The 57,528-nt window shown below is 54.6% G+C and carries 50 protein-coding genes and 1 pseudogene; 24 read left to right on the top strand and 27 right to left on the bottom strand.

Annotated features, from left to right (window positions below; genetic code table 11):
• The first annotated feature begins 342 nt into the window (after positions 1–342).
• From JUK32_RS24700 to kaiC, 3 genes are all read left to right on the top strand, one after another.
• Positions 343–1,068 (top strand): lysozyme, encoded by a 726-nt coding sequence (locus JUK32_RS24700; protein WP_204141532.1) that lies wholly within the window; start codon positions 343–345, stop codon positions 1,066–1,068.
• A gap of 755 nt (positions 1,069–1,823) precedes the next feature.
• Positions 1,824–2,138 carry a circadian clock protein KaiB gene (gene kaiB / locus JUK32_RS24695; protein WP_204141531.1) on the top strand — a complete coding sequence of 105 codons (315 nt, stop codon included), beginning with the start codon at positions 1,824–1,826 and terminating at the stop codon, positions 2,136–2,138.
• 175 nt (positions 2,139–2,313) lie between these two features.
• Positions 2,314–3,867, top strand: a complete 1,554-nt coding sequence (gene kaiC, locus JUK32_RS24690; RefSeq protein WP_204141530.1) for a circadian clock protein KaiC — start codon at positions 2,314–2,316, stop codon at positions 3,865–3,867.
• Between the two features lie 267 nt (positions 3,868–4,134).
• Here kaiC and JUK32_RS24685 read toward each other — a convergent pair whose 3' ends face one another.
• On the bottom strand, positions 4,135–4,728 hold the full coding sequence (locus JUK32_RS24685; protein ID WP_204141529.1) for a 5-formyltetrahydrofolate cyclo-ligase: 594 nt from the start codon (positions 4,726–4,728) through the stop codon (positions 4,135–4,137).
• A 610-nt stretch (positions 4,729–5,338) separates the two neighbouring features.
• On the opposite strand from JUK32_RS24685, the gene JUK32_RS24680 reads away from it, so the two are divergent.
• Entirely contained in the window at positions 5,339–6,091 is a 753-nt protein-coding gene (locus JUK32_RS24680) for a GntR family transcriptional regulator (protein WP_239113044.1), read from the top strand.
• 134 nt (positions 6,092–6,225) lie between these two features.
• Here the strand turns inward: JUK32_RS24680 and JUK32_RS24675 are convergent, their stop codons facing one another.
• The 9 genes from JUK32_RS24675 to JUK32_RS24635 all read right to left on the bottom strand — a co-directional run bounded on the left by JUK32_RS24675 (position 6,226) and on the right by JUK32_RS24635 (position 12,547).
• Entirely contained in the window at positions 6,226–6,435 is a 210-nt protein-coding gene (locus JUK32_RS24675; RefSeq protein ID WP_204141528.1) for a hypothetical protein, read from the bottom strand.
• Positions 6,436–6,527: 92 nt separating this feature from the next.
• Positions 6,528–7,010 carry a DUF2752 domain-containing protein gene (locus JUK32_RS24670; RefSeq protein ID WP_204141527.1) on the bottom strand — a complete coding sequence of 161 codons (483 nt, stop codon included), beginning with the start codon at positions 7,008–7,010 and terminating at the stop codon, positions 6,528–6,530.
• A 258-nt stretch (positions 7,011–7,268) separates the two neighbouring features.
• Positions 7,269–7,532: a TM2 domain-containing protein gene (locus tag JUK32_RS24665; protein ID WP_204141542.1), complete on the bottom strand. Its 264-nt coding sequence runs from the start codon at positions 7,530–7,532 to the stop codon at positions 7,269–7,271.
• Positions 7,533–7,667: 135 nt separating this feature from the next.
• A complete protein-coding gene (trpD, locus tag JUK32_RS24660; RefSeq protein WP_375541607.1) occupies positions 7,668–8,750 on the bottom strand; it encodes an anthranilate phosphoribosyltransferase in 1,083 nt (360 codons plus the stop codon).
• Between the two features lie 106 nt (positions 8,751–8,856).
• Complete coding sequence (locus JUK32_RS24655) at positions 8,857–9,150, bottom strand: YggT family protein (protein WP_375541605.1); 294 nt, start codon at positions 9,148–9,150, stop codon at positions 8,857–8,859.
• A gap of 326 nt (positions 9,151–9,476) precedes the next feature.
• Complete coding sequence (locus JUK32_RS24650) at positions 9,477–9,863, bottom strand: helix-turn-helix domain-containing protein (protein ID WP_204141526.1); 387 nt, start codon at positions 9,861–9,863, stop codon at positions 9,477–9,479.
• Between the two features lie 238 nt (positions 9,864–10,101).
• Positions 10,102–10,542 carry a hypothetical protein gene (locus tag JUK32_RS24645; RefSeq protein ID WP_204141525.1) on the bottom strand — a complete coding sequence of 147 codons (441 nt, stop codon included), beginning with the start codon at positions 10,540–10,542 and terminating at the stop codon, positions 10,102–10,104.
• A complete protein-coding gene (locus JUK32_RS24640; RefSeq protein ID WP_204141524.1) occupies positions 10,535–11,680 on the bottom strand; it encodes an ABC transporter permease in 1,146 nt (381 codons plus the stop codon). The genes JUK32_RS24645 and JUK32_RS24640 overlap by 8 nt, the downstream gene beginning before the upstream one ends.
• Positions 11,681–11,698: 18 nt before the next feature.
• The gene (locus JUK32_RS24635; protein WP_204141523.1) at positions 11,699–12,547 is read right to left on the bottom strand and encodes an Npun_R2479 family HD domain-containing metalloprotein; all 849 of its coding nucleotides are present in this window, start codon (positions 12,545–12,547) and stop codon (positions 11,699–11,701) included.
• A 485-nt stretch (positions 12,548–13,032) separates the two neighbouring features.
• Between JUK32_RS24635 and nadA the strand changes: the two genes are divergently transcribed.
• Entirely contained in the window at positions 13,033–13,998 is a 966-nt protein-coding gene (gene nadA, locus JUK32_RS24630) for a quinolinate synthase NadA (protein WP_204141522.1), read from the top strand.
• 347 nt (positions 13,999–14,345) lie between these two features.
• Here the strand turns inward: nadA and JUK32_RS24625 are convergent, their stop codons facing one another.
• The gene (locus JUK32_RS24625) at positions 14,346–14,546 is read right to left on the bottom strand and encodes a hypothetical protein (protein ID WP_239113050.1); all 201 of its coding nucleotides are present in this window, start codon (positions 14,544–14,546) and stop codon (positions 14,346–14,348) included.
• Between the two features lie 276 nt (positions 14,547–14,822).
• On the opposite strand from JUK32_RS24625, the gene JUK32_RS24620 reads away from it, so the two are divergent.
• On the top strand, positions 14,823–16,268 hold the full coding sequence (locus JUK32_RS24620; protein ID WP_375541606.1) for a RecQ family ATP-dependent DNA helicase: 1,446 nt from the start codon (positions 14,823–14,825) through the stop codon (positions 16,266–16,268).
• 81 nt (positions 16,269–16,349) lie between these two features.
• Positions 16,350–17,120 (top strand): 1-(5-phosphoribosyl)-5-[(5-phosphoribosylamino)methylideneamino]imidazole-4-carboxamide isomerase, encoded by a 771-nt coding sequence (gene hisA, locus JUK32_RS24615; RefSeq protein ID WP_204141521.1) that lies wholly within the window; start codon positions 16,350–16,352, stop codon positions 17,118–17,120.
• A gap of 440 nt (positions 17,121–17,560) precedes the next feature.
• Here the strand turns inward: hisA and JUK32_RS24610 are convergent, their stop codons facing one another.
• Positions 17,561–17,953 carry a hypothetical protein gene (locus tag JUK32_RS24610; protein WP_204141520.1) on the bottom strand — a complete coding sequence of 131 codons (393 nt, stop codon included), beginning with the start codon at positions 17,951–17,953 and terminating at the stop codon, positions 17,561–17,563.
• Positions 17,954–18,618: 665 nt separating this feature from the next.
• Between JUK32_RS24610 and rpoD the strand changes: the two are divergent.
• From rpoD to JUK32_RS24590, 4 genes and pseudogenes are all read left to right on the top strand, one after another.
• Positions 18,619–19,746, top strand: a pseudogene (gene rpoD / locus JUK32_RS24605) (RNA polymerase sigma factor RpoD); the annotation flags it as partial.
• A gap of 230 nt (positions 19,747–19,976) precedes the next feature.
• Positions 19,977–21,275 (top strand): flippase, encoded by a 1,299-nt coding sequence (locus tag JUK32_RS24600; RefSeq protein WP_309224628.1) that lies wholly within the window; start codon positions 19,977–19,979, stop codon positions 21,273–21,275.
• Between the two features lie 146 nt (positions 21,276–21,421).
• On the top strand, positions 21,422–22,252 hold the full coding sequence (locus JUK32_RS24595; protein ID WP_204141518.1) for a Cof-type HAD-IIB family hydrolase: 831 nt from the start codon (positions 21,422–21,424) through the stop codon (positions 22,250–22,252).
• Positions 22,253–22,774: 522 nt separating this feature from the next.
• Positions 22,775–22,936: a hypothetical protein gene (locus JUK32_RS24590; protein ID WP_204141517.1), complete on the top strand. Its 162-nt coding sequence runs from the start codon at positions 22,775–22,777 to the stop codon at positions 22,934–22,936.
• A gap of 130 nt (positions 22,937–23,066) precedes the next feature.
• On the opposite strand, the gene JUK32_RS24585 is transcribed toward JUK32_RS24590, so the two are convergent.
• On the bottom strand, positions 23,067–24,263 hold the full coding sequence (locus JUK32_RS24585; protein WP_204141516.1) for a Coenzyme F420 hydrogenase/dehydrogenase, beta subunit C-terminal domain: 1,197 nt from the start codon (positions 24,261–24,263) through the stop codon (positions 23,067–23,069).
• Positions 24,264–24,760: 497 nt separating this feature from the next.
• Here JUK32_RS24585 and JUK32_RS24580 point away from each other — a divergent pair, with 497 nt between their 5' ends.
• The 3 genes from JUK32_RS24580 to JUK32_RS24570 all read left to right on the top strand — a co-directional run bounded on the left by JUK32_RS24580 (position 24,761) and on the right by JUK32_RS24570 (position 28,826).
• Entirely contained in the window at positions 24,761–26,803 is a 2,043-nt protein-coding gene (locus tag JUK32_RS24580) for a serine/threonine-protein kinase (RefSeq protein ID WP_239113039.1), read from the top strand.
• A gap of 188 nt (positions 26,804–26,991) precedes the next feature.
• Positions 26,992–27,909 carry an FTR1 family protein gene (locus JUK32_RS24575; protein WP_204141515.1) on the top strand — a complete coding sequence of 306 codons (918 nt, stop codon included), beginning with the start codon at positions 26,992–26,994 and terminating at the stop codon, positions 27,907–27,909.
• A 20-nt stretch (positions 27,910–27,929) separates the two neighbouring features.
• The gene (locus JUK32_RS24570; RefSeq protein WP_204141514.1) at positions 27,930–28,826 is read left to right on the top strand and encodes an AEC family transporter; all 897 of its coding nucleotides are present in this window, start codon (positions 27,930–27,932) and stop codon (positions 28,824–28,826) included.
• A gap of 25 nt (positions 28,827–28,851) precedes the next feature.
• On the opposite strand, the gene JUK32_RS24565 is transcribed toward JUK32_RS24570, so the two are convergent.
• From JUK32_RS24565 to JUK32_RS24555, 3 genes are all read right to left on the bottom strand, one after another.
• On the bottom strand, positions 28,852–29,784 hold the full coding sequence (locus JUK32_RS24565) for a glyoxylate/hydroxypyruvate reductase A (RefSeq protein WP_204141513.1): 933 nt from the start codon (positions 29,782–29,784) through the stop codon (positions 28,852–28,854).
• Positions 29,785–29,798: 14 nt separating this feature from the next.
• Positions 29,799–30,728 (bottom strand): TIGR01777 family oxidoreductase, encoded by a 930-nt coding sequence (locus JUK32_RS24560; protein WP_204141512.1) that lies wholly within the window; start codon positions 30,726–30,728, stop codon positions 29,799–29,801.
• 177 nt (positions 30,729–30,905) lie between these two features.
• Entirely contained in the window at positions 30,906–31,748 is an 843-nt protein-coding gene (locus JUK32_RS24555; RefSeq protein WP_204141511.1) for a basic amino acid ABC transporter substrate-binding protein, read from the bottom strand.
• A gap of 120 nt (positions 31,749–31,868) precedes the next feature.
• Here JUK32_RS24555 and JUK32_RS24550 point away from each other — a divergent pair, with 120 nt between their 5' ends.
• Positions 31,869–32,633 (top strand): amino acid ABC transporter ATP-binding protein, encoded by a 765-nt coding sequence (locus tag JUK32_RS24550; protein WP_204141510.1) that lies wholly within the window; start codon positions 31,869–31,871, stop codon positions 32,631–32,633.
• A gap of 133 nt (positions 32,634–32,766) precedes the next feature.
• Here JUK32_RS24550 and JUK32_RS24545 read toward each other — a convergent pair whose 3' ends face one another.
• Together JUK32_RS24545 and psbX are read right to left on the bottom strand one after the other, a co-directional pair.
• Positions 32,767–33,723, bottom strand: coding sequence for a Ycf66 family protein (locus tag JUK32_RS24545; RefSeq protein WP_204141509.1), 957 nt, complete (start codon positions 33,721–33,723; stop codon positions 32,767–32,769).
• A 457-nt stretch (positions 33,724–34,180) separates the two neighbouring features.
• Positions 34,181–34,300 (bottom strand): photosystem II reaction center X protein, encoded by a 120-nt coding sequence (gene psbX / locus JUK32_RS24540; protein WP_204141508.1) that lies wholly within the window; start codon positions 34,298–34,300, stop codon positions 34,181–34,183.
• 451 nt (positions 34,301–34,751) lie between these two features.
• Between psbX and JUK32_RS24535 the strand changes: the two genes are divergently transcribed.
• The 4 genes from JUK32_RS24535 (at position 34,752) to JUK32_RS24520 (ending at position 38,649) form a co-directional block, all read left to right on the top strand.
• A complete protein-coding gene (locus JUK32_RS24535; RefSeq protein ID WP_239113038.1) occupies positions 34,752–36,278 on the top strand; it encodes an adenylate/guanylate cyclase domain-containing protein in 1,527 nt (508 codons plus the stop codon).
• 47 nt (positions 36,279–36,325) lie between these two features.
• The gene (gene dusB / locus JUK32_RS24530; RefSeq protein ID WP_204141507.1) at positions 36,326–37,420 is read left to right on the top strand and encodes a tRNA dihydrouridine synthase DusB; all 1,095 of its coding nucleotides are present in this window, start codon (positions 36,326–36,328) and stop codon (positions 37,418–37,420) included.
• Positions 37,421–37,541: 121 nt separating this feature from the next.
• The gene (locus JUK32_RS24525; protein WP_204141506.1) at positions 37,542–38,198 is read left to right on the top strand and encodes a DUF3318 domain-containing protein; all 657 of its coding nucleotides are present in this window, start codon (positions 37,542–37,544) and stop codon (positions 38,196–38,198) included.
• Between the two features lie 262 nt (positions 38,199–38,460).
• Complete coding sequence (locus JUK32_RS24520) at positions 38,461–38,649, top strand: hypothetical protein (protein ID WP_204141505.1); 189 nt, start codon at positions 38,461–38,463, stop codon at positions 38,647–38,649.
• A gap of 204 nt (positions 38,650–38,853) precedes the next feature.
• On the opposite strand, the gene JUK32_RS24515 is transcribed toward JUK32_RS24520, so the two are convergent.
• Positions 38,854–39,669, bottom strand: a complete 816-nt coding sequence (locus JUK32_RS24515) for a peptidoglycan recognition family protein (protein ID WP_239113036.1) — start codon at positions 39,667–39,669, stop codon at positions 38,854–38,856.
• 122 nt (positions 39,670–39,791) lie between these two features.
• Positions 39,792–40,241 carry a YbjN domain-containing protein gene (locus tag JUK32_RS24510; protein WP_204141504.1) on the bottom strand — a complete coding sequence of 150 codons (450 nt, stop codon included), beginning with the start codon at positions 40,239–40,241 and terminating at the stop codon, positions 39,792–39,794.
• 136 nt (positions 40,242–40,377) lie between these two features.
• Here JUK32_RS24510 and JUK32_RS24505 point away from each other — a divergent pair, with 136 nt between their 5' ends.
• Positions 40,378–41,820 carry a GTP-binding protein gene (locus JUK32_RS24505; RefSeq protein WP_204141503.1) on the top strand — a complete coding sequence of 481 codons (1,443 nt, stop codon included), beginning with the start codon at positions 40,378–40,380 and terminating at the stop codon, positions 41,818–41,820.
• A gap of 77 nt (positions 41,821–41,897) precedes the next feature.
• Here the strand turns inward: JUK32_RS24505 and JUK32_RS24500 are convergent, their stop codons facing one another.
• From JUK32_RS24500 to JUK32_RS24475, 6 genes are all read right to left on the bottom strand, one after another.
• On the bottom strand, positions 41,898–42,851 hold the full coding sequence (locus JUK32_RS24500; protein ID WP_204141502.1) for an RNA polymerase sigma factor, RpoD/SigA family: 954 nt from the start codon (positions 42,849–42,851) through the stop codon (positions 41,898–41,900).
• A gap of 422 nt (positions 42,852–43,273) precedes the next feature.
• Positions 43,274–43,822: a plasmid pRiA4b ORF-3 family protein gene (locus tag JUK32_RS24495; RefSeq protein WP_204141501.1), complete on the bottom strand. Its 549-nt coding sequence runs from the start codon at positions 43,820–43,822 to the stop codon at positions 43,274–43,276.
• Positions 43,823–43,830: 8 nt separating this feature from the next.
• On the bottom strand, positions 43,831–45,234 hold the full coding sequence (locus JUK32_RS24490; RefSeq protein ID WP_309224627.1) for an LCP family protein: 1,404 nt from the start codon (positions 45,232–45,234) through the stop codon (positions 43,831–43,833).
• Positions 45,235–45,696: 462 nt separating this feature from the next.
• A complete protein-coding gene (locus JUK32_RS24485) occupies positions 45,697–46,056 on the bottom strand; it encodes a hypothetical protein (protein WP_204141500.1) in 360 nt (119 codons plus the stop codon).
• Positions 46,057–46,168: 112 nt separating this feature from the next.
• Positions 46,169–47,527, bottom strand: coding sequence for a M17 family metallopeptidase (locus JUK32_RS24480; RefSeq protein WP_204141499.1), 1,359 nt, complete (start codon positions 47,525–47,527; stop codon positions 46,169–46,171).
• Positions 47,528–47,916: 389 nt separating this feature from the next.
• The gene (locus JUK32_RS24475) at positions 47,917–48,696 is read right to left on the bottom strand and encodes a hypothetical protein (protein ID WP_204141498.1); all 780 of its coding nucleotides are present in this window, start codon (positions 48,694–48,696) and stop codon (positions 47,917–47,919) included.
• A gap of 267 nt (positions 48,697–48,963) precedes the next feature.
• On the opposite strand from JUK32_RS24475, the gene JUK32_RS24470 reads away from it, so the two are divergent.
• A complete protein-coding gene (locus tag JUK32_RS24470) occupies positions 48,964–49,263 on the top strand; it encodes a hypothetical protein (RefSeq protein WP_204141497.1) in 300 nt (99 codons plus the stop codon).
• A 158-nt stretch (positions 49,264–49,421) separates the two neighbouring features.
• Positions 49,422–51,725, top strand: a complete 2,304-nt coding sequence (gene glgB, locus JUK32_RS24465) for a 1,4-alpha-glucan branching enzyme (RefSeq protein WP_204141496.1) — start codon at positions 49,422–49,424, stop codon at positions 51,723–51,725.
• A 101-nt stretch (positions 51,726–51,826) separates the two neighbouring features.
• Here glgB and pheT read toward each other — a convergent pair whose 3' ends face one another.
• Positions 51,827–54,268, bottom strand: a complete 2,442-nt coding sequence (gene pheT / locus JUK32_RS24460; RefSeq protein WP_204141495.1) for a phenylalanine--tRNA ligase subunit beta — start codon at positions 54,266–54,268, stop codon at positions 51,827–51,829.
• 700 nt (positions 54,269–54,968) lie between these two features.
• Here pheT and JUK32_RS24455 point away from each other — a divergent pair.
• Together JUK32_RS24455 and JUK32_RS24450 are read left to right on the top strand one after the other, a co-directional pair.
• The gene (locus tag JUK32_RS24455) at positions 54,969–56,573 is read left to right on the top strand and encodes a serine/threonine-protein kinase (RefSeq protein ID WP_204141494.1); all 1,605 of its coding nucleotides are present in this window, start codon (positions 54,969–54,971) and stop codon (positions 56,571–56,573) included.
• Between the two features lie 281 nt (positions 56,574–56,854).
• Entirely contained in the window at positions 56,855–57,481 is a 627-nt protein-coding gene (locus JUK32_RS24450) for a pentapeptide repeat-containing protein (protein ID WP_204141493.1), read from the top strand.
• Positions 57,482–57,528: the final 47 nt, after the last annotated feature.

The following is a 57,528-nucleotide window of genomic DNA, read 5'->3' as shown; positions in this document are numbered from 1 at the left end:
GCTTCGTCTTGTTCAGCAATCCGTTGCCAGAGTTCCCACAGCGCCTCTGGAGCTAGTCCCAGCATTCGCTTGCCCTGAAGAGGGCGGGTTTGCATCAGGTATAGAAGCTGGTTGAAGAAGCTCTGTTTCATCGTAATAACGGTTAATCCGGCTTAGCTCATTCTCTCTCGATTGTTATTTCTGAAGATGTCTAAAGAGTGGGCCATGGGTGGGTGAATTTACGCTGAGCTGTACTAGACTGAGGCAGCGACAACATGAGGCCAAATTATTAGCAATATTTGCTTTTAGTTGGGGTCTCGATTCCGACTAGATTTTTGGCTGTGCATTTCAGGAAACATCCCCATGGGCACCTGGATTAAAGAAACAAATCAAGCGATCTACTTAATGGAGGGCGGGTATTGGGTTTCCCGATTAACGAAGCATCCCTCAAAGTCGAATCCTGATGAGCAAGTCCTGAACATCCAGGCAGTGCGCTCCTGGTTTATGCGAGAAGATTATCCTCGAGCGATGACAGTCGCCCTCGAATCGACAGAGGAACCGCAGCCAACACCAACCCCGCCACCGTCGACCGCAGCTTCGGAAACTGACCAGATCTCGGGAACTGACCAGATCAATGACGCCGGGCTGGAAATCATCAAGCATTTTGAAGGCCGGAGGCTGCAAGCCTATCAGGATTCTGTCGGCATCTGGACGATTGGGTACGGCCATACTTCGGCGGCAGGAGATCCACAGGTGCGGGCCGGTATGGTCATCTCTGAACAAGAGGCGGAAGACATTCTCAAACAGGATTTGGAACTGTTTGAAGCGGGGGTGCGCGATCGCGTGAACGTTGCCCTCAATAGCGATCAATTTTCGGCGCTGGTGTCCTTTAGCTTCAACGTTGGTCTGGGGGCTTTTGGCAATTCGACATTACTGCGTAAACTCAATGCTGGCGATTACCCAGGGGCGGCTAATGAGTTTACACGCTGGGTAAAAGCCGGTGGGACCACGTTGCCTGGCTTAGTGCGCCGTCGCGATGCCGAGAAAGCATTATTTTTGAGCCAAAACTATAAACAGTTCATTCACTAGGGCGCGTCATCAATTACTTTCAGAGGTCTGGTGGGATCATCATGACCGCGCCCGCACTCCTGAAATAAACTAGGGTCTGCCATCATTTAGTTATCAAATCCCGGCCGCAAGAGAACACTGCCCTGAGCCCATGACATGCGTACGGGCTCGATCATGCTGGCCTCCAGAGTTTTTTTGCACTGACTTGTAACGCCCCCTTGAGGCATGATTGTCTAAAATATTCGGAGTGAGTTGGGCGTTCACCCAGGGGTGCCGATGCCCTGCTGCCGGTGGCGATCGCACCCAGACATCGTCGATCACGCGGCCCATGCTCCTGGTTACCTGATGCCAGGGCGAATGGGCGCTATGTCCCGCTGAGAATTACGGCTGCCATACCGTGTCTGACTCGCCGCAAGCTACACAGTCGCCATCGGTCACACTCCCCAGCAGGCATCTTTCATCAGCGCCACTGGCGATCGCCTTGGGCCATCCATATTGCCCAACAATTCTAAAAAAAGTAGCCCAGATCAGTTACCTTTTAAGGTGCCTTGATAGTTTGGGGAAAATCGATAAACGTTTGATCAGCCCCACAATTAAGGCGTTTGATCTAGAGTTCGCAAGGTGACTGCGGTGGATTTCATGAGAGACTGCCCCGCTCTCCTCAGCAGTCTATAACCAATCCCCATGGGCAGCCCCCTGAGCGACTGAGGCTGGTCATCTGGCATATTTTGCCGTCAGTGCTTAAACCTGTTCCCTTAACTTTGGTTAATAAATCAATGCCTTCCGCCAAGAAAACCTACGTCCTCAAGTTGTATGTTGCCGGCAACACGCCGAACTCAGTACGAGCACTGAAGACACTCAATCAAATTTTGGAACAAGAATTCCAAGGCGTTTATGCCCTCAAAGTGATTGATGTGCTGAAAAATCCGCAGCTCGCCGAAGAAGACAAGATTCTCGCGACGCCCACCTTGGCCAAGATTCTGCCCCCGCCAGTCCGTAAGATCATTGGCGACTTGTCCGATCGCGAGCGGGTGTTGATTGGGCTCGATCTACTGTACGAAGAACTCCGCGAGGATGATCTCTACAACTAGGGAGATAACGGCTCTGTCCCCTCCCTTTTTACCCCTGTCCAGGCCATCCAAACCACAGCCTAGCGACTGATCCATGGCGGTTTTCAATATCCCGCGATCGCGATAGGCTTATGGCTTGAGTGTGACTTTCAATAACTCTTTGCCAGTTAATAATTAAGGCTGTTTTATAAACTCCATGAGTCAACCTCCCGACATTGATATCTACTCAATTACGCGCTCTAACAGTATTGCTAAAATTCGCACCCTAATTGAAGGGTTTGACGATATTAGTCACGGCGGTTTGCCTGTAGGCCGGACTACCTTGGTCAGCGGCACCTCAGGGACGGGGAAGACCCTGATGGCCGTTCAGTTTTTATATTTGGGCATCGTACATTTTGACGAGCCTGGAGTATTTGTCACCTTTGAAGAATCGCCCGCCGATATTGTCAAGAACGCCCTGAGCTTTGGCTGGGACCTGCAAAAGCTGATCGACGATGGCAAGCTCTTCATCCTCGATGCGTCTCCTGACCCTGAAGGCCAAGACGTAGTCGGCAACTTTGACTTGTCAGCCCTGATTGAGCGCATCCAATACGCCATTCGCAAATATAAGGCGCAGCGAGTATCCATTGACTCAGTCACAGCGATCTTTCAGCAGTACGATGCGGCCTCAGTCGTACGGCGAGAAATCTTTCGACTATCGGCGCGTCTTAAGTCAATGGGCGTCACGAGCGTGATGACGACAGAGCGGATCGATGAATATGGCCCAGTCGCCCGTTATGGGGTAGAAGAATTTGTATCGGATAACGTGATCATTTTCCGCAACGTCCTGGAAGGCGAGCGGCGGCGACGCACCCTGGAGATTTTGAAGCTGCGGGGCACCACCCACATGAAGGGAGAATATCCCTTCACGATTATCGATAACGGGATCAATATCTTTCCGCTGGGGGCGATGCGCCTCACCCAGAAATCGTCCAATGTGCGGGTATCGTCGGGCGTCAAGATCTTGGACGAAATGTGTGGCGGCGGCTTTTTCCGCGATTCCATCATTTTGGCGACGGGAGCCACCGGCACGGGCAAGACGCTCTTGGTCAGCAAGTTTTTAGAAAACGGCTGTGCCAATGGCGAAAAAGTTATTCTGTTTGCCTATGAAGAGTCTCGCGCTCAGTTGCTGCGCAACGCTACATCTTGGGGCATCGATTTTGAAGACCTGGAGCAGCAGGGACTACTGAAAATTCTCTGCGCCTACCCCGAATCGGCAGGTCTGGAAGATCACCTGCAAATTATCAAAGCGCAAATTTCCCAATTTAAGCCGTCACGGATTGCGATCGATTCCCTCTCCGCATTGGATCGGGGTGTCAGCAACAGCTCTTTCCGGCAGTTTGTGATTGGGGTAACGGGTTACGCTAAGCAAGAAGAAATTACCGGCTTTTTTACCAACACCACCGAGCAGTTCATGGGGCTGCACTCCATTACGGAGTCCCACATTTCCACCATTACCGACACCATTTTGATGTTGCAGTATGTGGAAGTTCGCGGGGAGATGTCGCGAGCCCTCAACGTCTTCAAAATGCGGGGTTCTTGGCACGATAAGGGCATTCGCGAGTATCAGATTACGGATAGTGGCCCTGACATCAAAGATTCCTTCCGCAACCTAGAGCGCGTTATCAGCGGTTCGCCAACGCGCATTACGGTAGATGAGAAAAGCGAACTCTCACGCATTGTGCAGGGTGTGCAAGACGACGAAATTTAGTCTGTCTGTTTCATCCCTCGCCCTCAATGCTTCGCCGATTAGGCGGCTGTCACGGCTTGGCAGTATCGCATCGACATGACGGGAGAAATTAGTTTGCTACGACTGACTGAATGACAAAGTGCCACATTCAAACGCAAAACCATTGTGATACAGGGCTCAGGCGGTGCATGAGCAACGAACCTAACGACGGCTTGCTCTTGGGTGCAGCCATCACCGTCAACGAGTCGAAGCATTAGGAGGCGATCGCTCGACTCCACGCCGCTTGGGTCAATCCCTCAAAAAGAGGCCCGACTCGGTGCAAATGCCTTGCATAGGGCGATCCCAGACATCACGGGGAAGCTTGGGCAGCCGAGCGTATTCAAAGACAATGCCCACCGTTGGTTTCCGTCGCCATTGGGGTTTGGTCAACAGGCGATCGTAATAGCCGCCGCCGTAGCCCAGACGATAGCCTGTGACATCGCAAGCCACCGCTGGCACCAAAATCAAATCCACCATATCGGGGTGAATTTCGGGGGCCATCCCAACGGGTTCGGTAATGCCGTATTTGCCAGTCTGCAAGGATTGCGGCCCAAGCCACTGGTGCCACACCATTTGTTTGCCCACGCAGCGGGGTAATCCCCAATAACGCCGATGGTCCATCAGCGGGCTGAGATCGGGCTCATTGCGAAAGCTGCAATAGGCGAGAATGCAGCGAGCCGTTTGAAAGGTGGGCCAGGTTTGCAGATGGGCGCAGAGGCGATCGCTCTTTTGTCGCCATTGTTGGGGAGGAATGGCCTGTCGAGCTTTGAGCAATCGACGGCGCAGATCAGCTTTTTCAGTGGCGCGATCGCTGGGCAAGGATGACTGAGCAGGTAAGGACATCAGAGACTCGGTGAGTAGACCTTCGCTTGAGCAAAAGAGTTGCTAGAAAGTCTAAACGGGAATGGGCGCAACAGCACGACAAATTTGGGTGAATCGTCCCGGCCAGGGCCACACCCTGGCGGCTGGCTGGGCCTCCTGATTTGGGACGGCGGCTGGCGATTGGGGGCCAGTGGTCTGAGGGCATCCCGATTGCGCAATTGCCGGTTGTCGCCCTCATCTCCTACGTTGTTCGCTCCCAACTACACCCAGTTCTGCCAACCTCAAACTGCCATATTGCCCCCTGTGTTGCCTCATTCTAGAGACATGCCGAAGTGCCAAGGTTCCCCGGATGAGGACATTTCGGGGGCGATCGGGCCGTCAATGACTGCTCATGCTACTGGGCTGTTCTTGATCGCCACTGAGAGAGCGGTGGGAGAGAGGGTACAATCGAGCGGTCGAACTTAAGTGACAGGGTGGGCGGGAATTGTCCGGCCTACACGATCTGGACGTGAAGGCAGAAATCTGCTCTGTCCAGCGGAGCTTCAGCAGCCCCAGCCATTCCCCCCCGACCGACCCATCACTCACTTAGTCCCTATTTTTCCGATAAGATGCCAGCAGAGGTCAACAGGTGATGACAAGTTCCATGGTGCCGAGTCGGCTAGAAGCGGATAACCAACCTTTGCATGTGGCAATTTCTGAGCAACTCAAAGCAAAGATTGAGGCAGGCAAATATGAACCGGGTGAACGCTTACCTAGCGAATTTGATTTAGGGGAAGCGTTTGGGGTAAGTCGGACGACGGTGCGAAGAGCGATCGCCAACCTCATCCAACAAGGGCTCGTGACGACTCAGCAAGGGAAGGGCATTTTTGTCACTGAGCGGCACAAAATCACGTTCTCCATGTCCAATCCACTGATGTCGTTTGATGCCGCGCTGAAGCAGCAAGGCTATCAAGGACGGGTGCATTCACTCCGGTTTCAGCGCATCAAAGCCAGTCCAGAAATCAGTCATCGTTTACAGCTTTCCACCCGTAGCGCCGAGGTGTACTGGCAAGAAAAGATCATCTACGCAGATGAGTCACCCATTGCGTTAGACATTGCCTACTATCCAGAAGCCATTGGCAAAACCCTGTCAGCGCAGCTACAGACAGGATTTACCTACAGCACGCTGCTAGCCAATGGCATCGACCTCAATGCGGCCAAGGTCACCTTAGAGAGCATTCCGGCCACCTACGAACTGAGCGAACATTTGACAGTGCCCTTGGGAATGCCGCTACTGGTCTTTAACTACGTGGCCTATCAAGGTAATCATCAACCGACGGTTTGTGGCAAAACCTTGACCCGCTCTGACTGGACTTGCTACACCGCCGAAATCAACACTGACTAAAGGCAAGCAGGACTGTCACATCGCCAAGGGCAGTGACAGCGGGGATCACGGCTGAAATGAGCCGGGATAAATCGCTTGACTCCTGCAGACTGTGGGATTGGAGGCATTGCCTGACACGGCCATTCCAGCTAGCGTCATCCGCGCCGATGACCGCTGATCGCCCGCCGATCGAGTGCTGAAGGATTGCTTGATGGGTCATTAGTGGGAGCATGAGAGCGATCGCGCCAATACCAAATCACATAGGCCAGAGCCGCCGTCTGTAGCGGCAGCAGCAGTACAAACGGCTTTGCCAACAGTGGCACCTCTACCTGGCTCAGCGTCCCCAAGCAGGCCGCGCTCGTCAAGATAATTCCTAACTTTACGGGCAAATTGAATCTCGGCATCAAGGGTTTCCGATTTACAGTTACGGTCAAGCAGAAGGAGCAACGGAGCGTGATTACAGGGCCACGGCCCCCGCGACCAACTGCTGCCAGACGACGGCATCATCTAACCCCCAAGGCAGAGCGGGCACAGTGTACCGAATCCATAGGCGCACGCCATAGTACGTCACGTATAGACCCAAAAGGATGACGGCGGCCCGCGATTGCCATAGCCCTTCATACCACTGGACGAGGGAGCGCCGAGTAATGAGTTCAAAGCTAGTGGCGAGCGTCAGCGCCGTAGCCAACACCACAAAGACTGGGCCAAACAGGTGGTAACTGAGCGATCGCGGCCAATCCCCCGCCATCAGCGCCAGCACCGATCGCGTTAGCCCACAACTCGGAGCCGGAAACCCAAACGCCCACTGAAATAGACAAGGCGGAAACGGAAACCGCAGCCCCCAATGACTCACCCCCACCGCGATCGCTAAGGGACTCGCGAAGGTCGTCAGTGTCACGATGCGCCAAAAGGGCGATCGTAACTGGGGTAATGCAATCACCTCCAATGGCATGCTCCAGCCCTGTCGTGGAGGTGTCGAGGAACCAAAGCGTGAGCGCAGCTTCATATCAGCATTCGTATCAGCATTCGATTAGTTAGAGCGATAGCTAGGTGGGAGAGGGTTTGAAAAGTTCTCTAGCCCAGGTTTTGTACCTAAGGCAGCTCAAAACATTAAGGATGCAAGAACCGATTCAGCCCAATCCCAAGGGGTTTAGGTCATCTTTGTTGTTAAGCAAAGCAATCCCTTTAAAGCATCCTCTTAGAACCAACCTTTTTTGTTCTGTACATATGTCGCATCAAACTCTTCATCGGTTTTGGTGAGGTAAATAATGCCCTCAATCAACCCGATAATACCCATTACTGCTCCTCCAAAGCCGCAGGTCAGCACCGTGACTAGCAGCATCACAAGCCCCTCGGTAGTGTAGCCCAACACAAATTTATGGATGCCGAGTGCCCCTAAAAGAATACCTAAGACGCCCGCAATGATTTTTTTATCGCTTTTGTTGCCGTCAGGATTGGTCATGCCTATCGCCTCAAAGTTCAGAATGTATGGCCCTGAGCCTAAATACTCGCGGATTTTCACTAACTCAGTGCCGATATTCAAAACTCTTAAAATTTTTGCGCCGTCCCGACGGAATACTAGCTTGATCAGTAAGTTTTAATGCTTCTTCAGGAAGGTCACTAAGGCTTCAACTTTCTCCCAAGCGGCCCCACTTTGCAGCAGCGATCGCGCCTGCTCAATGCCGTTCTCAATTTCCGCCTCAAAGCTATCGCCCTGGGTGCGTCCCGCCACCTTCAGCGCCAGGGCGGCGTTCAAGCACACGACATCTTGCTGAGCCTGGGTGCCCTTGCCCTGCAACAAGTCCCGCATGATAGCGGCATTTTCGTCTAACTCGCCGCCTCGCAAGGCAGATTTATCTGCGGACATCAATCCAAAGTCGCGCGGATTCAGCACCTTCTCCGTCACCGTGCCATTTTCGAGCAGCGCCAGCTCGGTGCTGTCACCTAGTCCCGCCTCATCTAAACCTTCACGACCGTGCAGCACAATCGCCAGCGGCACTTCCAACTGGTTCAACGCTTCCGCCATCGGCGTGATGACAGACGGGTCAAACACGCCGATCACCTGCCCCGTCGTGCGCAGCGGATTCACCAATGGGCCGAGTAGGTTAAACACCGTACGCACTTTCAACGTACTGCGCAGCGGGCCGACCGCTTTCATCGCCGGATGCCATCCTCGGGCAAACAAAAAGGTAATGCCCACTTCTTTCAGAGCGGCCTTGGCTTTTTCGGGAGGGGCGCTCAGGTCGATACCTAGGGCTTCCAGCACATCTGCTGACCCCACCTTGCTCGATGCTGAACGGTTGCCATGCTTAGCGACAGCCACCCCGGCCGCCGCCGCCACAAAGGCTACCGTGGTGGAAATATTGAACGTGTGAGAGCCATCGCCCCCCGTGCCGCAGGTATCAATGCGGGGCGTGGGCAAATCGGCATCGGCGGACTCACCGCCTAACGATTGGGCCTGCAACACCCGCGCCATCCCCGCGAGTTCCGCTGCGGATACCCCTTTGGCCTGAATCGCCGCCAAAAAAGCACCAGACAGCACCGGGGGAATCTCCTCTTGCAACCAACCCCGCATCAGGGCTTCGGCCTGCGGGGGCGTCAACGATTGCTGGTCGATGATCTGCTGCAACAGAGCTGACCAGTCGTAGGTGGGGGTATCCGCGATCGCAGTAGTCACAATATTTAGCCGTCAGTAAACAATAAAAATGACTGGCCAGACAACAGGATCTGACCAGTTATGGTGAGGCGGAGGCGGGGGCGGCAGCCTCAAATGCTGCAAGCGCCGCTTAAAAAGTGGAATATGCCATCGTCGCTGCGACTTGACTGACCCCACCTCGAACCACTTGCAGCACTAAAAAGCCCAAGATGGGGGAAAAATCAATCCCGCCCAACGGGGGAATCAGTGACCGGAACAAGTTGAGGTAAGGATCCGTTAACTGACTCAGGGTCGCAAATGGCTGACTCATCCAGTCCACATTGGGGAACCAACTCAGCAAAATGCGAATAATCAGCAATACAAAATATATGTTCAAGAATGTTGAAAATGCCTGAGCAAACATTCCGACAAATGAAGATCCCATTTATCTAATCGACTCCTTGTAGATAGCAGGCTTCTTTTACTGGTCTCTAGTGTACTTGATGCCTGCCGATTGTATGTGGTGTAAATATCCTCACCAGGGCCAGCGGGCCTAGCGACATCCCAATAGTTATCCGCTTAACAGCGATTGAGGCCGGATACCTGTCTGCGATCGCACCACAGACCGAACATAATTACGATGCCCTGTGAGGTCTGGCGGACGAGTGCGCCCCTACAGGTCTGAAATCTGGCGATCAGGGACCGGCAGCGCGACCGAATTGTATTCATCAAGGGAGCAGCCGCGTCACTATCCTGCCTAAAGCCTCCCGCCTACACCGAGACTGATTTCGAGCCCACCAAAGCATCGGGATCCATCGGGCAGTCGCAAGACTCTTGCTCCAGCCATTGTTCGCCCAATTGCTTCAGCGACATCATCAAAGGTTGAATTTCCAACCCTTTGGCCGTGAGCGAATACTCGACCCGAGGGGGCACCTCAGGAAACACCTTGCGATCGACGAGCCCATAACTTTCGAGTTCTCGCAGGCGGGCCGTCAGAGTTTTGGTGCTAATGCCCGGCAGAGCGTCTAAAAATTCGTGGGTGCGGCGACTGCCTGAAAAGAGTTCCCGCAAAATGAGAATTGCCCATTTGCTGCCCACAATTCCCAACACAAACTGAATGGGACAACGAATCTCTTTGCACTGGGTTTGGTATTCCATAGTTCTTAAGGGGGAGACCAGGGTGAGTACAGCCATCAAGTACAACATTAGCGACCATCATGGCCGCAGCGGGCCAGAAACATTCAAGACATCACAGTTCTTTTTATTTTTCAATGGCGCAAATATGGCGCAAATGTTAAGCCCAGTAAACTCAGGGGAATCTGCGGACAATTTTTCAGCTCCCCTAGCCCCAAGCAATTGAGGCGATTATTAGAAGAGCCGATCGCCGCTCAAAATATTAAGCCGCTGGTTCGTTTAGCGATCGCCAATGCCAAGCCTTCGGTGCTTTTAGCGAACCTTCTACTGCCAAAAGTTGCCATTGTTCGTCCGCTAAAGACTCCTGCAAAATGACTGAAAATGGCACCTGAGCTTGGGTTAGGGGCGATCGCTGCGGGTAGCGCAATTTGTACCGATACGTGCCCGTCACTTCATACGCCAGTTCATCAGCCACCTGCACCTGGCGCACCCGACTGACCTGCACACGGTTCACCGACAGTTGCGGCAATGACCCACCATCAGCGGATAACTGTCGCCACAAATCGACTTGTTCTTGCTGGGCTTGCCGCGTCACTGCCGCCGTCACCACATGATGCGGAATCGCCGCTTTCCAATGGCCGCATCCCGTCAGACCAAAGAGTAAGACTGCTATCGTCAGCAGCAGCTGTAAGCGCTTAATCATACGTCTGCAAACTCCTGGGGTCTAACGCATCGCGCAGACCATCGCCCAGCAAATTGAACGACAGCACCGTCAACACAATCAAAATCGCGGGCGGCCAGATCAACCAGGGATTCAGTACCAAAATTGACGCATTACTCGCTAAAGACAACATATTGCCCCACGACGGATCGGGTTGCTGAATGCCCAAGCCGATCAGGCTCAGCACCGCCTCAGCCACAATAAAGCTGGGCACCGCCAAGGTCGCCGAAATGATGACGTAAGTGGCCGTCTGTGGCAGGATATGGCGCACAATGATGTAAATCGATTGACCGCCCATTGCCTGTGAGGCCGTGACAAAGGTCTGCGATTTCAAAGACAGCACTTGACCGCGAACGACCCGCGCCAGTCCCGTCCAGCGGACAAAAGACGTAATCAGAATAATCAGCAAAAAGCGCTGGGTGCTGGATAACGTCGCTGGCAACACCGCCGCCAACGCCACTAACAAGAAAATGTCGGGAATCGTCATAATGACTTCCACCAGGCGCATTAAGACGGCATCAATCCAGCCGCCAAAATATCCAGCAATGCCCCCGACCAACATCCCCAGCGGAAAGGTCAACGCAATACCAATCAGGCCAATGCTGAGACTAATGCGACCACCGTGAATTAAACGACTCAATTGGTCGCGGGCCTGCTCATCCGTCCCTAAAATATGCCACCGACCGGAACCTACCGTACCGAACAGATGGATGTTGCCCGGAATACCGGGAAAGAGCTCAACCTCTTGGAAACCCGGCTCCGATAAGGAAAACTGCGTCGGCAGAGGCAACATGACGCGCAACCACCGATATTCGTCGCCTTGGACAAATAACCGAATGGGGCTAGGCTGCGCAAAATCCACAAACACCTCGCGATCGCCCGTCTCGATCGACACGGGGCCTTGGGTGGTGGGATACACATGCGGCCCGATGAACCCACCCGTCGTCTGGTTGCGCCAGAACACCTCCGTCGGCGGCAGCAGCGAAGCACTCGGTGCCGAGAAGTAAGGATCGTAAGGCGCGGTGAACTCTGCCAAGAACACGGTGAGATAAAACACCAGCAGGATGAGGGCTCCCACCTGCGCCAGAGAATTCTTCCGAAGCTTTTGCCACCAGGTCATGCCGGCCTCAAAGATGAACTAGGTTGGAACAACGCTTTTTTCGTTCTCAACCATAAACACATTTGAGTATAGATTGGCAATGATTTGTTTGCCTTCCTGGGTGAGCGACAAATACCGCAAGCCATCTTGAATGTAAGGATGCACCACATTCCAGTAGAACTTGGGATAGTTGTGCTTCAGGTCGTCGGGATGGCGATAGTTCAGATATTTGTTTTGGCCGGTTTCTTCAAACTCATAGAACAGTGCCCCAATTTTCTTCAGATAGCGGGGATCGCTCAGCTGCCCAATCAGGTCAGCAGCTCTAACTAATCCCGGAAAATATCGGGTGTCTTGATGATCTTCTTCCTTGGGCACCGGAAATCGAGTCAGTTCAACGTTGCGCTTGATGATGCCGGCATCAATGAGCCGATTTTTGCCAAAGCGTTCTTCGATAAAGAGCTTGCCGCGATCGACGTGGTAAGGAGTCAGCGACGCATCCGATGCCCCCGGGCTGAGTTCCACCATTTCTTCGCCGTTACCCGTGGCGTAAAGATGTTCGCGATCGCGATCCATCCGGCACACGCCCTTGACATAACCAATGTCGTGGCACACCAGCGAAATGATGAAATGTAACCAATCTTCAGTGCCCACCCCACCTTCGCGAATTTGCTTGCCCCGGAGAATCTCTTGGCCCACTAGAGTAACCAAGATCGTATGTTCTACGTTGTGGTACAGGGCATCGCTATTGGCAATATTCTCTAAAGCCATGCTGCCCGCCCAGGCAATGATGTCTTCGTAGTCGGGATTCAAGCCGCCGTAAGTACGGTGATATCCGGCGCGCAGCTTTTCGACGAAATCAGAGATGAGAATCTCAGTTGCATTAAACATGCCGATGCCTACCTAAACGTTCCAAAACCATTGACCGCTCTCGTTTCAGGAACCCTTTCGACAAGATGCTAACGAGTATAGCGATAGTCTTTGTACTGTCACCTATCTTTCCAAAGAATTTGGAAGGATGGGTGAGTAAGTCCCCGGCAAAGGGGGGGGATCAGCCCGCTCTTGCCACTGTCCCGTTGGCCCAGAAAACCTGATGGGCGATCGCCAAGGTTCACACTAAGCTATCTCAGCAGGAAAGCGCTGGAATGTGTGTGATTTCGGTCAAGCGGTTATCTCACTTCAGCATACCCAGACCACTGGCGTCGCCAACGGCCACTGATGTATGGGGACTGATGAATAATCGCTGATGGATTGATCGGGCACTCTTGCCCCCGATGATCGACCCTTCAGAAACCCCGTCAACCAGTCATTTTTGGTAGAAATAACTATAATAGAAATCCTCTCGATTAGCCCTTTTTTACTAAAAAGCACTGTCTATGTTTACGACTGCTCCACCGAAGTCAGCTACTGCTAACACGCCGTTAGATCTCTTTGCCGCCATTGCTGAACTCAAGCAAGCGTTAAACGCTGTCATCTTGGCGCATTACTACCAGGAGCCCGATATTCAGGACATTGCGGACTATATTGGCGATTCCCTCGGGTTGTCGCGCCAGGCCGCCGCCACGGATGCTGAGGTGATCGTGTTTGCTGGCGTTCACTTTATGGCAGAAACGGCCAAAATTCTGAACCCGGACAAGCTGGTTTTGCTGCCCGATCTCAATGCGGGGTGTTCGCTGGCTGACACCTGCCCGCCCGACCAGTTCGCCGCGTTTAAGGCGCAGCATCCTGACCACATTGTGGTGTCTTACATCAATTGTTCGGCAGAAATCAAAGCCATGAGCGACATTATTTGCACGAGCTCTAACGCGGTCAGCCTGATTGAACAGATTCCCGAAGAACAGCCCATCATCTTTGCGCCCGACAAAAATTTAGGTCGTTACGTTATGCAGCAAACGGGGCGTGATTTGGTGTTGTGGCAGGGCAGCTGCATGGTACATGAAACCTTTTCCGAAAAGAAGTTGGTGCAGCTCAAAATCACTCACCCCGACGCCGAAATCATTGCCCACCCGGAATGTGAGGAACCGGTACTGCACCATGCTGACTTCATCGGTTCGACAACGGCCCTGCTGAACTATGTGCAGCGGAGCGATCGCACCCAATTCATTGTCGTGACGGAACCGGGGATCATTCACCAGATGGAGAAACTGGTGCCGACTAAGCAGTTCATTCCGGCCCCCGCCACTGGCAACTGCGCCTGCAACGAATGTCCACACATGCGGCTCAACACCTTGGAGAAACTATATCTGGCTATGAAACATCGTCAGCCGGAAATCACTATGCCAGAAGCCACTCGCGTTGCCGCTCTCAAACCGATTCAGGCCATGTTGCGGATGAGTGCGTAGCCATAGTGGATGCGGGGAGGCGTAAGGGCGTTGTTGGATAAGTTGCGGATTACGGGCCGGGAATTTATTGTGCGCGTTCCTTTTCACTTGTGGGCAAGGCCATGACTGGAGAGGACATCTCAATTGGCTGCGTCTATCCCAATTGGCGAACACTACACCTGATGGCAACGCGGGATCAATTTGCCCATTGCTGATGTCTGGGTTTGTTGACAATGGCTGCGATCGCGTCAGGCAAGCATTGGGTGCGGCAGCAAGGAAGCGCGCGTCAAATCTTCCGGGGTCTGGAGCGCCAGCGTCTTTACTCACGGTGGCAGTTTCATAATGCCGCGATTTTTCAGGCGGTCGAGTCAGTCCACAACTTTAATGCGGCCATTCTGCACCGCATCAAACAGACGGTTGATCTGACGTAACTCTTCCTCATCAACACTACCGTCGGCGAGTACCAGTTGCGAGAGGCTTTGATACTGCTGTTGGGTAATTTTTCTAGCCGAAAATAGCTGCTCGACCAGCTTGGTTAAAGCACAAGTGTCTTCAAATGCCCCTGACACGATCGCCTCCTGGGATTGCCTTCTATTTGCCAGTCGTCACGCCAAAGTCGTGTCTTCCCAGACACTTCATCCTTGAGTGGCATCAACCATTAAGTCCTCTCAATTTAATACGAATATCTCTCTTGCACGCCAAACGCTTCACTTGCGTTAGCATCTGCGGACTTTTTGGGGTGGGCACTAGCGCCGATCTCCCTTCCATCTATACAGGTTTGGCAGGGGCGCTTGGCTAGCCCTGATTTAGGGCAACCTGGGAGCGGTGCATTGGCAGGAAAATTGGTGACGGAATCGTCGGTATCCGCTTTAGTGATCGCTCAAATCCGCCTCCAAGAAATCTGGGGCTATCCAGCGTTTCGACCGCCGCAAGATACAGTGATTCAAGCCTTGCTACAGCATCAAGATGCGCTCATCATTTTGCCGACGGGGGGCGGCAAGTCCCTTTGTTTTCAACTGCCCGCGCTATTGCAAACAGGGCTGACGCTGGTGGTGTCGCCCCTGGTGGCGCTCATGGAAAATCAAGTGCAGGAATTGCGCGATCGCCACCTGCCCGCCGCCACCCTCCACAGCGAGCTGCCTAAACGGGAAAAATTTCGGGTGCTCAAGGCGCTAGAGCACCAACGGTTACGCCTCCTGTATCTTTCCCCCGAAACGTTACTGGGTTCGGCGGTGTGGGAGCAGTTAACCCGGGCCGACCTGCAAATTAACGGTCTTGTTTTGGACGAAGCCCACTGTTTGGCCCAATGGGGCGAGACCTTTCGGCCCGCTTATCGACGGTTGGGGGTAGTCCGCCAAGCCTTGGAACAGAGCAAGCCTGGGCACCCCAAAATTCCTATTGCGGCGTTTACGGCCACGGCTGATCCCCAGGTGCAGGCGATTATCGGCGCTACGTTGAGGTTGCGATCGCCCCAGATCGTCCGGTTGAGTCCCTATCGCCACAATTTGCACCTCGCCGTGCGCACCGTTTACACGCCCCGTGGCCGCCAACAACAGCTGCTCAAGTTTGTGCAGCAGCAGCGGCACCAAACGGGACTGGTGTACGTACGCACCCGGCGCGATAGTGAGGCATTGGCCCACTGGCTCAGGCAGCAGGGACATCAAGCGTTGGATTACCATGCCGGACTGGGCGCGAGCGAGCGCCGCCACCGTGAGCAGGCCTGGATGAGCAACCAAGTCCGCATTGTGGTGGCGACGAATGCCTTTGGCATGGGTGTGAATAAACCCGATCTGCGGTGGGTCGTGCATTATCATGTGCCGACCTTGCTGACAGAGTATGTACAGGAAATTGGGCGTGCGGGCCGGGATGGCCAACCCGCCCAAGCCTTGTCACTGGTGAGTGAACGAACGGGATTACTGGATCCTACTGACCAGCAGCGATCGCAGTTCTTCCGCCAACAAACTCAGCAATTGCAAACTAAAGCAGTACAACTCAGCCACAAAATCCCGCCCGCCGGTAGCCTGACTGACGTGCAAAAGGAATATAAAGAAGGCGCGATCGCTTTGTCTTATCTGCACAGCCAAGGCCAACTGCAATGGACCGATCCGTTTCACTACCGACTGTTGCCCACACCATCGGCTGCGCCCTGCGTCAATGCCACGGCTGATCACGTAATTCGAAAACTGTTACATGGCAACGGCTGTCGTTGGCGCACCATCATCCAACAGTTTGGATTTCGCCACGCGCGCCCCGACTGGCGCTGTGGACACTGTGACAATTGCCAGCGATAATTTGCGCTTTAGCTCGTCCTAGTGACAGCAGCGGTGAAGGCAACCGATACAATAGAGAGCCTGTTGACAGTAATTGCTCCTATGGAAGTTATTCCCGCTATTGATTTGCTCGAAGGCCGCTGTGTTCGTCTGTATCAGGGCGACTACAACCAATCCGAAGTGTTTGGTGAAAATCCCGTTGAGGTAGCGCAGCGCTGGGCTGATGAAGGGGCAACCCGACTGCATCTCGTGGACTTGGATGGAGCCAAGGCGGGCAAACCGGAAAATCTGCAAGCGATCGCGGCGATCGCGGCAGCCCTCAATATTCCCATTGAAGTTGGCGGGGGCTTACGCGATCGCGATCGCGTCGCCGCCCTGTTTGACCTCGGCGTGCAGTACGCGATTCTCGGCACCGCAGCGGTGGAAAATCCTGAGTTAGTCAGCACCTTGAGTCACGAATTTCCCGGACAAATCATCGTGGGAATCGATGCCCGCGATGGCAAAGTCGCCACCCGTGGCTGGCTCGAAACGTCAGCGCTAGACGCGATCGCCCTCGCCCAAGATATGGCTCAACGCGGCGCAGCGGCAGTAATTTACACCGACATCAATCGCGATGGCACCCTTCAAGGTCCCAATCTTGAGGCGTTGCGGGCGATCGCTGAAGCCACCTCCATTCCCATCATTGCGTCCGGCGGCATGAGTTCCGTGGCCGATCTGTTGAGCCTCTTAAAACTAGAGCGCCTCGGTGTCAACGGCGTCATCATCGGCAAAGCGCTTTACACCGGCGACATTGTGCTCAAAGAAGCACTACGAGCGATCGGCCCCGGTCGTTGGCAAGATGTGCCCACAGATCTCGGCTCTTCCTTCGCTTAGGCCGCATCATCCGATCAATCCAGACACCTTAGACCACCCAAACGTCACCGCTCACTCGGCTGAAGGCTGCATCGACCCATCCAATCTCCCAAACTTCATTCCACGCTAGGGCGCATCATCAATTGGGTCCAAAAATCTTTGAAAGCATACATTACCGCGCCCGCACTCACTGCACCAGCTAAGGGCTGTCAACCGCTGGCTGCAACAACTTCGCCGCTAAATAATGGCAGCCCTTGGCATGCCAGCATGTTGCTCGCGAGCGAAATCTACGACGCCGCTAGTCGCCCATAGTTTCGTGCCGTCACATACGATGGCACAAGGGTCTTCATCCCCTTGCCCGCAGGTGCCAACAACGACAATCCCACCATCACAATTTCCTCAAAATAAAAGGCCAGCAAAGTTGCTGACCTTCCCCATCTCAGACATTCAGCCCGTATGGCCTAGCCATTACCCGGTTGTGACTTAAGCGTTTCCAATTCGGCGCGTAGGGTCGATAATTCTTGGGTCAGCGCCTCTAAATCAGTTTGCACGGACGCATCCGCAACCGGGTGAGCGTCGGCATCCACCGTCGCCTCGGAGGCCGGCGTCGGCGCGAATGGATTGGGCATTTGCCCCATCTGACTCATCACAGAATCCACCACAGCCCGAGCTTCCCGCTCAGCGTCAGTCCCTTTCGCTTCCAATTCTTGGGTCAGTACTTCAAAATCGGAAATGTTGCCAAACTTCTCTTGAGAAGCCTGCGGGTCTCGCAACGCATCGACCAAAGAGGCCGTTGCCCCCAAGGTGACACGGACGCCTTTTTGAATCGTCGCAGCCAGCGTCTCTGAATTCATAAGGAACCCTTGAACCTCCATATGCCGTCATTCCAGTCACGCTAGATTCTAGCGTGGAGTGGCCTTGCTGTATGACAGATAGACCACCGTTGCCTCTCAGATGGCCAACCAGAGTGGCCGCCACAGTTAACCAGAACCACCCCAACCAGCGCCCTTAATCCTGTCAGATCATGATTTTTGATGCATAGACATTTTACTTATAAGTTCTTGATAATCATCAGGATTCATCTTCAAAACTATTAACAAGTGCGTTTAACCCTACGAGAATAAGACTTATAGGGAGGCAGCAAAATTCGCTATCCATCCATAATTAGTACAAAAAACCTACTAAAAATGTGTTTTTTAGGTGAATTCTGTCGGATTTATACGGAACAGGAGTGGTAGTCAACTTGTTTGTGCAGCTACAATTGTGTGAGGCAGGTCACAAACTTAGATTCAGAAAGGTCTAATGAGCCTGCTGTACACGAAAAGGTTTTTGTTCAGCTTTAATTTATTGCAGTCTGTCTTTTGCGTTTAGAGACACGTTCTCGCCTCATTTCAGTATGGCGGTTAGAGATCTTGCTCATTTAACAACATTTGGCCCTGAGGCCATCACAAAAACAGGGTGTTAAGCTAAACGAGCCTTTGATTGGAAAGCATCACGCACGAAGGAGCACGAGGAACGCGGCATGACTCAAGCGAAAGAATTGCTCGGAGCAATCAAGCCCCAAAACGAGTTGGAGCTTTTAATCGATGGCGATAGTAGCTCATCAAAATTTGATAATTCTGACGATGCTGGCGCAGCCAAAGCTCCCGCAAAAGCGGCAAAGAGCAAGACAACTCGCCGCAGCCAAACCAAAAAGAAGCACTACACAGAAGATTCTATTCGCCTCTATTTGCAAGAAATTGGCCGCATTCGCCTCTTGCGGGCCGAAGAGGAAATCGAACTCGCTCGTAAGATTGCTGACTTATTAGAGCTGGAACGCATTCGCGATGAGCTGATGGACGGCCTCGGTCATGAGCCCACTGACGCGGAATGGGCGGAAGCCGTTGACATGGCTCTGCCAGCTTTCCAAAAGCGCTTGCATTTGGGTCGCCGCGCCAAAGACAAAATGGTGCAGTCAAACCTGCGATTAGTGGTCTCCATTGCGAAGAAGTATATGAACCGGGGCTTGTCTTTCCAAGACCTGATTCAGGAAGGTAGCTTGGGTCTCATCCGGGCAGCTGAAAAGTTTGACCATGAGAAGGGCTATAAGTTTTCGACCTACGCAACCTGGTGGATTCGTCAGGCCATTACCCGGGCGATCGCGGATCAGTCCCGCACCATTCGCCTGCCTGTTCACCTCTACGAAACCATCTCTCGCATCAAAAAGACGACCAAGCTGCTATCTCAAGAGTTAGGCCGTAAGCCGACTGAAGAAGAGATTGCTACCAGCATGGAGATGACCATCGAGAAGTTGCGCTTCATCGCTAAGTCCGCTCAACTGCCGATCTCGCTAGAAACTCCTATCGGGAAGGAAGAAGATTCTCGCCTGGGCGACTTTATCGAGTCGGATGGTGAGACCCCTGAAGATGAGGTTTCTAAGAGCTTGCTTCGTGAAGACTTGGAAGGTGTTTTGGGCACTTTGAGTCCGCGTGAACGTGATGTGCTGCGATTACGCTATGGCTTGGATGATGGCCGCATGAAGACGCTGGAAGAAATTGGCCAGACCTTCAACGTGACCCGCGAACGGATTCGCCAAATTGAGGCTAAAGCCCTGCGTAAGCTGCGTCACCCCAATCGCAACAGTGTGCTGAAAGAGTACATCCGCTAACAGCGATCGCGATTTGTCCTTAATTTTGCTTTACTAAAACAGCCCTGGAAAACTTTTCCAGGGCTGTTTTGCTGATGATTGAAGAAGTTGAAACCGCCGAGATGGCTGTTCACTGGCAGGCACAGTATTGCTTTAGCCAAAATTGGTTGTATGCAATCCTGATCCCTAAGAGCTTGCATGAGCTTCGTCCTCCCCGTCTATCATGTTGCCCAAGGGTTTAAGGACTGCGGGTGCAATCACCAGGGCTGTTAGCCAAATTTGCGCGGGGGGCAGGAGCGGCGCTGACCGTCCAGCTCATCAGTGCCGCTCTGCTGTATGCGGCACAGGTGTGGCTGGCTCGTTGGCTGGGCACCACCGCCTACGGTGTGTATGAATACGCCACCGCCATCAGTATCATCGGCGCGTTTATCGCCAGCTTTGGGATGCCCAGCGTGGCGCTACGGCTGGTGTCGGCCTATCGCGCGCAAAGCGACTGGGCGCGACTGGGAGGACTCATGCGCGGCAGTTGGCGACAGCTGTTGCTCGCGAGCATTGGCATTGCCGGATGCGGCACAGGTATTTGGGCGTGGCTACAGACGAGCCGCGACCTGGGCATGTATACCTGGCCCCTACTCCTCGGCATTTGGAGCATTCCGGGCCTCACGCTGCTCAACCTACAAAAGGAAATTATCCGAGGCTTTCAGCAAATCGTCTTGGCTTTTGCCCCATCGTTAATTGGGCAGCCCTTGGTACTCCTAGGATTGGCCAGCGGGTGGCGATCGCACCGCCCCTTCACCAGCACCGTCGCCATGGCCTTGAGCTTCACGGCAGTTCTTCTGATACTGCTCTTACAGTGGAGTTGGTTTCAGACCCAGGTCGCGCCCCAAATTCGCCGTCCTCCACACATTTACGAAACCGCGCTATGGTGGCGCATCGCGTTGCCTCTCGTGTTGATGGGCGGCTCTTATATGATTCTGAGCCACACCGACACCCTCATGATTGGCCTGCTGTTGAATGCTCAACAGGTCGGCATTTACAGCGCCGCGTTGAAAACCGCCGCTTGGGTTCCGTTCATTTTGATCGCGGTAAATGCCATGGCCGCGCCCCTCATTGCCACCCTATACGCCCAGGACGATCAAGCGGGGTTGCAACAACTCGTTGCCATGATTGCCCGGTGGATGTTTTACCCCGCCTTGGGAATGGCGATCGCGATCATGCTCTTTTCGCGGCCCATTCTGCAATTATTCGGGGCCGAATTTGTCGCGGCGCAAGGAACCTTAGTCGTACTGATGCTGGGTCAACTGGTGAATGTGGGAGCCGGGTCGGTGGGCTATCTAATGACCATGACGACCTATCAGAACCAGGCGGCGGGGGTGATGGCCGTCAGCGCCTTGGTCAACGTCATGTTGAATGTCGTCGGCATTCCCGTCTTCGGTATTTTAGGGGCCGCCATTGCCACGGCCCTCTCCATGGCGCTGTGGAATGTTTGGCTATATAGCTTGGTTGTGCAAAAGCTCGGGGTCCGCCCCTCCATTCTGGATACCTTTTGAGTGGGGCACCGTTGCCAGTTGACCAGGAATTTTGACCTCGGCACTGTCCTATTTTTGCGAGCGGCAGAATTTGTATCATCTTGCCCTTGTGGTTTGCCCCGGTTCTGCGTCACGCTGGATGGCGATCATTCAAGGGCTTCGGCAGCATGGCAGACATTCGACTACTGGTGTTGGATATCGACGGCACGATCGCGGGCAAATCTAACGACGTGACGGCAGGGGTGAAGCAGGCGATCGCCGCCGCCCAACAACAGGGCGTGCAGGTAGCGATCGCCACCGGACGCATGTATCGTTCCGCCGTGCGGTTTCATCAGGCGGTGCAGTCACCGTTGCCGCTCCTGTCTTACCAGGGAGCGCTGATCAAAGATCCCACCTCGGGCAAACTGTATCGCCACACGCCCCTCTCCCGCGAACATACTCTGGCGCTGCTGGCGGCTCTGGCCGAGTTGGAAGCTGCCGAACAGCTCTCCATTCACCTCTATATTGACGACCAACTGCATGTCCGCGAAGTTTTGACCGACACCCGCGACTATGCCGCCCGCTCGGGCATTGAGCCGATGCCCGTCGGTGACTTGGCGACCTACCTGACCGCCCAAAGTGCGATCGAAACCACCAAGTTGCTGGCTCTGAGTCCCGACCCCGTCGTGATTACTGAATTGCTGAGCCGCTTTAAGCAACAGTACACGCCCGCCGAGTTGTACCTCACCCAGTCCGTGGCCACCTTCTTTGAGGCGACCCATCCCCTGTCCAACAAAGGGGCGGCGGTGCAATATCTCGCGGAGGAGCTACTCGACCTCTCTCCCGATCAAGTAATGACCGTGGGCGATAACTTCAATGACTATGAAATGATTCGCTACGCGGGGGTAGGCGTGGCCATGGGCGATGCGCCAGATGGCGTGAAGGAGATCGCTGATTGGGTGGCCCCCAGTGTCGAAGCGGATGGCGTCGTGAACGCGATTGAGCAGTTTATTTTGTAGCGATCGCTCAACTCGGTCAGCGCTGTGGAAATATTTAAAACAGAAAGGGCACCGACGACTGGCCGTGTTTCGTCTCGGTGCCCTTACTGGTTCGCTCCTCACACACCAATAATGTATCGGAGAAATGGAAGTCTGTCACTAGGAATCAGCCCTTCTGCACTTTAGATTTTCTTATCAATAACGCGATCACCATCATCAGCAACCGTCAAAGCCGCCTCAGCCAGGACATTAGAGAGTACCGCGATCGCATCCCCAAGATGCGAAAAAATGTCGCTGCCTATACCAAACTTAATTTTGGCTGGCGACAAATATCTTTTAGAACGAGGATGATAGCTCTAGAGGTGTCACTGCGGCCAAAACGGAGACACTCAGCCAATAACCTCATCGGGCCGTTTATACCGCTTTATGACAGTTTGCCCGCGCCGCCGTAATCGGTTCGCTAAGATTGATCTATAGAGCCGCATCTATGCCATTCCTCTGCGATTTCCAGGCAGCTTGCGGCGATGCTTACGAGCTAAACCCATGAAAACGACTCTCGACACTGGGGACGCGATCGCCACATCCACCTCACTCCGACAGGAGAATCAAGCCCTGCGAGCGGAAAATTGCCGCCTCAGAGCAGAAATCCAGCACCTCAAGCAGTTAGTGCGGCGACTCGAACTCTTGGTCAGGCGATACTGGTAACCGTCATTGGCCCTGAGAGTGACGCGCACAATCGCAACCTCAACGATGAAGAAAGGACACTCCCAGGCATCCAACGTCCCCGTCATCTGACCACAGGACTCAGACAGGACATTGTATGCTTGCTGATTCCCTAGTCTGGCAGTTTGTACTGGCTGACAATGCGCTTGGCAAACTCGGGGACGTGGTCATCCAGCTTTTCGGGGTGGTTACGCTTCACATACAGGTAATTGCGGGTGAAGTGCGAGTCGATAGAAAAACGGGCGTATTCCATGCCTTTGGGGCCAACGCGCTCAATGACGACGCCCATGAGTTGCGCGGCCCACATCGGTAGGGTCACGCCCTTGTCATAGGCGGGGATGCTTTGCTGCACGGCGGCATGGCGATCGCCCTGGGAATCCACTGGCTTAGTCTCTAACTGATCCATCACCAGGTCGAGCATTTCTTGGCCGCGCTCATTGCGCACGGTGATCCACTGCCAGCCAAAGGGTGCGCCCATGTAGCCCACCACAATGTCTGCCAATCCATTCACATAGTCAAAACAGCTCATGCAAGACGGTGCAAACACATCCTTGAGCTGGTTAGTTTTAAGGCCAAAGAAGGGGACTTTTTCAATCGAGCCGTCTTCGTGTTTGAAATGCACCCGAAAGTCTTGCATGAATTCATAATGCACCACCGTTTCGGGTGAGCGGCTGGTGGTGTCTAAAAACTTTTGCAGCCCAGCGCGGGTGACGTTGTCCACACAGGGCGTCCCGAGCACATAGAGCTTTTCCAGACCCAACTCTTTTTCCACCGCTCGCAGGGCCTGAATCTGGCAGCCGACGCCGATCACGAGCAGCCGCTTCATACCCGACTGCTCGATTTGCTCTAGCACGGATAGGTTGGGTGACAGAGTGGGTTTGTTAACCCGCGCCGCCAAAATCTCTTCTGGCGTGGTGGCGATCACGGGCTTGGGCTGAAAGCGGTCTTCTTCGGTGTTTTGGACACAGACCACCCCTTCAACGTGACCTTGGGTGAGCATGGCGATCGCGATCGAACTCACGATGCCCGTCCATTGTGCCCCCTCAATGGGCTCGTGCTTACGAGCCGCCATCATGTCTTGGTGGACGCCAAAGTATTGCTCTAGGGGGGCCTCTAAATCGCGATCGCGCCCATGGGTTTGGGTTTCCAACTCAGGAAACTGTTGGTTGAGAAAAGCGCACGCTTCTTTCACATAGTGAATGTAATAGGTATCGCAGAGGCCGCATTCACTGCAGAGTTCCTTGGCCGGACGGCGGGCTCCCGGGCGGAGGGCTTTGGCTTTTTTATGGGCAGAGTGAGCCAACGTCATGAGTTCAAAAAAGGGTGTAAAAGGAGTCTGACAACCACCTTACCGCAGGGCTTTGAGGTTTCTCGTTGGCGGCAGCAAATGTAAAGAATTGCTGCGATCGCCCGGCCCTCAGCGTCCGTTAAGACGCCACACAACCGGAGCATCAATGGTTCCCTCTGGTAGTCTGAGGCCAGCCCAGTGAGGGCGCGATCGCCTTGTTTGCAAATTTTTTGCCGATCATTAGGGAATCAGAAAACTACACTATGCTTAAGTCTGAGTTTCCCTGCCTGGTGAGCCGATTTTGGCCAGGCGGTGGGCAACCTAGATACAGCAAGGGAGTGAATCGCCGAGCCGTGATTGTGGTCAACTGTCAGTCACGTCGCGCCCAGCGGGCGGTCTCTCCGTGTGACTGTTGACGAGCCTCCTGGGTCGATGGTGCATCTTTATGACATCGATAGACCGGGTAGTTAGTGAGGTTCACATGTTTGCCGGTGACTTGACCGGACAGGGTCTGTTGAATGATTTGTTGCTTGAATCCTCAGTGTGCGCATCCTCTAAACCGCGACGCGGCGCAAACTTGTCGCAGTTGCAGTACGCCTCTGGTCAAAATGTTGCGGGGCCGGTATCAGCCCCAAAAGTTAATTGGGCGGGGCGGTTTTGGTCGTACCTATCTTGCGTTAGATAGCGATCGCCTGAATGCCCCCTGCGTCATCAAACAGTTCGCCCCCCAAACCAAAGGCACTAAAGCTTTCAACAAAGCGGTTGAACTGTTTAATCAAGAAGCCGTGCGACTGCACGATTTGGGCGAGCATGTGCAGATTCCGGCGCTGCTGGCTTACTTTGAACAAGATCATTTTCTCTATTTAGTTCAGCAATTTATCGACGGCAAAACCCTCATCCAAGAAGTGCTGGAAAGCGGTCCGATGGATGAGCACAGCATTCGGGATTTGCTGCTCGATATTCTGCCCGTGCTGGACTTTATCCATCGGCACAACGTCATCCATCGCGACATCACGCCCACCAATTTGATCCGGCGGGATACCGATCGCCGTCTTTTCTTAATTGATTTTGGGGTGGCCAAGCATTTTGGCGAAGCTTTATCGGAAGCCACGCCAGGCACCCGCATCGGCACCGAAGGCTACGCCCCCATTGAGCAACTGCGCGGCGGCCAAGCCTATCCCTGTAGTGACTTGTATAGTCTGGGGGCGACCTGCCTGCATCTGCTGACGGGTTGCAAACCGGAAAAGCTATATGACCACATGGCGGGCAACTGGCGGTGGCCCGCCATTTTGGCCCAACAAAGCCGCTCCGTCAGTCCAGAGCTAACTGCTGTCCTCGATCGGCTGGTGATGGATGCCGTGGGGGAACGGTTTGTGGATGCCCCGGCAGTCTTAGCCGCACTGGACTCGTCATCCACCTTTCGCGGCAACGTGCCGGGATGGGTGCGCCAACATCCTGAAAGCAATGCGGCGACGACGACTGATCGGGCACGGGGCGCAGTCGCCACGCCGACCATCGACCCTCAGATCCCCCAAACCAGTTCCCCGACGGCCACCCCAGCGCCCCTTGCCCTGCCCAAGCCGTCTCCCCCGCCCGCGCCGCCGCCCCTCGCGATACCGGTGACGGTAGCCGATTCGGTAAAAGCGCCCGAGCGGTTTTCGGAAAGTGATAATTGGCAGTGTGTCCGGGTGCTATCGGGACATCAGTCTTGGGTGACAGCGGTGGCCTTTAATCCGCGATCGGCCACGTTGGTCAGCGGCAGTTTGGACGACACCATTAAGGTATGGGATTTACAAACCGGGGCCGAAATGGTCACCCTGCAAGGACATCCCCGAGGCGTCAATGATCTGCGCATCAGTACCAAGGGGCAAGTCTTGGTGAGTTGCGGCGATGATGGCACGGTCAAAGTCTGGAACCTATCGGCAGGGCGATTGATTCACACCCTGGAGGGGCACGCCCGTGATGTCACCAGCGTCACCATTGGCCATAAAGGATGGATTTTGGCGAGCGGCAGCAAAGACAAAACCATCAAACTCTGGAAATTGGATAAGGGAAATGCCATTCGGACGTTGCTGGGGTCGCCAGCGGCGGTTCGGGCCGTGGCCATGATGCCGGATGAATCGACGTTATTTAGCGGTGGCCTGGATAATAAGGTGCGCCAGTGGGATCTTAAGACGGGCGAGATGATCCGGTTCTTTTCGGGCCATGTGAGTCCGATCAATGATGTGGCGGTGAGTCCCGATGGGCTGTTTGTGGTGAGCGCCAGCAAAGATAAAACGCTGGTGGTGTGGAGTGTCGGCACGGGATCAATTATCCATGTGCTCAAGGGGCACAACCAAGAGGTGAATTCGGTGGCGATCGCTCCCGATAACCGCACGATTGTGAGTGGCAGCAATGATCACACCGTGAAAGTTTGGGATGCCCGGACGGGAAATCTTGTGCACACCTTGCTGGGGCACAGCCAAGTGGTGAGCGCGATCGCCATTCACCGGACGGGTCGCCTGATTGCCAGCGCTAGCGCCGACAAAACCATCCGGGTCTGGCGTTTGGGGGGCAGCTAAGTCGCTACCCGCTGCATCCCCAAAGAAACCCTTTACAATCACCGTGGGGGCTGGTCGCCAGGGTAACCACCGGAACAGAGTGTAATGGCATTGGCCGGTCAGCCGTCGGCATCATGGTCTCTAGGGGAATTGCCCCCAGCCGGTGCTTTGCTTGACCAGCCTACAGTTGTCTTTTTCCCTGGGAATCTATGGATTTTGCGCCCGCCCTCCCGACCTTTTTTGTCACCTTGCGCGAAGGGGTCGAAGCGGCCCTCGTCGTCGGCATTGTATTGGCCTGCCTGAATAAAGCCCAACAAAGTCAGCTCAACCGCTGGGTTTATCTGGGCATTGGGGCAGGGCTATTGGGCAGTGTACTGAGCGGCATCGTAATTTTTAACAGCGTGGCTCAAGCGCAACAAGCTTTACCCACCCTAGAGCCAATTATCGAGCCATTTTTTGACTGTCTGTTTTGCGCGATCGCGATCGTGATGTTGAGCTGGATGCTGCTGTGGATGACGCGCCAGGCGCGATCGCTCAAGGGCGATATCGAGGGCAACGTGATTGCCGCTCTGCAAGGCGACGATGCCGCCGGGATCACGATTTTCAGCTTGGTCTGCATTGCCGTCCTACGAGAAGGCATTGAAACCGTGCTGTTTATTTTCACTAACGTGCAGCAAAGTGTCACAGCGGTGATCGGGGCGGCGGGCGGGCTGCTGGGGGCAACCCTGATTGGTCTAGCGTTGTTCAAATGGGGCGTCCGCATTAACTTAAAGGCATTTTTTCAAGTGATGGGGGTGCTGCTGATTTTGATTGTGGGGGGACTGGTGATCTCGTTTTTCCGCAATTTAGATGCCGCCTTTCTCGCTATCAGCAACTTTGATCCCGTCAACGCCGACCTCTGCATTTCCCAAGCGTCATGCATCCTGGGGCCGCAACTGTGGGATGCCCGCGCCGTCTTGCCGGATCATGAGTTTCCTGGAGTGCTGCTGAAAACATTGCTGGGCTATCGCGAGCAGCTGTTTGCCGGACAACTCTTGGCCTACGTCGCCTTTATCATTACCGTTGGCGGCACTTACTTTCGCAGTCTCGGGGCCGGGCCAACTGCCCAAAAGTCCCCCTCTAGTTAGGGCTCGCCGACCTCCTGCGTATGGCTGTTTTATTGCCCGCGATCGCCCCCGTGGCCCTGATCATTTTGGTGGGGTTCATCGCGGGGCGCACCCTCGGCCTCGACCGCCGTACCCTGTCGCGACTCAGTCTCTACGTTTTACTGCCCGCCCTAATTGCGAATAGCCTCTATGGCATTACGCTGACAGCCGAGCGGGCGTTGCTCATTGTTATGGGGTTCTTTGGGGCATCGGCCCTGCTGTATGCCTTGGTGTATGGATTTTGTCGCCTGATTCGAGCCCATCCTCTCCAGCAAAAAACGCTCCTCGCCACCACCCTCTTTGCCAATACAGGCAATTTAGGACTACCCTTTATCACCTTCGCTTTGGGGCAAACCGGGTTAGAGGGGGCGATCGTCTATCTGGTGAGCAGCAGCATTTTGCTCACCACCGTCGGGCCGACCCTGCTGAAAGGCCAGGGCTTAGCCACCGGACTCAGAACAACGCTCAAGCTACCCGTCTTTTGGGCCATGCTGACGGGACTCGCCTTACAAGCACTCGCCATTACCTTGCCGCTGCGACTGGATGAAGGGCTGGCCCTCCTGGGTGGGGCGGCGATTCCCGTGGCGCTAATCACCCTGGGAATGCAGCTCGCCAAAACTCAGTTTTACCTCGATCGCCCCGTGCTGCTGGCAGCCGGGTTACGCCTGGCTCTCGCCCCTGCGATCGCCCTGTTGATTGGGCGCGCGATCGGCCTCCAAGGTCAAGATTTGCACGTGCTGGTGCTGCAAGGAGCCATGCCCACAGCGGTGAATACGTTTATTTGGGTGACGGAGTTTGGCGGCGACGCCGACTTGGTCGCCCGAGCGATAGTGCTTTCCACCCTGCTGAGCTTTATCACCCTGCCCGGCATTTTGTGGGCGCTACTAACGTTTACCTGAGCCAGCGAACGGAGATTAGCCCCCATCAATAACCGCGCGATCGCGATACCTGATTCAGCAACGGTGCGCCTGTCTGCGATCGCCGATAATTTTCCACAATTTGGGGCGCGACCGACTCCGGGTTGGTGATGCTGGAGGAATGGGGCGTAACCCGAATCTTGGGATGCGCCCAAAAGGGATGGGTCGGCGGCAGGGGCTCTTGCCGAAAGACATCCAAACAAGCGCCGCGTAGATATCCGGCATCAAGCGCTGCCAACAAATCGGCTTCGACCAAGTGCGCCCCGCGCGCCACATTGATGAGATAGGCCGGACGTGGCAGTTGGGCCAGGAGATCGAGGTTCAAAATGTCGCGAGTCTGTGCCGTGAGCGGCAGTAAACAAACCAATATCTGGGTCTGCTGCAAAAACTGTGGTAGCTGTGCATCCCCGCTGTACGCAGTGACGCCCTCAATCTGCTTAGGCGATCGCGCCCAGCCCACAACGTTAAAACCCAGCTTCACCAGCTTTTGGGCCGTGTAAGTGCCCAGCTGCCCGAGTCCCATGATGCCCACCGTACAGTGCTGACTCAGGGTCGGGGTATGGGATTGCCAGAGTCCACCCATTTGCTGAGTTTCGTAAACATCAAAGTCCCGCAAAATGCCCATCACCGCTGCGGCAATGTATTCAAACATTGACTGCGCCAATAACGGATCGACCAGCCGCACAATCGGTGTATCAGTCGGCAGGTCGACATCTTGCAATAAGTGATCGACACCGGCCCCAAAGGACGACACACAGCGCAGATTTGGAAACTGTTGCCAAATGCCAGCGGGCTGTTGCCAAGCTAAGGCAAAGGTGATGTCTTCTGGAACTGTCACCTGGGGCCAGACCGCAATGTCCAGATCCGGCGCACAGGTTTGTAGGGCCTGTTGCCAACGGCTGAGATCAGAACGATGAGGTGAAACAATCAGCAAGGTCATGGCAGTTGCGATGCCTAAAGGGCGTTAACCACGGCCTGCATGGCTTGCCCTACCGTGGGGTACTGGTACTCAAAACCCGCCGCCTGCAAATGTTTGGGCAACACCTGCTGCCCTTCTAAAACAACCACGGCCCCATCACCCAGCATGGCTTCAATGACAAAGTCGGGCACAGGTAACCAAGAGGGCCGATTGAGTGCTTGCCCCAACGCTTCGCAGGCCTGCCCCATGCGGACAGGATTCGGAGCCGTCGCGTTGTAAACCCCGCTCATGGATTCATCCGTCAGAGCCCGCATCAAAATGGCGACCAAATCCTCTCGATGCACCCAAGAAAACCACTGCTGGCCGCTGCCAATGGGGCCGCCCGCAAATAAGCGGAAGGGCGTCAGCATCCGTTCTAAAGCACCGCCGTCGCCTAGCACAATGCCAATGCGAGGAATGACTAACCGGACGCCCTCCACGGCTTTGACTTGCTGGGCGGCCGCTTCCCAGGCTTGACAGATTTGCGAGAGAAAATCACTCTCTACTGGGTCGCTGCTTTCGTCAAAGGTGGCCGTTTTACTGGTGCCGTAGTAGCCGATCGCCGACGCACTCACTAAAACTTTGGGTTTGATATCGGCTTGAGCGATCGCTTCCACCAACTTCTCAGTGCCGACCTTGCGGCTATCCATCATGGCCCGCTTGTGCGCCGCCGTCCACCGTTCGGAAATGGGCGCTCCGGCCAAGTTGACCACGCCATCGCACCCCGAAATTGCCGCTTGCCAATCCCCGGAAATCTGGGGCGTATAGGCCACTGGAGTCACGTTGGGAAAAGCGGTAGCGGGAAAAATTCGTCGGGCTTTAGCCGCATCACGAGTCAGCACCAGCACTTCGTGACCGGCGGTTTGCAGGGCTTTGACCAGCCCGCTACCCACAAAACCCGTGCCCCCGGTGACTGCTACTTTCATCTAACCCCGACTCCTTCACAATTCACTGCCTTAAACCTATCAAATTGCCTGGCGCTCTGCGGCAGCCAAATCGTGTGCGCTCTCTTTGGGATCATGCCTGGGCATAAAAATGGCTGGTTTCGGCAGTCTACCGAGACTCTGCCCAAACCAGCCGTGTCCACAGAAGTTAGCCTGCGCTTAGAACGCGGACTCAGGCAATTCGGGGGGTTCTTCGCCAAACCATTCTTGATAGATGGCGGCGTAGGTGCCATCTTCCATCATGGTCATGATGGCGTCGTTGATGATTGCGACATTGGGGGAGCCTTTGGGCAGAGCAATGCCGTAAAACTCAGTGGTCAACAGTTCGCCCACGACTTTGAGCCCGTCGATATTGCCGGAGGCGATCGCGTCCAGCGTCACCGGGGCATCGTTAATGACGGCATCAACATTGCCATTGGCCAGTTCTTGCAGGGCGAGGGGAGCCGAGTCAAAGGTGCTGATTTCGGCCCCCGGAATTTCCGCTGCTGTTTCGGCCCCAGTCGTTCCGATTTGTACCGCAATCCGCATGTCTTGCAGGTCATCCAGGGTCGCGACTTCCATGTTGTCGGCTTGCACCGCGATCGCCAGACCCGCTTTCACATAAGGCCGAGAAAAATCAACCGTTTGTAGACGCTCTTCGGTGATCGTCATGCCACTAATGGCCGCATCCACAGTGCCTGCCTGCAAAGCTGGAATGATGCCGTCGAAGGGGAGCGACTCAAACTGCACTTCCAAGCCAGCAGTTTCGCCAATCGCGGTCATCAAATCAATGTCAAACCCAGCTAATTCGCCGTTTTCGTCCTGAAATTCAAACGGCGGGAAGGCGGGCTCAGTGGCGACAGTGAGGGTGCCGGTGGCTTCCTCGGTGCTGGCGGAGTCCGTTGCCGAGTCCGTGCCGTCTGCCGTATCGGTGGGCGCAGAACCGCCACAGGCGGCTAACACTACTGACGCACTGAGGCCAAACGCGACATTCCGTAAAAAGGCTGAACGTTTAATCGACATATAAAATCTTTCCTTTCACCACAAACTGGCTTTACACGATACGATACTGCCAGCTTGTCGATGATAATCTTCACAGTATTTCCCGAATGCTATCCCCATTACAGAATTCGCCCATTTACTATGCCTGACTCTCAGACCGCGATCGCCTTTAACCAACTGCGCAAAAGCTACGGCCCACTCGAAGTCCTGAAGGGGCTCAGCGGCGAAATTTATTCTGGTCAAGTGGTAGCAATTATTGGCGCTTCCGGCTGCGGCAAAAGCACGCTACTGCGATGCTTCAACCGCTTGGAAACCATTAACGGCGGCACCCTGACGGTGAATGGTATGGACTTGTCCAGTCCCAATTTATCGCGCAAACAGTTGCAGCGGCTGCGGGCGCAGGTGGGCATGGTGTTTCAACAGTTCAACCTGTTTCCACACCTGACCGTGCTGGAAAATTTAACCCTAGCCCCGCAGAAAGTGCTCGGCAAGCCCAAAACCAATAGCCGGGAGCTGGCTAGCCACTTTCTCAGCAAGGTGGGCTTGGTGGAAAAGGGGAATGCTTACCCCGATCAGTTATCCGGTGGGCAAAAGCAACGGGTGGCGATCGCCCGGGCCCTCTGCATGGAACCCGAAATCATTTTGTTTGATGAACCGACCAGCGCCCTCGATCCAGAACTGGTGGGCGAAGTACTGGATGTCATGAAGCAATTGGCCGAAGAAGGCATGACGATGGTGATCGTGACTCACGAGATGCAGTTTGCGCGGGACGTGGCCGATCGCGTGATCTTCCTCAATCAAGGCTTGGTGGAAGAAGATGGCAAAGCCTACGACGTGATCACGAGCCCACAGAGCGATCGCCTCAAAGCGTTTTTGAGCCGCATGCAGCTAGCCGGAGTCGTCTAGCCGCCTACGTCGCCAACACCAAAACGCGTCGCCTAGCTAGTTCTAGACGACGCGTTTTCACTTAAAAGTGATATTCGTTACGGTGTTTCAGATTGGCAGATTGACTGTGTGGGTCTACGACTCGCCCTTCTCATCAATATTGCCGACTGCCGTAATCAGCAGGAGGTTGACCAGCGTCGTCGCTAGGATAATTATTCACGGGGCGATAGTCGACATAGCTATCATCTCCACCGTTCCCGGCAGTAGTATCTCCAGTCTCCGGCGAAGAATGGCTGCTGTAACCACCAGACCCGACATAATTATCCTCACTAGCAGCGGAATAACCAGTCCCAGCATTGCCACCATAGTTATCGCCATTGGCCGCGTAACTACCGCCATTAGCCGAGTAGCCGCCACTGCTACTGGCCGACGACGAATAGCCACCAGAGTTCGCTGCGTAGCCGCTCGCCGACTCGTCCCATCCCCTAGCGGGAGGGATATCATACCGACCCGCACTCGGCTTAGCGCGGCGGCGGATGCGATCGCCACTCGGATTTAAGCGCTCGACCGGACGATCGTTTGGGGGCGTCGGGCGATCAGGATAACCGTTCTGCGGGGCACCATAGCGATCGCCATACCCGTCGTCGTAATAGCCAGATCGCCGCGAGGACTCATCACGACCGCCAATCATGCGGCGATCTTCTGGAAACCGGGGACGATATGGCCCCTCATTATCCAATTCGGCCCGCACATTCATGCGGGGGCTACTGCTTCGGTAATCTTGCGGGGGCCGACTGGGTCGATAGTAATCATCGCGGCCACCACTCGCTGGCTGGGGGGCGTAGCGATCGTCCCTCGGCGTCCGGGCATAAACATTTTGAATCGTGACGGTGATCAACATGCCTGCCATCAGTAACTGCTGAAACGAGGCCAGCAGTTCCATATTGAGGTGACCTAGTAAAAAGACCCCTGAAATCAACCAGAGAACCGCGTAAACCTTGTCAGAATCTCGGCCATAACCGGGCTTCAGCCTGTCCACAAAAAACAGGGCAACCCCGCCGAGAATTAAGACAATGCCAATGAGAAGGGGAACTGGTGTACCGAAATTCACAGAGGATTCCTCTCAGGATGAAGACGCAACATTGACAACCTTGGATCAATCCCTTAAATATGCCTATCTGTCAGCAGCGATCGCTGTCCCTAGGCGGTTGACCAAATGTGGCAGAGCTATTCTAACGGTTGCTGCCACAACCTGTTGCTTGTCATATGCTAACGGACTTTAAAGGGCTTTCAAAAAATCTTTTGACTCGTTTGATGCGTTTCAGTCACGGCAAATTTTTGATTTAGTCAGCACTGCCGATACCAAATGAGTTCTCTTGCTGCGATCGCCCGCTAGCCGAGGTTCAGGTGCAGCCTAGACAGTTAGGTGTAAGGTGACGATGTGGAAGCGTTGCGATCGCTAGAAAGTCAACTTAGCCAAACAAAAAGAGCACCCAAACACTGGGATGCTCTCTGTCGGATGAATGAGTTTAGATCAATTATCTGAGCAGCCTTCCGCTCGAAGCTGATTACTGACGCTGAATTTTATCCTTCTGGCTGACGAAGACCAAAAAGATAGTCGCCGGAATGACCACAATGAGAGTACCAGCCAGGAGGCTCAACAAAAAATTAGTAAGAGAGGGTGTCATGATTTGCAGAGTATTTTAATAAACCGACTTTTAGGATTGTAACCTACCCCCTGCCAGCCCACGCAAAAAGAACCGCCTGAAAACCGCAAATCTTAAGACATGTGGTGGATTAACGTCGGAGTGAGCGAGGAGCAAATTTTGTCGTTGCGAGTTCACTTTCATCCACTCCATCGGGGCCGCGATCGCCCTATCCTGAGAACCCGATAAACTCTCTGTAAAGAAAACAAGGGCTAACATTTTGCCAATTCACGAGTGCCCCACCTGCTGACACTTACTACCAGGTTGAAGAATTGAGCGCAGGCGCACAAGAATTTGCGCCGGTTCGGGGCATCATATGACTACTGGCCAGACTTGAGCCACTGGCCATCGAAAAGCGGCCAGGTTTTTACATCAATAATCTCGTTGAGAGCACTAGGGCACAGATAAATAGCTTGGCAGGGATAGAGCAGTTTTGAATCAGCAGGCGGAGTTTTCTGATATCAGCGGCGACTTTTGTCCGGTAGGTCGGGACGGCCTACTCCTGATATATCGTGCCCCCCACATCAAGACCGAGCTGCAACGGATATTAGATGCCCACTATCGTTTAGAGCTCAGCCACGACACCGTCGTATCCCTAGAATTATTAAAATCCCACGAAGTCGTTCTAATTCTCATTGAGGCCACGCTCTTCGTCGAGATTGGCTACCACTTTTGTCAACAGCTCAAAGACCAGCGCTGGAGCCGCGATATCCCGATCATTGTGGTGGGCGATCGCGATCCGAAACAAGTCGCCACCGCTTTCGATGCCGGGGCGCAAGACTATCTCAGCCTCCCTCTATTCGCTGAAGAAGTCACCGCGCGCCTGCAAGCCCGACTCAGTGACTACCGTCGGGGACAACAGCTGAGTCAACAAAATCAGCTGCTCCTGGCCGAAGTGCGTGAGCGCAAACAAGCCGAAGAAGCCCTCCAACGAGCTGAAACCAAATACCGTCGCATTTTTGAAAACGCGACGGAGGGCATTTTTCAAACCAGCCGTGAAGGACGATACATCAGCGTCAACCCGGCTCTGGCCAAAATTTACGGCTATGCGTCCCCCGATGAGTTGATGCAGGCGATCACGAATGTTGGCAAAGAGCTGTATGTGGAGCCTCAGCGGCGGGCAGAGCTAGTCGTTTATCTCGAACAATTTGACCAAATTGAAGGCTCAGAATCCGAGATTTACCGCCAAGACGGCAGCAAGATTTGGATTAGCGAAACGGTTCGCAAGGTGTACGACGAATCGGGTAATTTCCAATACTACGAGGGCATTGTCCACGACATTACTGAACAGCGGCAGATGGAAATGGAACTGCGGCAACAACGTCAACAAGCTGATCGCTTGCTGGGCAACATCCTGCCCTACCAAATCGCGAATCGGTTAAAGGTAGGGTCAAAGTCGATCGCTGAAAATTACGACTCGGTCACCGTTCTCTTTGCTGACCTTGTGCAGTTCACGGCCGCCGCTGGACAGATGGACGCGCAAAAGCTGGTCAAGTTGCTGAACGAAATCTTTTCTGCTTTTGATCGCTTAGCGGAGAAATATGGCCTAGAGAAAATCAAAACGATCGGGGATGCCTATATGGCGGCGGCGGGCTTGCCCACTCCCCGGGCCGACCATGTGGATGCGGTGGCCTCCATGGCGTTAGAAATGCAAATGGTGATTGAGCAGTTTTATCGTCCCGATGGGCAACCGTTTCAACTCCGCATTGGCATTAGCACCGGCCCTGTGATTGCTGGCGTCATTGGGGTGCGCAAGTTCGCCTACGACCTGTGGGGCGACACGGTCAACCTGGCTAGCCGGATGGAAAGTACCGGCATTCCGGGCAAGATTCAGGTGACTTCAGAGGTCTATGAGCGGCTACGTCACCTTTATCATTTAGAGGCTCGCGGTACGGTGTTTGTCAAAGGCCGGGGCAATATGGAGAGCTACTGGTTATTGAGTCGCAAACGGCCCCTTTAGCGATCGCCCCTGGCATACTGAGAAAGCACCGTATTGCCGCATCGCCCATGACTGCGCTCTCTCCCACTCTGCAGCAAAAGCTGGCGACGCCTCTACAGATTGGGGCGATCGCCGTCCACAGCCGGGTCTTGCAGTCGCCGCTTTCCGGGGTCACCGACAAAGTGTTTCGGCAACTCGTCCGGCGCTACGCTCCCACTTCCATGATGTATACCGAAATGGTTCATGCGCCCAGCATTTGCCAGGTGGAAACCTTGCCCAAAATCATGGAAATCGATCCGGACGAGCATCCCATCAGTATTCAATTATTCGATTGTCGCCCCGATTTCCTCGCGGATGCTGCCCGCAAAGCCGTGGCCGAAGGGGCCGACACCATTGACATCAACATGGGCTGCCCGGTGAACAAAATCACCCGCAAAGGGGGCGGCTCCTCCCTGCTCAAAGACCCCGATATGGCGGTCAAAATCACCCGTGCGGTGGTGGAGGCGGTGGATGTGCCCGTATCGGTCAAGACGCGCCTGGGGTGGGACGACGACCACATCAACGCGATCGAGTTTGCCCGCCGTTTAGAAGCGGTCGGCATTGATATGCTGACCCTGCATGGCCGCACGCGATCGCAAGGCTACACGGGCACTGCCCGCTGGGAGTGGATTGGTCGAGTCAAGGAGGCGCTGTCAATTCCCGTGATTGCTAATGGCGACATCGACTCGGTCGAAGCGGCAGTGCGGTGCCTCGAAATGACCCATGCCGATGGGGTGATGTGTTCTCGCAGCACCCTGGGCTACCCATTTCTGGTGGGAGACATCGACTATTTTCTGAAAACCGGCGATCGCCTCCCTGCCCCCACGGTGATCGATCGTTTGCTTTGTGCCCAAGAACATTTGCGGCTGATTGCCGCCTACAACGGCTATCGCGGCATTTGTCAGGCGCGCAAACACATGGCCTGGTACGTCAAAGGCTTTGCGGGCGCGGCAGAACTGCGGGAATCACTGTGCCGCATTGAGTCAGTAGCCGACGGCGAAGCCTTGCTGCAAGGGGCGATCGCCAACCTGCAAGCGCAGGGAGAAACAGCCTGTCGATGGCATTCATCGTGGCCTACCGCAACTGAGGTTCAGCGACACAGCCGATTACCGACCATCAGATAGTGCGGAAATATACCCATGTAATTTACATTTTTTGGCTAGGATAGTAAGCATTACCGCCTCGGACGGATGATCTATTGGGTCACGCAAACGCTGAGGTGATTGTTTTATTCATCAAGTTTTCATGACTTCCTACGCAACATCCACCGCTAGAGCCGATATGGGAGAGTTACGCCGTCTACGCAGCCTATTGCCGCCCGAGCTGCAAAGTTGGGTCACGGTAGAAGCAGCCACCGATGTGACACCGCCCCTGATTACCAGTGAAGAGCTGGGCAAAGACCAGGTCGAAATTCAAATTGATTTGGCGAAGTGGGAAAATTTCGCCCTCGATCAGCGCAATCTCCTGTTCTGGCATCAGGTCGGTCATGTGCAAAACGACACGATTCCCCGCGATGGTTGGGAAATGGCAGCGCTAGCCATTGGTCTCGGTGGGGCCATTGGCGAACTGTGGGTACAAGATGGCTTGTTGCTGATGCTGGCGCTGGCGCTATGTAGCTTTTCGGGCTGGCGACTGTACAAGCGTAATAACCCGATCAAAGCGGTGGAAGAGGCGGTTGATGCGGACGAGCGGGCGATCGCGATCGCGACTCGGTTTGGCTATACCCTGCCCAATGCTTACAAGAGCCTCGGCAGCGCCCTCAAAACCCTGATTGAGCAAACCCCGAAGAAGCGCAAACGGGATCAATATATCAAGCGATTAGATGCGCTGAAGAAAAGCGCATCCAAGGCTAAAGAGAAGGCCAGGGGGCCAGCCGGGCCAGATGCCCGTCCCGCATACTAATTCATTGACGTGTAGAATCTTGTGATGGAAAAGGGAGCCTGAATATGGCTTCCTTTTTTATGGGTTTTTCTGCTCTCGCCGGTTCAGTCGCTAGTTGCCTAAGGCCGTAACCACTTGAGAATCTGTCTGCTGATCTCCCCTCAATGTCCCGATATCCGGCAACATTGCCTCCTGAGCGTCATATTGAAGGATCGATCCGGCTGAGAAACGCTAGTCTTACAGGGATAAATACTCCGACAACGCCCCCTTCTGAGGAATTCACATGCCCGCACATGAGGTTCGCCCCTGGCGACTAGCCGTCTTATTCGTCGGCGTTTTTATGCTGACTGCTTACATGCCCCACCCCAACTTAGGAGAGTCACTGCCAAATCTCATCGGCAATTGGCTTAAGGGCAGCACCGCTACAGCTGACAGCCCCGCCCGTGCAGTAGTTTATCCAGAAGGCTCCTGATCAGCGCGTCTTGGCGGCCTGAAACTGTCTCTGAACATGGACTTTTGCCAATCGGCATCAACTAAGTAGGTCGCCTGAAATTAGGTCGCCTGAAATATTTATCGCTGGTGGAGGACGGGTCAGCGCCGCGAAACTCCCCCGGATGTGAAATTCTATCTCTGAATCACCACTTCCGATGCTGACATCCAGTGAGTGTCAACCTGGTTAGGCAGGACGGTTAGGGTAACGTCGCAGCAATGTAAAAAAGCGATTGTAATCAAATGAGCGGGGATCCTGGCGACTGCCAGACTGGTCAACTGCTTTGTGGGTGGTGATGCGGCTATCTGGAATACTACTCTGCGCCAACAGCCAGGCCAACGATTCATACTGGGCGGTGGTGTAGCCGCTGTGGGTGGGGCCATTGCCACGGCCATCGCCAGGGGTTTCGAGCGAAACGTGGTAGGCAAAATTGTTGACTGATGCCGGAAAAGCTGGGTTTGTCGTCACCATTTCTGGGCCATTGGGGCCATTAAACACGGAATTGCCCGCCCCATAAGCGCGTTTCTCCGGCGGCACGATGTAGTAGATGGTGCCGTCACGGCCGACCAGGGTGTGATAGCTGACCTGGTCATTGTCATTGGGGTGATAGGTCTGAAACAGGTTGATGGCACTTTGGGCTGACCCCACCGTTTCATGCATGACGGCAATGAACTGGTTGCGAATCGGACGACCGTAGGCGTCAGTGCTGTAGCGATCGCCATAGTTAGACGGATCGGCTAGTTGAATCACCTGGCGCGGCTGATAGTTGGGAGCCGTTTGGGCCACAACGTTGTCAGCGGGGGCAAAGTCGAGGGGACTGTCGGCATTGCCCAGGGTGGTGGGCACCATGGCGACGACCGCAGACTCTGCCAGTTCTGGCAAGCCGGAGACGGACTCAATTGCTTGGGGGTGGGGCGATCGCGGAAATAATAAGAGCAGTACCAAGCTCATTAAGATCGCACTCAAGCCCGCCCACCAAAATTTACCGCTGCGTCTCAGCATGACAATTCACTCCCCAGTTTGATTGCGCTAGTCGATGTGTATAGTTGTAAACCAGCTTGCTGTTAATTTTGCCGAAGACTTTAACCGCGAGCACAGGTTTTACAATTATTTTTCTGGAAAGTTTACCAGGAAGACCAGCGATCGAGGGCTCTTTTGCCCCCCCAACGCGCCACAATTTCATCATCATAATTGTCGGCCTTGCTGACTACTGTCGTCACTGAGTATTGGAGTTCAATTTGGTCACAGGTCGAGCCGACCAAACTGTGCTCAAAGACGATGTCATTTTCCGAATCGAGGGCAAAGCGACCAAAGCGAATATCGTTATTTTCGCGCAGTAGATAGTAGGAAAGTTCTGGAGTGACGTTAATGTCGGTGACGACATAGGAGCGGGTCGTAATCAACGCATCGTTCTCTTCCCAGGGAATCACGCGGGTAGACGCTACCGCTGAGCCAAAATTCACCACAAATAGCGGTTCGTCATCAAAGAGCACGACGCTGCCGCCAAACAAATGGTGCATCCAGGGGCCAATACGCTTGTAGCAGGCTTCTTGAGCGGTTGTCTGAAATTCCATCACTACAGATAAATCAATCCTGACATTTATTTTCGCATCGATAGGCCACCCTGATCGGCGGTTAACCGCCGTTAATGTGATTTTTGTATCACAGTATCTTAGAAAGACTTCCGTGATTTATAGGCGCTCCCCTGATATGCCTGATGTGTCCGACACAAACAACTTGGCCGATGAGTTGGATGCGGTCATTGTTGAATTTGAAGATCTGCAATCCGAACTGACCTACGACCAAGCTAAAGGCGCATTGCAGTCGATTCTGGAGCGGCTGCAACTGACGCCGCGTGAGGCGGTGGGCCTTGAACAAGAAGTGCAAACGCTCACCGGGTTAATGCAAAAACTGGATCAAGCGGTCGTGCAAATTGCCGTCTTTGGCTTGGTGGGGCGGGGCAAGTCTTCGTTGTTGAATGCGCTGGCGGGAGAAGCGATTTTCGCCACTGGGCCGACCCATGGAGTCACTCAAACCCTTCAGTCAACCGAGTGGCAGGTCCGTCGAGAAGCCCTCAGCGATCGCACCACCATCAACAAAGCCACCCTTCAGGGCGTGGGGCAATCACGCATCGAGCTGATCGACACCCCCGGCCTGGATGAAGTGGCAGGTGACGAACGGGAGCGTTTGGCCCACCAGCTGGCTAATACTGCTGACCTGATTTTATTTGTCATTGCGGGAGACATTACCCGTGTCGAGTTCGAGGCTCTGGCCCAACTGCGGGAAGCCAGCAAACCCATCCTGTTAGTTTTCAACAAAATCGACCAATATCCCGCTGTGGATCGCCAGGCGATCTACACCGCCCTGGTCGATGAACGTCTACGGGAGCTGATTTCTCCCAATGAAATTGTCATGGCCTCGGCGGCCCCATTAGTGGCGGTGGCTCAGCCCCAAGCGGATGGCCGCCTGCGCCCAACGTTACAGCGGGGGAAACCGGATGTGGAAACCCTCAAGCTCAAGATTCTAGAAATTCTGCAACAGGAAGGCTTAGCGTTGATCGCTCTGAACACGCTGCTTTATGCCGATGAGCTGAATGAGGCGATCGTGCAGAAGAAACTGGCCATTCGCGAACAAATGGCCAATGAAATCATCTGGCGGAGCGTGATGACGAAGGCGATCGCTGTCGCCCTCAATCCTGTCACTGTGTTGGATGTGCTGACGGGGGCGATCGTCGATGTCGCGATGATTCTGACTCTCTCTCGCCTGTATGGCCTGCCAATGACGCAGGCAGGGGCCGTCAAGCTGTTGCGCAATATTGCCCTAGAGCTGGGGGGAATATCCGCGAGCGAACTCATGGTAACCCTGGGGCTGAGCTCTTTGAAAGGGCTGCTTGGGGTAAGCGCTCCAGCTACGGGGGGACTGTCCCTCACGCCTTATACTACGGTTGCGATGACCCAAGCCGCCGTCGTGGGGGTCGCCACCTATGGCATTGGCCTCGTTACTAAACAGTACCTAGCCAATGGTGCCACCTGGGGGCCAGAAGGCCCAAAGCCTGTGGTCACTCGCATTCTCGACAATCTGGATGAGGCATCCATTTTGCATCGCATCAAAGCTGAGTTGGCGCAAAAACTAGAAACAGCGCCCAAGCGATAAGGCGATCGCCCAACCTTTCCCGGATCTCTACTATTCGACCATTTTTGAACGTTCGTAAACTTAAGCCGCTGAACAGGCTAACTAGCCAGGTACTCGCGTACATCGCTCCGGCGCTTGCGCAGTGAAGAGAGTGCCTCACGTTCAATCTGCCGCACCCGCTCCCGGGACACGCTCAGAATTTCGCCGATTTTAGCCAGGGTCATGGTTTTGCCATCCGTCAGCCCAAACCGCAGAGTGAGCACTTGGCGCTGTTGCGGCGTCAAATCCACCATGAGCCGGTCCAAATCGCTTTTCAGGGAGGACTGGGTGGCAAATTCTTCGGGCGAAATGCCATCGTCCTCAAGCAGCTCGCTCAGCTCGGTATCTTGGTTATCACCGACCCGCAAATCCAACGACAGCGGTTGCCGGGATTTCTCTAAGTAATCACGCACCTGTTGGGGAGAGAGTTCTAGAGCATCAGCAATCTCCGACACGGTAGCCGCTCGCCCATGCTGCTGTGATAGCTGGCGCTGCACCTTCTTAATTTTGTTGAGCTTTTCAGTAATGTGGATGGGCAGACGAATGGTGCGGCTTTTTTCCGCGATCGCTCGGGTAATGGCTTGCCGAATCCACCAGTACGCATAGGTAGAAAAGCGGTAGCCCTTGGTCGGGTCAAACTTTTCCACGCCTCGCTGCATGCCAATGGTGCCTTCCTGAATCAGGTCGAGCAGGTCAACATTGCGCTTGATGTACTTTTTAGCAACAGACACCACTAGCCGCAGGTTAGCCTCAACCATCTTGCGCTTGGCCTGACTGCCAATTCGCACCAAGGTTTGGAGTTCGCCAACTGCCATCTCAGCCGCTTCAGCCCATTCTTGGTCCGTAGGCTCGCGTTCCAACTCATCAACGAGGGCGTCTTTAATCTTTTCCAGCGCCGTCAGTTGCTGTACCTGCTTTCCCAGAACAATCTCCTCTTCATGAGTCAGGAGGGGCACCCGACCAATCTCTTTCAAATACGTCCGCACCAGATCAGTACTTTGGGTTGTTTTCATGGGAACAGCGCGAATAAGTGACACAGATATAAATCGCGGTTATCTGATCGCAACAGCTCAGCAGCCTAGAGCCAAAATGAGAAACGTCACGTCACAACCACCTTCATGTAAACCAATGTAACATTTATGAGAGGCTTTGAGGGGTTTCTTAGGGAGGATTCTTAAGGAAGCTTTTATATATAGAGTATGCCGTAGAGTTGCCAGATCATAGCCTTTTCAAGCTTTGGGAAACTGCATCCGAAATCACAAAACCGCGATCGCGCGCCCGCCAAGCTGAGAGCAAGCTCGATGCTTTCTTGAGGGATTGTAAAGAAATATTGAGCATCAACTAGCTGCGGTCTCCCCCAATTCCGTCAACGACCGACACGGCAACCGCAGCTAGTCGCTGGCCGTGTCGGTTTTTCCGCGACGAGGGGGTTCGTTTAGACGGACTGCAACTGAGCGTTGACGGCGTCAACTTTGAAGCGTTCGGAGTCAAAGTCAACCCCGATCCAGTCCAGCAATTCCTCATATTCGGGGTCTTCAGGATCCGCTAAGCGCTCTAGCAACCCTTCGTAGCCCCAAACGCCGCCGCAATCTTCAGGGGGGCAGGCGCGATCGCCCTCTAGGCAACGGGGTAACTTCACATCACTGCGCCAAGGCAGGATGTCCGCCACCGTGATCTGATGTCGCCAGCCATCCCCAAAGTCATAGGTGTAGGTAAACTGCGTGTCTTTCGTGAGTTGGAAGCTTGCTAGCAGAGGGGTAGTCGCATCCAGCGTGCCATCGAGGGGAACGGGAAACGGGGAAGCGTAGCGATCGCCGACAATTTCAAAGTCGTACAGGTGGCTAAATTCCCAGCCCATCACCCGCTGCAGCACCCCGTGTAACGCATCCAGCGTGATTTGGTCACTGACTTCAAAGCGACGCCAGATCGGCGGCTCGCTATCCAATAGCCACACATGCAGCTGCAAGATCTGGGGCGTTGCCATATTAATTCCTACAAGCTAGAGCTGGTGCCGTACTCATCGAGCCAGTCACGGCCAATTTGAATGGTGATGTCCGAGTCGAGGACGCCGGTGCTCTCGACTCGGACATCGCCCACGCCCAAAAAGCGCTGGAGCGTCTCGGCACTGGCCAAGTCACCATTCTGAGCCACCACCCGAGTAAAGGGCAGTTCTGAATTCCAGGGCCGCTCGATGTAAACGTTATAGTAGCCGCTGTCGTAAAGCGTCTGGACAAGGTTATCCACGGCGATCGCATTGCCCGTGCTGTCTTGAATGGCAATGCGCAGCGATTGTGGATCGGCAGACGCCGCGACCTGACGCGTGCCATAACCAAAATATTCCGACACCATGGTGTCAATTTCGCCGAGATTGGGCAACCAGTAACTCAGCTCAAACTCACTGCTGCTACTAAAATCACCGGGCAGCATCAACATCTGCGTATTGTAAGCGTCGGTATTAGCGGCATATCCCGCCAAGGCCAACAGCTCTTCGATGCTCAGGTTAGTGTCCACATGGGACTGCACCACCGAAAGAACTTTGGGTAAGCGCGCCACCGTTTTGGGACTCAGCGCCTGTTCGACCAAGGCCCGCATCAACATTTGTTGCCGCTGAATACGGCCAATATCGCCATAGTCGTCATACCGAAACCGGAGGAACTGGAGGGCCTTATCACCATCTAGCTGCTGTTCCCCGGCTTTCAGATTGATGTAGAGATGTTGGCTGTCGTCCTGATATTGCAAATCTTTAGGCACATTGACCGTCACGCCCCCGAGAGCATCAATCAGCTTTTCGACCCCTTGGACATTGATGCGGACGTAGCGATCGATCTCGACCCCGCCGAGCAAATCGCTGACCGAGCGGGCGGCCAAAGCAGGGCCACCATAGTGATTCGCCTCATTCAGCTTGGTCATTTGACCTTGCACCATGGTTCGCGTATCTCGCGGCAGCGATAAGACGATGAGCTGGTCAGTATGCGGGTTGAAACGCACCAGCAGCATCGTATCCGACAGGCCATCAAAGGAGTTCACCAGGGCGTGATAACCCAAATTACGCGCCTCAGGGGGCAAGTCATTGACATCGGTGGTCAGCACCTTCATGCCGAGCACCAAGATATTGACCGGGCGGGTCAACTTCGGCACTTGCAAACTATTGCCCGCCGTAATCGGATCATTATTGTTAAAGACGGCAGACTCTTCTTCGGTGAGGCTGTCGTGCAGCAGTGGCGTGCTGTTAAGCGAAACGGCCATCATCGCCCCTCCCACCGCTGAGATTGTCCCAACGCTCAACAACGCCACACTGACCCCTAGCCATTTCGGAATCCGAAACCGCCGCGCCTTTTGGGCGGAAGGATGGGGCTGATAGTGGCGAATCGGGCGATAGGATTTTCGACTAGACACAGGAAACCTCAAACCACGGGGATTGGTCAAAATGGAGAACGTTGGCAGAGCGCCCTTAGCAAGTAGGCAGACACCAGCTGAAGAAAGGCGATCGCCCTTTTTGTGGTACACCTGTTTCAATCCTCATCAAGATTTTAACAGGCTGACTCCGGGCGAGACAATGCCCCAAGCAAGCTCTCAAGGACTTTCAAATGGCTGAAATACTAGCAGCTTTTTGGGGCGATGACACCAATTTTCCTCAGGCTTTGCCAAAAGTCTCCAGTATTGTAGTGACGAATCGCCAAGTTGCCAGTTTTTTGCCCACAGAACATTTGACAGTTAGGGACAGACTCATAACAAAAGCATCAAAAAATCATAGATGAAAAAGCCAAGGATAGAGGGGACGGTTCCCTTGATCGGGACCTTTCCGTATCAGTTAATTCGACTAATTCGACCGGGAACCGTCCCCTGGGGTAGCCAATTTTAGGGGAGGCGATCGCCCAATTTACTAATGCCGGGGAGTCGGGCTGAACCGCCTTGTAGGAGCCGCACCATCAGCCATAAGTTCGTCACGAAATAGCCGGTTGTGGTTAACAGACTGGTCACCAGCAGGCGAGTCGAGACCAGGTCAGAGGCTTGACTCCCGGCGGCTGTCAGCACATACACCATCACCCAGGCCAAAGCCAGAGTCACTGCCGTTTTGCTGACGGTCTGCTCGCGCTGAGAGCCCTGCCGCAGGTAAAGGCTCCACAACGAGGGAAAGAAGCCAAAAATCGGCACCAGATAAATGATCAATTTCAGGGTTTCGAGCCGAGTCTCAGGGTCAGAATGGCGGGAACGCATGGCAGCAGGAAAAACGGAGTGGATGGGTTGCCCCGCAGACAGGAGCACCCGTTTGCGATAGTTGCACGGTAGCTTATTCGCGATGCCACTGCGGCTCGATTAGCGACAACTCTTAATCCTGAGGGCAGGCCATCCTCTGCTTGATCAGCTCAAACATCGTCCGCATCCCCATGACTTCGCCCCCTTCTGGTCGGCCCGGCAAATTGCGCAGATTCCAGGCCATCACATCAATGTGAATCCAGGGAATTTGGGTGTCAACAAACTCTTGTAAGAAGAGCGCTGCCGTAATTGCCCCTCCGTAGGCACCGCTGGAGACATTCGACAGATCCGCCACCTTGCTATTGAGCAAATCCCGATAAGGCGCATGGAGCGGCAGATTCCACAGCGGATCAGTGGTCGCCTGCATAGCCGTTTCTAAGGGCTCCAAAAATGCGGAGTCGTTGCAGAAAAAGGCTGGTAACTCAGTCCCCAGGGCCACTCGGGCTGCCCCCGTGAGGGTCGCAAAATCTACGATGAGTTCGGGCTGTTCGCTACTGGCTGCCCACAGGGCATCGGCCAAGACTAGCCGCCCCTCAGCATCTGTATTGCCCACTTCGACGGTGATGCCTTTGCGGGTGGGAATCACATCGAGCGGCCGCATCGCATTCCCCGCCACGCTATTTTCCACCGCTGGAATCAGGACACGCAGGCAAACCGGTAGGTTGAGTTTCATGATCATGGTGGCGAGGCCCAGCACATGAGCCGCGCCGCCCATGTCTTTTTTCATCATCAACATGCCTTTGGCAGGCTTTAAATCCAAGCCGCCAGAGTCGAAACACACGCCTTTGCCCACTAGGGTCACTTTCGGTGCATCAACATCGCCCCAGCGCAGGTCAATCAGCCGTGGTGCCGCCACACTGGCTTGCCCCACGGCATAGATCATGGGGTAGTTTTCGGCTTCGAGCTGTTTGCCCTTGATCACGCTCAAATCGGCGTCATAAGTTACCGAGAGAATGCGAGCGACTTCTTCGAGGTCGTCTGGCCCCATATCGTTAGCCGGGGTGTTGATGAGGTCCCGAGCCAGGGAAGTCGCCTCGACGACCGCTTCGATGTAAGCCGTGTCGGCCTGATCTGGGGGCACTAACTCAGCGATCGCCCCCGGTTTGTTTTGCTTGTAGCGGCTGAAGGAATATTGCCCGAGTCGCCATCCCAAGGTCAGGGCGGTGGCCTCCTCCGGCGTCAAGTCACTGATGAGCTCATAGCGATTCACCGGTAAGGACTGGGACAACAGCCCGAGCAGCCACATGTCTAAGGTTTCGGGGCGACCCACCAATACTTTTGATAAACTTTGCTGCGTGCCGGGCAGGAGGCAAAAGGTGCCGGGCTCGGCCTTGAATCCCATGGCGTCGATCCAGCTTTTTTCGGCTTTGAAGTGGGTCTGCAACTGGTCAGCAGTGACTAACAGGATGGGAATCGGCGTGGTGGATGGCATGCGTTTGAAGACTTGAACAATTCAACCTGACAGGCTCTGCATCGGCAGCCAGGGGCGATCGCTCTGGTACATGAGTCGAGATCGCGGCTGCACACGTTCATCCCCATGGCGAGAAGCATGGGGCATTGGGTAGACCTGTCGAGGTTAGTGTATCGCTTTTGTTCAACCTCAGGGCGGTTTCATCGGTAACCCATCGGGGATTAGATATTGATGGCTTGCTATCAAGCGCCCGCTCACCAGCAATAAAAAACCCCCGACCGTGAGGCCGAGGGTTAGAAATCAGGGTGCATCTACCATTCCTTTCTACTGAAGGGAGCAGGCGCATCCGGACAGAATTGCAAAAAATGTTTGGCGGCGATCGCCGCTCCCTTCAACCGGGCGAAAAATCCTTATTCACCACGTGGGCCACCGCCGGTCGGGCCAGGTGCTTCCCCCGTTTCAATATACAGAATTTGTTCTCGCAGGCGTTGCGCCGTAAAGGGATCGCCATCCGCTTCGTAGAGCTCAGCCGCCGTTTCAAAATCAGTCACAATCAAATCCCGCACCAATGGCGGTAAATCTTCCAGAAATTGCTCTTCAAAGGAAGCGTCTACGCTTTCGTCAAAGTTGCCCTGGGCTTCCCATTCATCCAGGGCTTGACCAAACGTGGCATCAGCCCGCCCCAAAAACGCTTCAGGATTACTGTCATCCAGTTCAATGGCGACGGAAAACGCCTCGATCGCGGCAGCCAAGTCTTGTTCTTCTAGGCTCATCTGCGCCTCATTAAAGGCGACTTCATACGGTGAGGCGGGCCGCACTTCTAGCGTGAAATCCCCGCCCTGCTGACCGTCATAAGTCATGGTGCGGATAATATAGTCGCCACTCGTCTCTGCCGAAAACACAATCCGAGAGTTCAGCGTGCCGCCGTAATCGTCGTTAAAGGCGACTTCTTCACCATTGGGACCAATCAAAGACACCATCGTGTCAAAGTCTTCGCTGGTGACGACGATGGCGATGATGTCTCCCGCCGCGATCGCTAGCGGATAATCTTGTAGCGCTGGGGCAATGGTGCCTTCTTCTTCAAGAATGGTTTGAGCGCTGGCGGTGGCGGTGGTACCGAGCCACATCCCTCCAGATAGGGCGGCCATCGTCGCCAACAGCCCGACAGTCCTTGAAAATACATGCTTCATGTTGCCAATCCTTGTCTAATTCGTCCTCAGGGTATCGAGTCTTGACCTGACTGCCCCAACTATTATGCCGTTTGTTGCTGGCGAACTCATTCAGGGGCGATCGCCCGTCGTCGGCTAGTCATTCATCAACATACTGCGTAACCCTACGTGACGGGCGCAGCGCCCCAGCAGTTCCGCTGCCACCAGGGCTGAGGATGCAGGGTTACAGATGCGGCGCGAAAGAGTATGGTGTGAGCAGTTTCCGCGCCACCGTTATTTGTTATTTGCATGAAGTTTTCTGCCCTACTGTTGCCGTTACTGACTGGGGTTGGCCTGTTGTCCGGACAGACAGCAGGTCGGGCGCTACCGCCCCCCGAAGAGATGCCCGAGGAGCGGATGCGCACAGAAATTATTCTGGAGGCGCGATCGCCCATTGACGGTACCCCCCTGACCCCAGCGGAGTATGAAGACCTGCAGGCCGCGATCGTGGACTATCCAGCACCCACGCTCGATCCCCAAATCCGCGAAATTGTCTTTCTCCTACAGATTCGCCGAGTGCTGCGCCCCGTGATCCCCTTTTTGCCATAGCCAATCGAAAAAACTGCTCTCTTTTATCCGTAAATTCTAATTTTGTTACGAAGTTTTGTTAATCTAATCCGCATAGATGACAAACCTCCTCAATCAAAGCCTAGTGGGGAAGCTCACTCTTAAATCGCTGCTGAAATCCGTTTTATATAAGGTTACCTATGGCTGTTACGGTTGCTCCAGAGCAGATTGATAGCATTGTTTGGAACCAGCACCACGATCCCTTCGAGGTCCTGGGTCCCCACATGATTCAACAAGATGGCCAGACGGTATGGGCCATCAGAGCCTATCTGCCAACCGCCGACGAAGCGTGGGTCGTCTTGCCCGAAAGCCGTAGCGAACACCCGATGGAAAAGGGGCATAATCCCCACTTTTTCGAATGCGTACTCACCACCCAAGAGCTGAGCAATTATCAATTCAAGTACACGGAAGGGGAACACGAGCGCTTCGTCTACGATCCCTACGCCTTTAAAACACGGCACATCACGGACTTTGATGTGCATCTGTTTGCCGAAGGCAACCACCACCGCATCTACGAAAAACTGGGAGCCCACGTCACCGAAATCGATGGCGTCAGCGGGGTTTACTTTGCCGTTTGGGCACCGGGCGCACGCAACGTTTCGGTGTTGGGTGACTTCAACTATTGGGATGGCCGCAAGCACCAAATGCGCCGCATCGGCAACGGCATTTGGGAGCTGTTCATCCCCGAAATTGGCTACGGCGAGCACTACAAATACGAAATCAAAAACCCCCACGGCCACATTTACGAAAAGTCTGACCCCTACGGCTTTCAGCAAGAAGTCCGGCCCAAAACCGCTTCCATCGTCACCGACCTCGATGCCTACGAATGGCAGGACGCTGACTGGCTGGAGCAGCGACGACACACTGAACCACTGGATCACCCCGTCTCGGTGTATGAAGTTCATCTGGGTTCTTGGCTCCATGGCTCCTCGGCTGACCCCGCACAGCTGCCCGATGGCACGATTCAGCCAGCCGTACAGGTGGCGGATCTCAAACCCGGGGCACGCTTCCTCACTTATCGAGAACTCGCGGCTAAACTGATTCCCTACGTCAAAGAGTTGGGGTTTACCCATATTGAGTTACTGCCGATCGCGGAGCATCCGTTCGACGGTTCCTGGGGTTATCAGGTCACGGGCTACTATGCCGCGACCTCGCGCTACGGCACCCCCGAAGATTTCATGTACTTCGTCGATCAGTGCCACCAGGCGGGCATTGGCGTCCTGATTGACTGGGTACCGGGTCATTTTCCGAAAGACGGTCATGGTCTGGCCTTCTTCGACGGCACCCATTTGTATGAACATGCGGATCCGCGTCAGGGCGAGCACAAGCAATGGGGCACTCTGGTCTTTAACTATGGGCGCAACGAGGTGCGGAACTTTCTCGTGGCCAATGCCCTGTTTTGGTTTGACAAGTACCATATCGACGGGATGCGCGTGGATGCCGTGGCGTCGATGCTCTACCTTGACTACCTGCGGGAAGACGGGGCCTGGGTCGCCAACGACTATGGCGGTCGCGAAAACATCGAAGCGGCTGACTTCTTGCGGCAAGTGAACCATGTGGTCTTCAGCTATTTTCCGGGGGTGCTTTCCATTGCGGAAGAATCAACCTCTTGGCCCATGGTGTCTTGGCCTACCTACGTCGGCGGCCTCGGCTTCAACCTCAAGTGGAATATGGGTTGGATGCACGACATGCTGGATTACTTCCACATGGATCCGTGGTTTCGGCAATTCCACCAAAACAATGTGACTTTCAGCATTTGGTATGCCTTTAGTGAAAACTTTATGCTGGCCTTGTCCCACGACGAGGTCGTGCACGGCAAGAGCAATATGCTCGGCAAAATGCCGGGGGATGAGTGGCAAAAGTTTGCCAATATGCGGTGCCTTTTTTCCTACATGTTTACGCATCCCGGCAAAAAGACCCTCTTCATGAGCATGGAGTACGGGCAGTGGAGCGAGTGGAATGTGTGGGGCGATTTGGAATGGCACCTGCTGCAATATGAGCCCCACCAAAAGCATCACACCTTTATGACGAAGCTGAACGAGTTGTATAAGAGCGAGCCCGCGCTTTATACCAACGACTTCTCGCAAGATGGCTTTGAGTGGATTGACTGTAACGATAACCGGCACAGCGTGGTGTCGTTTATTCGCCGCGATCGCGACAGTCATGACTTTGTGGTGATCATCTGCAATTTCACTCCCCAGCCCCATAGCCACTACCGTCTGGGCGTACCCGAGAGCGGCTACTATCGCGAGATCTTTAACAGCGATGCCCGCGAATTTGGCGGCAGCAACATGGGCAATCTCGGCGGTAAGTGGACAGATGACTGGGCGTATCATAGCCAAGCCTATTCCATTGACGTGACGTTGCCGCCCATGGCTGTGGTCGTGTTCAAACTCGATCGCGAATACAGCGAAGGAGTGCGATCGGGCACCATTCAGCCCTGATTTCGCCCGCATCAGTGTCGATAAATTCGCTCCATTAACAGTGCACACCCGGCATCTTCTGTAAACAGATGCCGGGTGTAGGTGAGGCAAAGTCGTCGAGTCTAACTCCGCAGGGCTACCTTAAACTGCTTTTCTAACGCGGCGCGGACTTTTTGGTGGACGGGTTCCACATCGTCGTCGGTGAGGGTGCGATCTAAAGCGCGATAAACCAACCGAAAGGCAAGACTTCGTTGCCCCTCCGGCACCGATTCCCCTTGGTACTCATCAAACAGGGTGACTGAGTTGAGCAGTTTGCCTCCGGCTTTGGTCATGGCTTTTTCTAAATCGGCCACGGTGACGGCAACCGGCGCGTAAAAGGCAATGTCGCGATCGCTCGCGGGGAACGTCGAGTACGGCTGGAATTTCACCGCTTTGCGCCGTTCCGTGGCGAGACAGGTGACCAGCGCTGACCAATTGAGCTGGAAGACGTAAACCTCATCGGGCAAGTCCTGGGCTTGGCAGAGTTGGGGGTGCAGCTGCCCAAAGGTGCCTAGCCGCAACCGACCCCGCACCCACAGAGACGCGGTTCGGCCAGGATGCAGGCGCTCATCTTCGCGATCGGCCCGCCAATCTACCGTCAGACCTAACCGTTGGAAAATAGCTTCTAAAGTGCCTCTCGCCTCAAACCAAGTGAGCGGTTGGGGGCGATCGCTGGTCACCCATTTCCCTTGTCGGGCATCACCGCCCAAAATGCCGCCAACCACTTCCGATTCCTGGGGTTGACCGTCTACCAACTGGAAGATGCGGCCAATTTCAAACCCGTTCAAGGGGCCATTGCCCTGCTCCAGATTGAAGCGATAGGCTTTGACCAGACCGTCAATCAAGTCGGTGCGCAGGGCGGAATATTCAGGAAACAAGGGATTGGCTAACACCACCTGATCGGGGGTGGTGGGTTTGGTCAAAGAGTAGTGAATGAGCTCGGTCAATCCCGCGCCCCGGCAGGTTTGCCGCAGCTTTTGAGACAGGGCCGCTTCGGGCGACAGCTCTCCCCCAGCGGCGGCTTGGGGCAAGGTGTTGGCAAAGTGGTTGTAGCCATAGATGCGGGCCACTTCTTCAATCAGGTCGATTTCGCGCTCCAGGTCGCGATAGCGGAAGGGCGGTACGGTGACTCGCCACCCGTCATCACCACTCGCTTCAACCGTACAGCCCAAGGTTTCCAGAACGCTTTTGACTTGAGGTGCGGGCAACGGAACGGGATGCTCGCCGACGTTGGTGACCGACCCCAGAATCGCATGGACTCGCGACAACCGCAGATTGAGGGTGCGGGTGGGCGCGATTTCGCCCACGGGGGTGGGATCGGTCACCTGAGAAACTACTTGGGCCGAGGCCAGGGTCGTCATCAGATGGACAGCGCGATCGCAGGCCAGTCCCAACTCCGCCGGATTCACGCCGCGCTCGTAGCGGGCCGACGCTTCCGTCCGCAATCCCTGGCTGCGGGCCGACTTCCGAATCACCGCCGCATCAAAATAGGCCGCTTCGAGGGTGACAGCCGTGGTACTGTCGATGACCTCAGTCGCTTCACCGCCCATCACCCCCGCCAGGGCGACGGGTTGGTCATTGGCGGTGATGACGAGAGATTCGGGCTTGAGCGATCGCTCCTGACCATCCAGGGTGACGAGCGATTCTCCCGCGTTGCCGTAGCGCACTCCCAGTTCATAGTCGGAGCGATTGGCGGCTGTCGCGAGGCGATCGCCATCAAAGGCGTGCAGGGGCTGGCCCCATTCCAGCAATACATAGTTGGTGATATCCACCACGTTATTAATGGGGCGGGTTCCGGCGGCCTGTAGCCGTTGCTGTAGCCAGGTTGGCGAAGGGCCAATTTTCACGCCATTCAACGCTGTAGCAATGTAGATCGGGCAGGCTTTCTCATCCGTCAGCTTGACTGCCACCGTCGAGGCGGCCGATTGGGGTGTAGCTGCGGGGGCGATCGGCATTTTCAGCTCAGCCCCCGTGATGGCCGCCACTTCGCGGGCTATACCCACCAGGCTCAAGGCATCGGCTCGGTTGGCGGTAGAGGTGACATCCAGCACCACATCATCTAGTCCCAGCAGGGGACGGGCATCGCTGCCCACGGTTAAATCCGACTCGGAGAAGATATGGATGCCGGCGGAGTCTTTCGCCAAACCGAGCTCCGCCAGGGAACAAATCATCCCCGCTGACAATACCCCCCGGACTTCGCGGGGTTTAATCTTGAGATTGGGAATCGGCAAGTGGGTGCCCACGGTCGCCACGGGAACGTAACTAGCCGCTTTGACATTCGCAGCACCACAGACGATGGAAGAAGGTTCATCAGCGCCGATATCTACCGTACACAGGCTCAATTTGTCAGAGTTGGGGTGCGGCTGCCGTTCGGTGACATAGCCCACCACCACGCCATCGGCCCATTGACTGCGGTCTTCAATATCTTCAACCTCAAACCCGGCCATTGTGAGGGCGTCGGCTAACGCCTCTGGCGATAGGGTGATGTCAACGAGTTCTTTAAGCCAGTTCAGAGAGATCCGCATCGATTCTTTCGATAATTTGTGACAGTCAACAATCAACGAGTCGGGGGGCGATCGCCCGATTCGAGCCGGGGGCAACGAGTTCGCTACATCTGGCCCAAGCGACTCAGGGACAGTAAATCATGGCCGTTTGCCTTAGTGCCACTATCAACCAGTACGCAATCGTTGCGGTCATCCGGCGGCAGTTTGCAAACTTTTGAAACATCCCCTAGTCAGTCTACTCTAGGGATTGCCTCAAAACCTGTAGCCATCGCGAACGATCAGGATCGGGGGGCGGGATGGTCCCACAGGGGAGTGCCTTTCAGGTGGCTGTCTCCTTTGCGGAGAGGGGATCACAGACGATATCGCCTGGTCTCAGTTGGGAGCCAGAGCGATCGCCCCTAGCTACTCCTCAGCTCTGATGAAGTGGGGCTGCTTATACGACCGAGCGGCGATTTCAGCCATTTCTTTAAGGGGATGCGGTGAGAACTTTATCAGAATCTTAAAAAGGGCATCAAACCCCTCTGGGAAGGTGGGAATAATTAGAGTAATGTGACATCACTCACATGGCTTTCATGATTCAGCGTCTTTGCGGACGTATATGTAGCTAGCCGTAATCGATAGTATGGAGTTAGGAGTAACGCGGTCTCTGTAACTTCAGGGCGTTCTATAGTCTGTTGCGCCTAAACGTACTACACGGGCACACATCATTACCTCGGGTCGCATGAGTTACTGCATTAATTTAGACTGCCCAAAACCCAAGAACCCGCCGCGGACGAATGAATGTCAGGCTTGCGGGTCCTCATTGATCTTGCGCGATCGCTACCGCGCCTTAAGAGCTTTGGGGCGGGGGGGGTTTGGTGCGACCTTCCTCGCGCGGGATGAATCTTTGCCGGGACACCCGCCCTGCGTCATCAAGCAACTCCGCCCCTCAGCTGATGCCCAACACATTCTCGACATGGCCCGTGATTTATTCCAGCGAGAAGCCAAAATTCTCGGCAAAATCGGCAACCATCCACAACTCCCCCGACTCCTTGACTATTTTGAAACTAATCAAGAGTTCTTCTTGGTTCAAGAATTTATTAATGGTAAAACCCTACAACAAGAAGTCAGAGGCGGTGGCCCGTTTACCGAAGCCGGAGTGCGGCAGTTTCTCAGTGAAGCCCTACCTCTAATCCAATACGTTCACGACAGTAAGATTATTCACCGCGACATTAAGCCCGCGAACTTGATCCGTCGCAGCGAAGATAAAAAGCTCGTGCTGATTGACTTTGGTGCGGTCAAAGATAAAGTTGCGCCCGCCCAAGAGACGGCTGACCAAACCGCATTGACGGCCTATGCCATTGGCACCCCCGGTTACGCCCCGCCGGAGCAAATGGCCATGCGCCCGGTATATGCCAGCGATATCTACGCCATGGGGGTGACTTGCATTTATCTGCTTACCGCCAAATCTCCCAAAGATTTAGACTATGACCCCACCACTGGGGAAATGATGTGGCGTAATTTAGTGCATGTCAGCGATCATTTTGCCGACGTGCTGCAAAAAATGCTGGAAATTTCCGTGCGTCACCGTTATCAGTCAGTGGATGCGGTCTTGCGCGATTTGGATCTCGAACCTTATATGGACAGCCTGGCACAAAACCTGGCGTTCCCCAACTCCACCAGTGGTCGCGAAGACAGCAAAGGCGATCTCAGTAGCGGGTCAGACTATCAACAGTTGCGTGAAGGTCGCAGTCGTGACTCGGCCTCTTCGCCCTCTTCTCGCATGGCGGCGGCCATTCGGGCGCGTCGTGAGCGGGCCAACTCGCGCTCGGACAACAGTAGCGCCAACAGCCGCCAGGGCATGACAACTCGCAATTCCCGCATGACCACTGGGTCACGCTCGGGCGGCAACACCAAACTCACCGCCGAGGAACTCAAGCAGGCTTATGCCAAAGGACGGCGCGATTTTTCACTGTTGACACTGTTCGCCCTGGATTTGTCAAAGTTGTCTTTAGCGGGCACCAGTTTTGTAGAGTCAAAACTGAAAAAAGCCAATTTTCAAAATTCTGATTTGAGTGGGGCGAACTTTGGTCGAGCCGATTTGACCCAAGTTTCCTTGCGCGGGGCGAATCTCGGGCGGGCGTACTTTACCAATGCCAATCTGCAGGGGGCTGATTTGCGCGGGGCGAATCTCAACTATGCCACCCTCTCTAACGCCAACTTAAAAGGCACGAATCTGTGCGGAGCCGACCTGACGGGCGCGCGCGTGAGCGATGACCAACTGACTGCCGCCAGGACGAATTGGGCCACCGTCTATCCCAACGGCAAGCGCGGCCTCATGCGTTAGGAGCACGGCTTCGCCCCATCGTTCCGCCACATCGGGGTAGTCAGGTCGCTGCCGGACTGGAGAAGACGACGATGGGGCGATCGCGCCTGAGTGACCGATCACCTGTTTGCTTGGCACCACTAGCGGGGCCTGTATGGTCGTGTCCGGTGCTTGTGCCCCCTCAACACGACGGGCAGAATGCCGACAAGAAGTGGTGTACAGTGGCGGCAAATTTAGAATTTATTCTGTATTGAACGATACCAAACTTGACTATGATGATTTCATGTTGAGTGGAACTGATCATGACGCAGCTGCAAGTCTCTTCTGTGATGGCTCGTTTGCAAGCAGGGCAATCACTTGCCCAAGCCGAACTGAGTCATCTGAATCTCAATTTCAGTTGCTTAGATGGCGGCGATTTTTCTCGGGCCTATCTGCGTCGAGCGCAGTTGCAGCACGCCTCATGCCGAGCGGTCGATTTTTCCCACGCAACGCTAGTTTGGGCTGATTTGTCTGGCAGTGATTTGTCCGATGCGGAATTGTCAGCGGCAGTGTTGACTCAGGCCCGACTTTTCAAAGCCACACTGCAAGGTGCGGTAGCCAAAGCTGCCCAGCTTTATGAAGCCGATTTGACCCAGGTGAATGCCCGACAGTCTTGCTTTGACAAGGCCAATCTCCGGGGCATCCAGGCGACGCAAGCTCACTTTGAGGAAGCATCATTGATTTCGGCTCAGCTCGATGAGTCGAATTGCAGTCGCTCAACGTTTGCCAAGGCCCGGTTGCGCAATTCGTCTTGGTCGTCGGCCATGCTGGTGGGGGTGTCCTTTGCGGGGGCGCAGCTATCGCAGGCCAGGCTACACCAAGCCCTGCTGATGGGGGCCAATTTTTCTGAGGCCGATTTGCTTATACCAATTCTCTATAAAGCTGCATAGAATAGAGCCTCAAGGATAAAGTCATAGCCGGTCAAGGAGGCGATGGC

The organism is Halomicronema sp. CCY15110 (assembly GCF_016888165.1).
In the GTDB taxonomy this organism is placed as follows: domain Bacteria; phylum Cyanobacteriota; class Cyanobacteriia; order Phormidesmidales; family Phormidesmidaceae; genus Halomicronema.
Note: the sequence above shows the minus strand (reverse complement) of the source record. Positions and strands in the feature narration are given on the sequence as shown.

Coding starts and splice junctions, on each gene's coding strand:
- JUK32_RS24700 (WP_204141532.1), top strand. CDS start 343: ATGGGCACCTGGATTAAAGAAACAAATCAAGCGATCTACTTAATGGAG.
- kaiB (WP_204141531.1), top strand. CDS start 1,824: ATGCCTTCCGCCAAGAAAACCTACGTCCTCAAGTTGTATGTTGCCGGC.
- kaiC (WP_204141530.1), top strand. CDS start 2,314: ATGAGTCAACCTCCCGACATTGATATCTACTCAATTACGCGCTCTAAC.
- JUK32_RS24685 (WP_204141529.1), bottom strand. CDS start 4,728: ATGTCCTTACCTGCTCAGTCATCCTTGCCCAGCGATCGCGCCACTGAA.
- JUK32_RS24680 (WP_239113044.1), top strand. CDS start 5,339: ATGACAAGTTCCATGGTGCCGAGTCGGCTAGAAGCGGATAACCAACCT.
- JUK32_RS24665 (WP_204141542.1), bottom strand. CDS start 7,532: ATGACCAATCCTGACGGCAACAAAAGCGATAAAAAAATCATTGCGGGC.
- JUK32_RS24655 (WP_375541605.1), bottom strand. CDS start 9,150: ATGGGATCTTCATTTGTCGGAATGTTTGCTCAGGCATTTTCAACATTC.
- JUK32_RS24650 (WP_204141526.1), bottom strand. CDS start 9,863: ATGGAATACCAAACCCAGTGCAAAGAGATTCGTTGTCCCATTCAGTTT.
- JUK32_RS24645 (WP_204141525.1), bottom strand. CDS start 10,542: ATGATTAAGCGCTTACAGCTGCTGCTGACGATAGCAGTCTTACTCTTT.
- JUK32_RS24640 (WP_204141524.1), bottom strand. CDS start 11,680: ATGACCTGGTGGCAAAAGCTTCGGAAGAATTCTCTGGCGCAGGTGGGA.
- JUK32_RS24635 (WP_204141523.1), bottom strand. CDS start 12,547: ATGTTTAATGCAACTGAGATTCTCATCTCTGATTTCGTCGAAAAGCTG.
- nadA (WP_204141522.1), top strand. CDS start 13,033: ATGTTTACGACTGCTCCACCGAAGTCAGCTACTGCTAACACGCCGTTA.
- hisA (WP_204141521.1), top strand. CDS start 16,350: ATGGAAGTTATTCCCGCTATTGATTTGCTCGAAGGCCGCTGTGTTCGT.
- JUK32_RS24610 (WP_204141520.1), bottom strand. CDS start 17,953: ATGAATTCAGAGACGCTGGCTGCGACGATTCAAAAAGGCGTCCGTGTC.
- JUK32_RS24595 (WP_204141518.1), top strand. CDS start 21,422: ATGGCAGACATTCGACTACTGGTGTTGGATATCGACGGCACGATCGCG.
- JUK32_RS24590 (WP_204141517.1), top strand. CDS start 22,775: ATGAAAACGACTCTCGACACTGGGGACGCGATCGCCACATCCACCTCA.
- JUK32_RS24585 (WP_204141516.1), bottom strand. CDS start 24,263: ATGACGTTGGCTCACTCTGCCCATAAAAAAGCCAAAGCCCTCCGCCCG.
- JUK32_RS24580 (WP_239113039.1), top strand. CDS start 24,761: ATGATTTGTTGCTTGAATCCTCAGTGTGCGCATCCTCTAAACCGCGAC.
- JUK32_RS24575 (WP_204141515.1), top strand. CDS start 26,992: ATGGATTTTGCGCCCGCCCTCCCGACCTTTTTTGTCACCTTGCGCGAA.
- JUK32_RS24570 (WP_204141514.1), top strand. CDS start 27,930: ATGGCTGTTTTATTGCCCGCGATCGCCCCCGTGGCCCTGATCATTTTG.
- JUK32_RS24565 (WP_204141513.1), bottom strand. CDS start 29,784: ATGACCTTGCTGATTGTTTCACCTCATCGTTCTGATCTCAGCCGTTGG.
- JUK32_RS24560 (WP_204141512.1), bottom strand. CDS start 30,728: ATGAAAGTAGCAGTCACCGGGGGCACGGGTTTTGTGGGTAGCGGGCTG.
- JUK32_RS24555 (WP_204141511.1), bottom strand. CDS start 31,748: ATGTCGATTAAACGTTCAGCCTTTTTACGGAATGTCGCGTTTGGCCTC.
- JUK32_RS24550 (WP_204141510.1), top strand. CDS start 31,869: ATGCCTGACTCTCAGACCGCGATCGCCTTTAACCAACTGCGCAAAAGC.
- psbX (WP_204141508.1), bottom strand. CDS start 34,300: ATGACACCCTCTCTTACTAATTTTTTGTTGAGCCTCCTGGCTGGTACT.
- dusB (WP_204141507.1), top strand. CDS start 36,326: ATGACTGCGCTCTCTCCCACTCTGCAGCAAAAGCTGGCGACGCCTCTA.
- JUK32_RS24525 (WP_204141506.1), top strand. CDS start 37,542: ATGACTTCCTACGCAACATCCACCGCTAGAGCCGATATGGGAGAGTTA.
- JUK32_RS24520 (WP_204141505.1), top strand. CDS start 38,461: ATGCCCGCACATGAGGTTCGCCCCTGGCGACTAGCCGTCTTATTCGTC.
- JUK32_RS24515 (WP_239113036.1), bottom strand. CDS start 39,669: ATGCTGAGACGCAGCGGTAAATTTTGGTGGGCGGGCTTGAGTGCGATC.
- JUK32_RS24510 (WP_204141504.1), bottom strand. CDS start 40,241: ATGGAATTTCAGACAACCGCTCAAGAAGCCTGCTACAAGCGTATTGGC.
- JUK32_RS24505 (WP_204141503.1), top strand. CDS start 40,378: ATGCCTGATGTGTCCGACACAAACAACTTGGCCGATGAGTTGGATGCG.
- JUK32_RS24500 (WP_204141502.1), bottom strand. CDS start 42,851: ATGAAAACAACCCAAAGTACTGATCTGGTGCGGACGTATTTGAAAGAG.
- JUK32_RS24495 (WP_204141501.1), bottom strand. CDS start 43,822: ATGGCAACGCCCCAGATCTTGCAGCTGCATGTGTGGCTATTGGATAGC.
- JUK32_RS24485 (WP_204141500.1), bottom strand. CDS start 46,056: ATGCGTTCCCGCCATTCTGACCCTGAGACTCGGCTCGAAACCCTGAAA.
- JUK32_RS24480 (WP_204141499.1), bottom strand. CDS start 47,527: ATGCCATCCACCACGCCGATTCCCATCCTGTTAGTCACTGCTGACCAG.
- JUK32_RS24475 (WP_204141498.1), bottom strand. CDS start 48,696: ATGAAGCATGTATTTTCAAGGACTGTCGGGCTGTTGGCGACGATGGCC.
- JUK32_RS24470 (WP_204141497.1), top strand. CDS start 48,964: ATGAAGTTTTCTGCCCTACTGTTGCCGTTACTGACTGGGGTTGGCCTG.
- glgB (WP_204141496.1), top strand. CDS start 49,422: ATGGCTGTTACGGTTGCTCCAGAGCAGATTGATAGCATTGTTTGGAAC.
- pheT (WP_204141495.1), bottom strand. CDS start 54,268: ATGCGGATCTCTCTGAACTGGCTTAAAGAACTCGTTGACATCACCCTA.
- JUK32_RS24455 (WP_204141494.1), top strand. CDS start 54,969: ATGAGTTACTGCATTAATTTAGACTGCCCAAAACCCAAGAACCCGCCG.
- JUK32_RS24450 (WP_204141493.1), top strand. CDS start 56,855: ATGACGCAGCTGCAAGTCTCTTCTGTGATGGCTCGTTTGCAAGCAGGG.